Consider the following 55,851-nt stretch of genomic DNA (forward strand, 5'->3'; position numbering starts at 1 on the left):
GGGCCCGACTGTGTGGCGTTCATGGAGGTCATGACGAGTTTTCTCTCCTCAACCTGCGCATGGGGACCGAGACTTGTCAGGTCTCGAGTGTCTCAAAGCAAGGTAAAGAACGTTATTTTTTTTGTCGAGGGTGCTGTGAGGGGCGTGCGTGACGACAAGAGAGCTGAAGCAGGAGAGGGCCGCACGTACGCGTGCCGCCATCATCAGGGCGGCGTCGGAGGTCTTCGCGGAGCAGGGCTTCGCGGGAGCCAGCGTCGCTCGCATCGCCGAGCGCGCCGGGCTGACCCTGGGGGCGGTGTACTTCCACTTCAAGTCCAAGGAGGAACTGGCGCGTGCGATCGTCACGAGCCAGCCGGAGATGGTGGTCCCGCCGCTGCCCTCGGAGGGACTGCAGCGCGCCATCGACGTGACGCTGACGTGGGCGTACCGGCTCCTCGATGATCCGGTCCTGCAGGCCGGCGCGCGGCTCGTCATGGACCAGGAGGACTTCATCCAGTCGAGTGTGAACTCGCATCAGCAGTGGATGGAGATCATCGCGCAGGACTTCCGGATCGCCCAGATCCGCCGCGAGGTGCGGGCCGGTGTGGACATCGAGGTCTACGCCCGTCTGATCGTGAGCGCCTGCACCGGTGCCCAGATGCACACGCAGCTGGAGAGCGCGCGCCGGGATCTGCCCAAGCGCATCGAGGAGTTCTGGCGGTGTCTGCTGCCTGCGATCGCGGTGCCCAGCGCGGTGAAGAAGATGCAGTTCGGTGAGGAGCGGGGGAGACCGTCATGAAGGCTTCACGTGCGTCTGCTCGTCAAGGGTGACTCGCCCTGGTCTCCTGGCACCATCTGATCACTGACGTGAGAGGGGAACGGCATGGTAGGGCCTGGGGACGGTCTGCTCGAGGGCAAGGTCGTCATGGTGACCGGAGCGTCCAGTGGCATAGGTGAGGCGGCGGCCCGGCTGTTCGCCGCCCATGGCGCGGCGGTGGCGGTCATGGCGCGGCGCGAGGACAGGCTGCACGCGCTGGTGAAGGACATCGAGGCCGCCGGCGGCAGGGCCCTGGTGACGGCGGGGGACGTGACGTCACCAGGGGACGTGGAGCGGGCCGTGACCGCGGCGGTCACGGCGTACGGCCGACTGGACGCGGCCTTCAACAACGCGGGATGGGGGAGTGTCGGCACGCCCCTGCACGAGACGGACGACGCGGTCTTCGAGCAGATCATGGACGTGAACGTGCGCGGCGTGTGGAACTGCCTCAAACACCAAGTCCCGGTCATGATGCGGCAAAAGGCCGGGACGATCGTCAACACGTGCAGTACGGCGGGGTCGTTCGCGACCGGCGCGATCGCCCCCTACGTTGCGGCCAAGCACGCGGTGCTCGGCCTCACCAGGGCCGCGGCCGCCGAGTACGGCGAGCACGGCATCCGGGTCAACGCGCTGATGGTGGGCAGCACCCGCACGGAGCTGATGGAATCGGCGATGGAACGGATTCCCCAGCTGGAGCAGTTCGCGGTCGCCCGGGCCATCCAGCACCGGCTCGCGGATCCGAAGGAAGTGGCTCACGCCGCGCTCTGGCTCTGCAGCGACCACGCTTCGTTCGTCACAGGAGCCGGAGTGCCCGTGGACGGAGGATGCAGCGCCGTGTGAGGGGTCCGGGGCCGAGCCGGCCGTGGTGGGGGAGGGGCGTCTCCCGGAAGAGGCCTCCCGGAGGGGTGCCTCCCGGGGGGCCTCCCCCTTGTCGACCGTAGTCAACTAGCAGTCAAGAAAAAAAGTGACTATGTTATTCTCTGTTAAGTAGGCAACAGTCGAGCCAGAGTTGGCATGCGAGTCTCGTGCCGCGACGTGTGAACGGCGCGGTGGGGCTCGAATGGGGGAGCGATATGGGCCTGAGGGTGCATGGAGGCTCGCGGTACGTGAAGGGGCCGTGTCGGCCCCTTCGTCGGCAAGGAGGCCGGTCCGCGAAGTGATCTACCTCCGTCGCAGGTGAATCAGCTCTCACCGGTACTGCTCAGCGGCGCCGACCTCCGGCGCGACGTGTCCGTTCTCGATGGGGCCACTGCCGGCGCGACCGCTCCGGGTGGGTGGCTGAAGTCCGCGCAGAGCCCATAACCCCTGCCCCTGCCGTCCTGATCCACGACCACCGGCCGCTGCCCATGCGCCCGCTCCGGGCAGCCGGCCAGGGACCTGGCGCGCCTTGGTCCGAGCCACTTCCCCCTTCCAACAGAACATAAACGGGAGTTGCTTGACGCTTCGACTACCTGGTTTGTCACCGCCATCGTGATAGAGAGCCACGCCGAACTGTTCAGGGGGAACAATGAGTCCATCGACGGAGTTGGCGGAGCCCCGCACGTCCGCTCCCCTCAATCCGGTGAGACCACGGCTGGCGAAGCCGATCCACGAGCAACGGGCCGACGAGATGCCTGGCCGGTCCGCGGGCTGGCGGACGCTCGTCGTGGAGGGCAACGCCACGGATGGGGACGCGCTTGCGAGAGAGTTACGAAGGCACGGCCACCATGTGACGGTCACGACGACGGGTACTCAGGCGCTGAGGGCGTACAGCGGCTCGGACCTGATACTGCTCGATCTCCGGCTGCCGGACATCGACGGCCTGGAGGTCTGCCGCAGGATCCGCTCCACCTGTGACACGCCGATCATCGCCTTCTCCCCGCAGCGGACCGAACTGGCCAGAGTGCTCTGCCTTCAGGCGGGATCGGACGACTGCCTGGACAAGCCATACGGATTTCAGGAACTGATCGCCCGGATCGACGCCGTGATGCGGCGCGTGCGCGCCTCCGGCAGGCTCTGCGGACAGATCGTCGAACGGGGACCGCTGCGGATCGACACCGCCAAGCGCGAGGTGTGGCTGGAGGGCCGGCAGGTGGAGACCAGCCGCAAGGAGTTCGATCTGCTGCACTATCTGGCCAGCCATTCCGGTGTCGTCGTCTCCCGCAGGCGGCTGATGGCCGAGATCTGGGGCGACCCGTTGCACCATCACCCCGACGAGGCGCAGGTCAGCCGGACGATCGACACCCATGTGAACACCTTGCGGCGCAAGCTGGGATCCCGTAAGTGGATCCGCACCGTGCGCGGCGTCGGGTTCACCTTCGGGCAGTCGTAGGCCGCCGGAACGGGTCTTCACCACCCGGTCGCGGGTGGTGAAGACCGACGGCGTCCAGCGGGCCGTACCCTCCGCGCGTCACATGGGTCGTGGCTCCCTTCCCTTCAAGCTCTCGTACACGTCGTTTCCGTGGTAGTACATCCGCCCTCCGTCGCTGCGGCGGCGCCAGCCGCCCTCGCTGGCCAGCCGGTAGACACTGCCCTGCGCCAGCTGCCACAGCCGGGAGATGTCCGAGGCCGTCAGCCACGCCACCTTGTCCCGCCCGGCCGCCGTTGAGTCGGTTCTCCGCTCCAGCACCTGCCGGCTGAGTCGCAGCCAGTCCGCTTCCGCCCACCGGTGCTCCGGGTCGGCATCGCACCGGATGTCCGTGGCGTCCGGCGTACCGGGGCGGACGTGGGCCCACATCGAGCCGGCACAGCCCGGTTCGATGCAGGTGCCGATGCTCAGCCGGCGTCGCGGATCGGGGTCGGTCACCCGGGCGGCCCAGCGGACCAGCCGGGCCACTTCCTCGCTCAGCTCGCCGGCCGCCGAGTGCCGGCACAGCCAGTCCTGATGCCGCTCCAGACATGCCGTCATGTCCCGTACGGTCCGCCGCGGACGGGGCAGGCCCCGCTCGTCGGCGACCAGCGCGGACCAGGAGCCGAGCGTGCCGATGATGGCCGAACGCACGTCGGCGGCGGCGCTGTTGAAAGGGATCCCGGTCGCGTTCCCGCGCCCGGCCCGGACGGTGCCCTCCTGGGACCGGCCGCCCCCCAGGATCTGCTCGCAGGTGTCGTACAGAGCGGATAACCGGCGCAGTTCCGCGAGGAGCCTTCGTCGACAGGTCGGACAGAGCTTGTCGCCGCCCGAGGTGACCCGCCTGCCCAGCCCTTCGGTCTGTCTGCGCGCGCACCCGGCCCCCGAGCACAACTCCACCCGTTCCAACGCTTTTCTCCCTTCGCGGGTATTTCCTGCTCGCTACCCGTCAGAAGCTATCCCGCTCATCGGCCGGGTCGTGGAACAGCGCCGAAGACTTAACAATTTCCTGTATTTTCCGGAGGAGTTTAGCCTGACCTCCCACTTTTCATTCCGTTGACCTAGATTTGTCGTTCAGTTTGAAGAGGGAGCTTGACGTTCCGCGCGCCACCGAAGAAGCTGTTGGCTAGCTTCCGCAGGAGTGTGCCCGAGAGGCGATATCTCCTCGACCGGCCCGTCGGTGCGGCGCAACGTCGCAGGCCATGCGGCATCTGACGGCCCTGAGTCATCCACCGCTCGTGCAGGCCCGCCTTTCGCCTGTTGTCCCGGTGTCTCTTCATTCCACTCCTTGAAGGAGAGGTATATGGATGCTCCAGTTATTGTGGCAGGTGCTGGACCTGCCGGCCTTATGCTCGCTGCCGAACTCCGGGTTGCCGGCGTAGGTGTCACTGTTGTGGAAAAGCTTCCGCGGCGCACCGGGGAATCCCGCGGTCTTGGATTCACCGCGCGCACCATGGAAGTGTTCGACCAGCGGGGAATCCTGCCCCGGTTCGGCGAGGTGGAGACCAGTGACCTGGGTCACTTCGGTGGAATTCCGGTAAATTTCGGAGTACTTGAGGGTGCGCATCAGGCGGCCAAGACGGTGCCGCAGTCCGTGACCGAGGCGATTCTGGAGGAATGGGCCCGGGAGCTGGGCGCCGACATCCGCCGCGGACATGAGCTGCTCTCCGTCCGGGACGACGGCGACGGCGTCTCCGTGACCGTCCGCGGTCCGGACGGCGAGCAGGTGCTGCACGGCCAGTGGCTCGTGGGCTGCGACGGCGGCCGCAGCACCGTCCGCAAGATCGCCGGCTTCGACTTCCCGGGCACCGCGGCGACGATGGAGATGTACCTGGCCGACCTGCGCGGCGTCGATCTCGAACCGCGCATGATCGGGCAGCACCTGCCGGGCGGCATGGTCATGGTGGGCCACCTGCCGGGAGGCATCACCCGCATCATCGTCTGCGAGCGCGGCACCCCGCCGCAGCGCCGCACCCAGGCACCGCCCTTCCAGGAGGTCGCCGACGCCTGGAAGCGGCTGACCGGCATCGACATCTCGCACGCCGAGCCTGTGTGGGTCAGCGCCTTCGGAGACGCCACCCGGCAGGTGACCGAGTACCGGCGCGGACGCGTACTGCTGGCCGGCGACGCCGCCCACATCCACCTGCCCGCGGGCGGCCAGGGGATGAACGTCAGCATCCAGGACGCGGTCAACCTCGGCTGGAAGCTGGGCGCCACCGTGCGGGGCACGGCCCCGGCGGGGCTGCTCGACACGTACCACACGGAGCGTCACGCGGTGGGGCGCCGGCTGCTGATGAACACGCAGGCGCAGGGGCTGCTCTTCCTCAGCGGCGACGAGATGCAGCCGCTGCGCGACGTACTGGGCGAGCTGGTGCAGTACCGGGAGGTCAGCCGCCACCTGGCCGCGATGGTCAGCGGTCTGGAGATCACCTACGACATCGGCGGGGGCCGCCACCCCCTGCTCGGCAAGCGGATGCCCGCCCTGCGCCTGCGCAGGGCCGACGGCCGGGTCACCACCAGCAGCACGGCGCTGCACAGCGGGCGCGGCGTCCTGTTCGACCTGGCGGACAACCACCGCCTCCGCGGACGGGCGATGCCCTGGACGGATCGGATCGACGTCGTCACGGCGGCACCCGACCCCGCCGCCGCGCTGCCCGCCGACCTCGCGGACACCGCGGCGGTACTGGTGCGCCCCGACGGCTACATCGCCTGGGCGGCACCCGGCAGCAACGACGACCTTCCGACGGCCCTGGAGCGCTGGTTCGGCCCCGGCCGTGCCTGACACCCCCGGCCCCCGACCCCGACACGGTTCGCGAAGGAGACACACACAGATGCACAGCACGCTGATCGTGGCCCGGATGGCCGCGCACTCGGCCGAGGACGTCGCCGAACTCTTCGCCGCGTTCGACAGGACCGAGATGCCGCACCGCATGGGCACCCGCCGCCGCCAGCTCTTCTCCTACCGGGGGCTCTACTTCCACCTCCAGGACTTCGACACCGAACTCGGCGGCGAGCGGATCGAGGCGGCCAAGACCGACCCCGCCTTCATCCGCATCAGCGAGGACCTCAAGCCGCACATCGAGGCCTACGACCCGGCCACCTGGCGCTCTCCCGCCGATGCCATGGCCCGGCGGTTCTATCACTGGAGCGCCCAGTGACCGGGCGGCGCGTCGTCATCACGGGCATCGGGGTCACCGCGCCCGGCGGCATCGGGCAGAAGGCCTTCTGGAACCTGCTGACCCACGGGCGCACCGCCACCCGGCGGATCAGCTTCTTCGACCCCTCGCCCTTCCGCTCCCAGATCGCCGCGGAGGCCGACTTCGACGCGGAACTGCACGGCCTGACGCCCCAGGAGATACGGCGGATGGACCGGGCCGCGCAGTTCGCCGTGGTCACGGCACGGGAGGCGGTGGCCGACAGCGAGCTGCAGTTCTCCGACTTCCCGCCGCACCGGGTGGGCGTGACCATCGGCAGCGCGGTCGGCGCGACGACCGGCCTCGACCAGGAGTACCGCACGGTCAGCGACGGAGGCCGGCTGGATCTCGTCGATCACACCTACGCGGTGCCGCACCTGTACGACTACTTCGTGCCCAGCTCCTTCGCCGCCGAGACCGCCTGGGCGGTGGGCGCGGAGGGACCGGCCACGGTCGTCTCCACCGGCTGCACCTCCGGCCTTGACGCCGTCGGCCACGGCGCCGAACTCGTCCGCGAGGGCGCCGTGGACATCATGGTGGCCGGGGCGACCGACGCCCCCATCTCCCCCATCACCGTCGCGTGCTTCGACGCGATCAAGGCGACCACACCGCGCAACGACGATCCCGAGCACGCCTCGCGGCCCTTCGACGGCACCCGCAACGGCTTCGTGCTGGGGGAGGGGTGCGCGGTCTTCGTCCTGGAGGAGCTGGAGAGCGCACGCAGGCGCGGCGCCCACATCTACGCCGAGATCGCCGGTTTCGCCTCGCGCTGCAACGCCTACCACATGACCGGACTGCGCCCCGACGGCGTGGAGATGGCCGAGGCCATCCGCGCGGCCCTGGACGAGGCCCGGCTCAACCCGGAGGACATCGACTACATCAACGCGCACGGCTCCGGCACCAAGCAGAACGACCGCCACGAGACGGCTGCGTTCAAGAAGAGCCTGGGCGAGCACGCCTACCGCACCCCGGTGTCCTCCATCAAGTCGATGGTCGGACACTCGCTGGGCGCGATCGGCTCCATCGAGATCGCCGCCTCCGCGCTCGCCATCGAGCACGGCGTCGTACCGCCCACCGCCAACCTGCACACCCCGGACCCCGAGTGCGACCTCGACTATGTGCCGCTCGTCGCCCGGGAGCAGCGGACGGACACCGCCCTGTCCGTCGGCAGCGGCTTCGGCGGATTCCAGAGCGCCATGATCCTCACCCGCCCCGGGAGGAACACCGCATGACCGTCACCAGCGCGCCGCCGGGCACCGTCGTGGTGACCGGACTCGGCATCGCGGCCCCCAACGGCCTGGGTGCGCGGACGTACTGGTCCGCCACGCTCGACGGCCGCCATGGCATCGGCCGCGTCCAGCGCTTCGACCCCGACCGCTACCCGGCCAAACTCGCCGGAGAGATCCGGGACTTCGTCGCGGAGGACCACCTCCCCGGGAGGCTGATCCCGCAGACCGACCGGATGACCCGGATCGCCCTGGTCGGCGCGGACTGGGCGTTCGCGGACGCGGGGGTCCGGCCGGCCGATCTGCCCGCGTACGACATGGGGGTCGTCACCTCCAGCTCCTCGGGTGGCTTCGAGTTCGGCCAGCGCGAGCTGCAGAACCTGTGGAGCAAGGGCGGCCGGTACGTCAGCGCGTACCAGTCGTTCGCCTGGTTCTACGCGGTCAACAGCGGTCAGATCTCGATCCGCAACGGGATGAAGGGCCCGAGCGGCGTGCTCGTCAGCGATCAGGCGGGCGGTCTGGACGCGCTCGCGCAGGCCCGCAGGCAGGTCCGCAAGGGCACCCCGCTCATGCTCTCCGGCGGCATCGACGCCTCGATCTGCCCCTGGGGCTGGGTGGCCCAGCTCGCCGGCGCCCGGATGAGCACCCGTGAGGACCCCGAGCGCGCCTACCTGCCCTTCGACCCGACGGCGTGCGGCCATGTGCCGGGCGAGGGCGGTGCGCTGCTCGTCCTGGAGGACCTCGAGAGCGCCCGCCGACGGGGCGCGCCCCACGTCTACGGCGCGATCGCCGGTTACGGCGCGACCTTCGACCCCCGGCCGGACAGCGGGCGCGAGGCCGGACTGCGGCGGGCGATCGACGTCGCCCTGCAGGACGCCGGTGTCGGGCCGGACGAGATCGACGTCGTGTTCGCCGACGCCGCCGGCATCGGCGACCTCGACAGGATCGAGTCCGACGCCATCAGGCAGGTCTTCGGTGCGCGCGGTGTGCCGGTCACCGCGCCGAAGGTGATGACCGGGCGGCTCAACTCCGGGGCGGCGTCCCTGGACGTCGCCACGGCCCTGCTGGCGATCCGGGACTCGGTCATCCCGCCCACCCCCCATGTGACGCCCGCCGAGGAGCACGAACTCGACCTGGTCACCGAGCCCCGGGAGGCGGCTCTGCGGACCGCGCTGGTGCTCGCCCGCGGCTACGGAGGCTTCAATTCCGCCCTGGTCGTTCGCGCACTCGACGACTGACATCCACGGACCTGACCGGCCCACCGCCACCCGACGCGGCGGCACACACAGCATCGGCACACGGAGCAACGGAGGAGACAACACACCATGCCCGCCACGGAATTCACCGTCGACGACCTCAAGCGGATCCTGCGTGAGGGCGCAGGCGCGGAAGAGGGCGTCGACCTCGACGGAGACATCCTGGACGTCGAGTTCGAGGAGCTCGGCTACGAGTCGCTCGCCCTCCTGGAGACCGGGAGCCGGATCGAGCGGGAGTGGGACATCACGCTCGACGACGACCTGCTGGCCGAGCTGCGCACGCCCCGCGCCCTGATCGACGTCGTCAACAGCCGGCTGTCCGCCACCAGCCGGGCCGTCTAGGCCACTGCCCGCACGCTCGCCGAGTTTCAGGAGAGGGACATGACACAGCAGAATCAGCGCGTCGCCGTGGTCACCGGGGCGACGAGCGGCATCGGACTCGAGGTGGCGAGGCTGCTGGCCGTGCAGGGCCACCGCGTGTACCTCTGCGCCCGCACCGAGGAGAACGTGACGGCCACGGTCAAGTCGCTGCGGGAGGAGGGCCTGGACGTCGCGGGCTCGTCCTGCGACGTGCGGTCGACCGAGGACGTACGCCGCTTCGTCGGCGCGGCCGTGGACACCTTCGGCACGATCGACGTGCTGGTGAACAACGCCGGACGGTCCGGCGGCGGCCCCACCGCGGACATCCCGGACGACCTCTGGCTGGACGTCATCGACACCAACCTCAACAGCGTCTTCCGGGTGACCCGCGAGGTCCTCACCCGTGGCGGCATGCGGGCGAATAACTGGGGCCGCATCGTCAACATCGCCTCCACGGCGGGCAAGCAGGGCGTCGTGCTCGGCGCGCCCTACTCGGCCTCCAAGCACGGTGTCGTCGGCTTCACCAAGGCGCTCGGCAACGAGCTGGCGCCGACCGGCATCACGGTGAACGCGGTCTGCCCGGGCTACGTCGAGACGCCGATGGCCCAGCGCGTACGGCAGGGCTACGCCGAGGCCTACAACGCGACCGAGGAACAGATCCTCGAGAAGTTCCAGGCGAAGATCCCCCTCGGCCGGTACTCCACGCCCGAGGAGGTGGCCGGGCTGGTGGGCTACCTCGTCACCGACACCGCGGCCTCGATCACCTCCCAGGCGCTCAACGTCTGCGGCGGCCTGGGCAACTTCTGAGCCGCCGGCCCCGTCCGGCCCCCTGTCCACGGAGTACCCCGAGAACGAGGAGAGAACATGACCGTGCGTGAGGTCGAGCACGAGATCACGGTGGAGGCACCCGCGGCCGAGGTGTACCGGCTGCTCGCCGAGGTCGAGAACTGGCCGCGGATCTTCCCTCCCTCCGTACTGGTCGACCATGTCGAGCGCGGAGCCGAGGAAGAGCGCATCCGTATCTGGGCCACGGCCAACGGCGACGCCAAGAGCTGGACGTCGCGCCGCCGGCTGGACCCGCGGAACCTGCGGATCACGTTCCGCCAGGAGGTGCCCGCCCACCCGGTGGCCGCGATGGGCGGCACCTGGATCCTCGAGCCGCGCGGGGAGAACGGCTGCCGGGTACGGCTGCTGCACGACTACCGGTCGGTCGGCGACGACCCGGAGAGCCTGGCCTGGATCGACCGGGCGGTCGACCAGAACAGCCGGTCCGAACTGGCCTCCCTGAAGGCCAATGTCGAACTCGCCACGCACGCGGCCGAGTTGACGCTGTCCTTCGAGGACAGTGTGGAGATCCACGGCTCGGCCAAGGACGCGTACGACTTCGTCAACGAGGCCGACCGATGGAAGGAGCGGCTGCCGCACGTGGCCGCGGTGGATCTGCGCGAGCACACCCCCGGCCTGCAGATCCTGCGGATGGACACCCTCACCCGGGACGGCTCGTCCCACACCACCGAGTCGGTTCGGGTGTGCTTCCCGCACCAGCGGATCGTCTACAAGCAGACCACGCTGCCGGCGCTGATGAAGCTGCACACCGGCTACTGGCTGTTCGAGGAACTCGGGGGAGGGATGACGAGGGCGACCTCTCAGCACACCGTCATGGTCAACACGGACACCATCACCTCCGTGCTGGGCGAACAGGCCGGGGTGCCCGAGGCCCGTGAGTTCCTCCGCAACGCGCTCGGCGCCAACAGCCGCGCCACCCTGGCCCATGCCAAGGAGTACGCGGAAGCGCGGAACTGAGCCATGACCGCGCTGGACACCGATGTGATCGTGGTCGGCGCGGGCCCTGTCGGTCTGTTGCTCGCCTGCGAGCTGCGCCGGGGCGGAGCACGCGTGACCGTACTCGAACAGCTCACGCGGCCGACCACCGCGTCACGCGCCTCCACCCTGCACGCCCGGTCGATGGAGCTGTTCCAGGAACGCGGACTGCTGGAGGCGCTCGGCCCGCCGCCCCGGGGAGGCGCCGGTCACTTCGGCGGTATGCCACTGGACCTGACGGAGGGTCAGGAGCACCCCTTCGCGGGGCAGTGGAAGGTCCCGCAGACCCGGATCGAGGCCGTGCTCCAGGACCACGCCCGGTCGCTGGGCGCCGAGGTGCGGCTCGGTGTCCGGGTCACCGGGCTCCGGGAGAGCACGGCGATGGTCGAGGTCGAGGCCGCCGGGCCGCGCGACGCCCCGGTGACCCTCCGGGCCGCGTACGTGGTCGGGTGCGACGGAGAGCGCAGCACCGTACGGGAGCTGGCGGGCTTCGACTTCCCCGGCCACGACGCGACCAGGGAACTGCTGCGGGCGGACGTCGCCGGGATCGACATTCCCGGCCGGCGTTTCGAACGCCTCCCGGCAGGGCTCGCCATCGCCTCCCGCTGGCCGGACGGCTCCACGCGGGTCATGCTGCACGAGTACGGCCGTGCTCCGCGCCCGCGCACCGGCGAGCCGGACTTCGCCGAGGTGGCCGCCGCGTGGCGCCGGGTCACCGGCGAGGACATCAGCGCCGGAACGCCGCTGTGGGTCAACGCGTTCGGCAACGCCCGGCGCCAGGCGGCCCAGTACCGCAGGGGGCGGGTGCTGCTCGCCGGCGACGCGGCGCACCTCCAGATGCCGGTCGGCGGCCAGGCGCTCAACCTCGGGCTGCAGGACGCGGCCGACCTCGGCTGGAAGCTCGCCGCGCAGTGCGGCGGGACCCCGGACGAGGCGCTCCTCGACTCGTACCACGAGGTCCGCCACTCCGTCGGACGGCGGACCCTGGCCAACATCGAGGCCCAGGCGTCGCTGCTGCTCGGCGGGCCCGAGGTGGAGGCGGTGCGCACCGTCGTCGGCGAACTGCTCACGCTGGCCCCGGCGCGTCGTCACCTCGCCGCCATGATCAGCGGACTGGACACCCCCCGCCCGGGGCCGCCGGGCGACGTCCCCGCCGACGCGGCCCCGTCCGTCCCCCCTTCCGCTGCGGCGCCCCCGCAGCCCACCACGCACAGCTCGCACTCGTACAGGAGGACCACCATGGGCACACTCACCGGCAAGACCGCACTGGTGACCGGCTCCAGCCGGGGCATCGGCCGGGCCACCGCGGAGCGGCTGGCACGGGACGGCGCGCTGGTCGCCGTGCACTGCTCCGCCGACCGGGACGCGGCCGACGAGGTCGTCGCGTCCATCGAGAAGGACGGCGGCCGGGCCTTCGCCGTGCAGGCGGACCTGGCCGAGGTCGGGGCCGTGCACGAGCTGTTCGTCCAGCTGGAGCAGGGCCTGAAGGAGCGCACCGGCGGCACGGACCTGCACATCCTGGTGAACAACGCCGGGGTGATGGGCGGGGTGGCGCCCGAGGACGTCACCCTGGAGCACTTCGACCGGCTCTTCGCGGTCAACGCGCGGGCGCCGTTCTTCCTCGTCCAGCGCGCGGTGGGCAACATCCCGGACGGCGGACGCATCGTCAACATCTCCTCCGGGCTCACCCGCTTCGCCAACCCGTCCGAGGTGGCGTACGCGATGACCAAGGGCGCCATCGACCAGCTCACCCTGCACTACGCCAAGCACCTCGCCGCCCGCGGCATCACCGTCAACAGCGTCGGCCCCGGCATCACGAACAACGGCAGCCCGCTGTTCGACATCCCGGAGGCCGTCGAGCAGATGGCGGCCCTCTCGGCCTTCGGGCGCGTCGGCGCGGCGGAGGACATCGCGGACGTCGTGGCGTTCCTCGCGAGCGACGACTCCCGCTGGATCACCGGCTCCTACCTGGACGCCAGCGGCGGCACGCTGCTCGGTGGCTGACCCGGTCCGGATCGCCGGCGCCCGGCCGGGCCGGCCCGGGCGCCGGCGCAGTACTCGACGCTGACAGAACGGTGGATTCCGATGGCTTCTTCCACGCCGTCCACCTCCTCGGTCCCCGGGCCGCGGCCCGCGTCCGCGGCGGACGCGCGCTGGCCCCTCCCGCTGTGGGGGCTGCTGACGGTTCTCGCGGGCAACATGCTGGTCGACGCCCTGGAGACGTCGGTGGTGATCCCGCTGCTGCCCGCGGTGGGCGAGGAGTGGGGACTGTCCGTCACCGGTGCCCAGTGGGTGATGAGCGGCTTCGCGCTCGGCTTCGGGGCCGCGGTGCTGTTCGGTCCCCGCATCGCGGCCCGGCTGGGCAGGCGCAGGGTCTATCTCGCCGGAATGCTGCTCTTCGCCGTCGCGGCGCTGGCGGGCGGCACGACCGACAGCGCCGCGCTGCTCATCGCCTCCCGGGTGGTCAAGGGCGTCTGCGCCGCGGTGACCACTCCGGTCGGGGCGGCCATCATCGCCACGGCGTTCCGGGAAGGGCGCGAGCGGGGACGCGCGATGTCGGTCTACTCCCTGTTCGGAGCCGGTGGCTTCACCATCGGGCTGCTGCTGTCCGGGGCGCTCACGGAAGCGAGCTGGCGCTGGCCGCTGCTGTCGCCCGCGCCCGTGGCACTGCTGCTCTTCCTGCTCGGACTGAAGCTGATCCCGCGGGACGAGGGATCGGCACCCCCCGCGGCGCCGAGGCGTCGCGCCGTACTGCGCAACGCGCCGCTGGTCAGGTCCGCGCTGATCGCCGCCGCACTCAACGGCTCCTACCTGGGGCTGCTCTTCGTCGTCGCCCTCCAGTCGCGGTCGGTCCTGGGGTGGTCGCCGTGGGAGACCGCCGTCGCGCTCCTTCCCGCCTGTCTGCCCCTGGTCGTCGCCGCCCTCTACGCGGGCCGGATGGTCGCCCGCTTCGGAGCCCCCTCGCTCATCGCGCTGGGCACGGTGGCCCCCGCCGCCGGCTGCGCGCTCTACGCCCGCCTGGAGGAACCGGGCGCGTACGCCGCCGACGTCCTGCCGACCATGCTGCTGTTCGGCGTCGGTTTCATGCTGGCCTTCGGGGCGCTGAACATGCAGGCGTCGTCCGGGCTGCGGCCCGCGGACAAGGGGGTCGGCACCGCCGTCTACCAGGCCGCCGTCCAGTTCGGCGCCGTCGTGGTGCTGGTGGTCGTGGCCCTGCTGCTGGACCGGGGCGACGGCGCCGGCCCGGCCACCGGGGACGGCCTCGCGTACCAGGACGCGCTCCTTTTCGTCACCGCCGTCGCCGCCGCCGGAGCCCTCGTCGCGCTCGCCGGCGCCCTGCGCCGCTCCCCCTGAACTCCGCCGAGTCGTCCGTACCACCGGAAGGAAGTGCCCATGTCCGAGGAGAAGTTGCGCCTGGCCGTGCTGGTCGGCACCGTCAGGGACGTCCGGCTGGCGCCGGTGTTCGCCGGATGGTTCCTCCGGGCGGCGCGCGCGTACGGGCGGTTCGAGGTCGACGTGGTCGACGCCAAGGACGTCGCGCTGCCCCTCGCGGTGGACCGGCGCGGCGCGGAGATCAGCGCCGAGCTGCGGAAGGTGACACCCGTGCTGGCGTCCGCGGACGCGTTCGTGGTGGTGACGGGCGAGTACAACCACAGCTTTCCGGCGGCGTTGAAGAACCTCATCGACTGGCATCGCACCGAGTGGCAGGCCAAACCGGTCGGCTTCGTCAGCTACGGCGGGATGGGCGGGGGGCTGCGCGCGGTCGAGCAGCTTCGCCAGGTCTTCGCCGAACTGCACGCCATGACCGTCCGCGACTCGATCAGTTTCCACAAGGCCACCGCACTGCTGGACGCCACGGGCCGCATCAGGGACGAAGAGGCTTACGCGCCGGCGGTGAAAAGCATGCTGGGCCAACTCGAGTGGTGGTCCCTGGCCCTCAGGGAGGCGCGTGACAGACGTCCTTACGAGGCCTGATCGCACGGTATTTCGGATTTCTCGAACAAGGAATTGGGAACTAATCGCGCCACATTTCGAAAGGTGGCGCGAAGACCCTGCTTGACCTCAAGTCCAGTTGAGGTTCTAAGGTGGCGCCATGGAGACAGAAATGACAACATCTCCCCAGGTCAAGGCCGGGAAGCGAGAGTGGTTAGGGCTGGCCGTCCTGGCTCTGCCGACCATCCTGATCGCCCTCGATATGTCCGTTCTGCACTTGGCGGTACCGCATTTGAGTGCAGACCTCGACCCGTCGAGCACGCAATTGCTCTGGATTGTCGACATCTACGGTTTCCTCATCGCCGGTCTGCTCATCACCATGGGCACATTGGGTGACCGTATCGGCCGACGACGGCTGTTGCTCATCGGCGCGGTGGGATTCGGTGCCGCCTCGGTTCTCGCGGCCTATTCCACGAGTCCGGTGATGCTCATCATCGCGCGCGGGCTGCTGGGCGTCGCCGGAGCGACCCTGATGCCGTCCACGATGTCGCTGCTGCGGAACATGTTCCACGACGCGAAGCAGCGCAATGTCGCGATCAGCGTGTGGATGGCGGGCTTCGTGCTGGGCGGTGCCCTGGGACCGGCCGTCGGCGGCGTGATGCTGGAGTACTTCTGGTGGGGATCCGTCTTCCTGCTGGGCGCTCCGGTGATGGCCCTGCTGGTGATCACCGGCCCCCTCCTGCTGCCGGAGTACCGCTCCGACCAGCCGGGCCGGCTGGACTTCCTCAGCGTGCTGATGCTCCTGGTCGGCGTGCTTCCGGTGGTCTACGGCATCAAGGAGTACGCCTCGCACGGCATCGAGGCCGGCTCCTCGCTGATCCTCGCCGTGGGCCTGGCCATCTGCGCGGCCTTCGTGCTGCGCCAGCGCAACCTCGAGTCGCCGCTCCTGGACCTGCGTCTGTTCGGCAGCCGTACGTTCGCCGCCGCCCTCGCGGTGCTGTCCCTGTCGATGTTCGTCATGGCCGGCGCCCAGTTCTTCCTGGCCCAGTTCCTGCAGATGGTGTCCGGGTACACGCCGATGGAGGCCGGACTGCTGATGCTGCCGATCTCCGTGATGATGGTCATCGGCATCATGGCGTCCCCCGGGCTCGCCCAGAAGATCCGGCCCGCCTACCTGATGGCCGGCGGGCTGGCGATCGCCGCCGTGGGCATGTTCATCCTCAGCCGGCTGACCGAGGACTCCGGCATCGGCATGGTCATCGCCGGCGGCGCCATCATGAGCCTGGGCCTGGGCCCGACTCCGGCGCTGGGCACGGGCATGGTGCTCGCCACCGCTCCCGCGGAGAAGGCCGGCGAGGCCTCGGCCATCCAGGAGACCGCCGCCGAGCTGGGCACCGCCCTGGGCATCGCCCTGCTGGGCGCGGCCGGCACCGCGGTCTACCGCGCCCAGGTGCAGGACAGCATCCCGGAAGGCACCCCCGAAACGGCCACGGCCGCGGCCGAGGACAGCATCGGCTCCGCCGTCGCGGCGGCGGAGGACCTCAGCGGGGACACCAAGGAGTCCCTTCTGGACGCCGCGCGCACCGCGTTCACCGACGGCATCCAGATCTCCTACACCGCCAGCGTGGTCATCGCCCTCGCCATCGCCCTGCTGGTGGCCGTCCTGCTCCGCCGGGTCACGCCCACCCTCGAGGAGGAGGGCGAGGCCCCGCAGCCGGAGCAGAAGGTCACCGTGGCGGGTGATCAGGCCAGGTAGCCGACAACCGCAGAAAGGCAGCGGGCCCTCCGCGTGACTCGAGGCCCCGGGGCAGGTCGTTCCTCGCCCCGGGGCCCGTCATGTGGGGGGCCCGCCGACGCAGGAAGGTGGCCCCGGCCATGGGCGTACAGCAACGACGGGCCGACCGTCCTGGACCACCCCGGCCCGGCGGCCCCGGACAGCCGGGCAGGCCACGGCCGCACAGGCCGCGGCACACACCGGCCGGAGCCGACGGCGGGGACCACCTCGGCCCCATCCTCGAGGAGGGCGCGCTGCACGTGTGGCTGCTGCGCGCGGCCCACGGCGCCGGGCCGCTGCCCCGCGGCGCGACCGACGAACTCAGCGCACGGGAGACCCGTCGGGCCGCCGCGACGGCACGCCCCCGGCACCGACTGCTGTATCTGTCGGCGCACATCGCCCTCAGACGGCTGCTGGCCGCGTACACCGGAGTCCCCCCGGCCCGGCTCCGCCTCGGCCGCGCACGCTGCCCCCGCTGCGGCGGCCCGCACGGCCGCCCCGTACTGCTCGGCTCCCCCCTGCACTTCTCCCTCTCCCACAGCCACGGGCTGATCCTGGCCGGGGTCGCGTCGGCTCCCGTGGGCGTCGACGTCCAGCGCGTGCCGGGGCCCGAGACCGTCGCGGTGTGCGCCCCCGCGCTCCATCCGGCGGAACAGGCGGAGATCACGGGCGCCCCGGAGGGCCTGCGCCCGGTCGCCTTCGCCCGGCTGTGGGCCCGCAAGGAGGCGTATCTCAAGGGACTCGGCACCGGCATCGGGCATGGGGTGGGCGGCGGTTATCTCGGTGAGCGCAGCGGGGACGGCGCACCCGCCCGGCCGGCCGGCTGGGACATCCGCAGTCTGCCCGTCCAGCGGGGCTACGCCGCCGCCTGTGCCCTGAGGACAGCCGGGCGGGCCCGGATGACGGTGCGCTGGCTGCCCACGGACTGTCTGTACACCGACGATGCCACCGAGCTGATCACCGCCGCGCTGCACCGGCGGCTCCAGGACTGCGGCGACCACAGGCACATCGACTTCCGACACCGCTGACATCGCTGACATCGCGAAGAGGAACGGGGGATGGACATGGTGAGCGCGCACACCCTGGGACAGGTTCCCGAGGCGCTGGCGGGGCTGAGCGCCCGCAAGGCCGAAGCCGTCGCGGGACCCGATCCACGGGCCACCGAGCGGCAGCACGCCAAGGGCAAGCTGACCGCCCGGGAACGGCTGGAACTCCTGCTGGACAAGGGCAGCTTCACCGAGGTGGAACCGCTGCGCAGGCATCGCGCCAGCGGCTTCGGCCTGGAGCGCACCAGGCCGTACACCGACGGTGTGGTCACCGGCTGGGGCACGGTCGAGGGCCGGACCGTCTTCGTCTACGCCCATGACTTCCGGATCTTCGGCGGCGCGCTGGGCGAAGCGCACGCGCAGAAGATCCACAAACTGATGGACATGGCCGTCGCCGCCGGTGCCCCGCTGGTCTCGCTCAACGACGGTGCCGGAGCGCGCATCCAGGAGGGTGTCTCCGCGCTGGCCGGCTACGGCGGCATCTTCCAGCGCAACACCCGGGCCTCCGGTGTGATCCCGCAGATCAGCGTCATGCTGGGGCCGTGTGCGGGCGGCGCGGCCTACTCGCCGGCCCTCACGGACTTCGTCTTCGCCGTCCGGGGCATCTCCCAGATGTTCATCACCGGCCCCGACGTGGTCAAGGCCGTGACCGGCGAGGAGGTCTCCCACGAGGGCCTCGGGGGCGCCGATGTGCACACCGGCGTCTCGGGCGTGGCGCACTTCGCCTACGACGACGAGGAGACCTGCCTGGCGGAGGTGCGCTACCTGCTCTCCCTGCTGCCCTCCAACAACCGTGAACTGCCGCCCCGCGTCGCCTGCGACGATCCGGTGGACCGGCCGAACGACGCGCTCCTCGACCTCGTGCCCGCCGAGGGCAACCGCTCCTACGACATCGGCACGCTGATCGGGGAAGTGGTCGACGACGGGGAGTACCTCGAAGTGCAGCCGAACTGGGCGCCCAACCTCGTCTGCGCCCTGGCCCGCATCGACGGACAGACGGTGGGGATCGTCGCCAACCAGCCCTCCGCCATGGCGGGGGTGCTCGACATCAAGGGGAGCGAGAAGGGGGCGCGGTTCGTCCAGTTCTGCGACGCCTTCAACATCCCGCTGGTCACGCTGGTCGACGTACCCGGCTTCCTGCCCGGCGTCGATCAGGAGCACGAGGGCATCATCCGACGTGGCGCGAAACTGCTGTACGCCTACTGCAACGCCACCGTGCCCCGGGTCTCGGTGGTGGTGCGCAAGGCGTACGGCGGCGCGTACATCGTCATGGACTCCCAGGCCATCGGCGCCGACCTGACCTACGCCTGGCCCGGCAACGAGATCGCGGTGATGGGCGCGGAGAGCGCCGCCAACGTCATCTTCCGCAGGGAGATCGCCGAGGCGGACGATCCGGAAGCGGTCCGGCAGTCCCGGGTCAAGGAGTACCAGGCCGAGCTGATGCACCCGTACTACGCGGCCGAGCGCGGTCTCGTCGACGACGTGATCGACCCGCGCGAGACCCGCGCGGTGCTGGTCCGGGCGCTCGCCATGCTCCAGTCCAAACACGCCGACCTGCCGCGCCGCAAGCACGGCAATCCGCCGCAGTGACGGCGCCGCAGCGGGGGCCGGGCACCGATGGCCCGGCTTCGCCGCTTCTGCGGGTCGTCCGCGGCGACCCCGACGCCGTCGAAGTCGCCGCCCTCACCGCCGTGCTCCTGGCCCGCGCCCATCCGCCGGGGACGGGCCCGGACGTCACCTCGCATCCGCCGCGGGCCGTGGCCGGCTGGTGGCGCCCCGAACGCACGTCCGGCTTCGCCTGTGCGCGCAGCTGGCAGGACACCACCCACTGACTCACGCCCCTGGAGCTGGATGTGAAGATCGGCCTGCTGTTCGACCTGCGGAACCCGGCCAGATGGCACCGGCCGTGGGCGGACCACTACGCCCGCACCCTGGAGTACTGCGAGGAAGCCGACCGGCAAGGCGTCGGCGGCCTGTGGTTCACCGAGCACCACCAGTTCGAGGACGGCTATCTGTCCCAGCCGCTGACCTTCGCCGCGGCCGCGGCGGCCCGCACCCGACACGCCCGGATCGGCACGGCCGTGGCCCTCCCGTCGCTCCGCAAACCCGCCCAGCTCGCGGAGGAGGCGGCCATCGTGGACCTCATCAGCGGCGGCCGTCTGGAGCTGGGCCTCGGAGCCGGCTACCGCGTACCGGAATACCGGCTCTTCGACGTTCCGTACAGCCGTCTGGTCACCCGCTCCGGAGAGGCCATCAGCGCGGTGCGCCGCCTGTGGGAGGAACGGGCCGTCACCCCCGGACCGATCCAGGACCCGATCCCGGTGTGGGGCGGCTACAACGGGCCGGTCGGGGCCCGCATGGCCGGCCGGCTGGGACTGAACTATCTGCACATCTCGCACGAGATGTTCGCCCACTACCAGGCGGGACTGGCCGAGGGCGGCCACGATCCGGAGCGCGCGAAGGTGGCGGACCTGATGCACATCATGCTGGCCGACGATCCCGAGGCGGCCTGGCAGCGGATCGCGCCGCACGCGGCACACCAGCTGAACAGCTACCGGCGAGGCTATGCCCAGGACAACCCCGGCGTCGCGGCGCCGCCCCTGATACCCGACGATCCCGACTCCTCCGAGCTGCGCGGCTTCGTCAGCGTCCTCACCCCGGAGCAGGCCGCCAAGAAGATCACGGAAGAGACCGCCGGTCTGCCGGTGGAGCACCTCATCATCTGGGCGAGCATCGCCGCCTGCCCCGAGGACCTGGAACTCCGGAACATCGAACTCGCGGGCGAGCTGGCGCGGTTGCTCGCCTGAGCCCCGGACGAGGGCCGCGGGCCGCGCGAACCCATCGGTACATCACTGAGCCAGAGGCGGAAACCAGCATGCGATTCCTTTTCCTGACCGGCGGGAGCCCCGCGACGGTGTTCGGGATCACGCCGCTCGCGACGGCCGTGCGCAACGCCGGTCACGACGTCATCGTCGGCACGACCGAGCAGATGCTGCCCCATGTCATGGGAGTGGGGCTGCCGGCGGCCTGTGTCACCACCATGACGCGGGAGGAGCTGATGACCGGGCCGTCCGGCCTGCCCGAGCGCATGCCGGACGCCCCCGAGGAGCAGATGCGCCTGGTGGGGAGCTGGTACGGACGGCTGTCCGCCGCCTCCCTCCCCGGCCTGGAGGAACTCGCCGCCGCGTGGCGCCCGGACGTGGTGGTCGGGGGCTCCCTGACCTACGCCGGCTATCTGCTCGCCGAGCGCGTGGGCGTCCCGTACGTGCGACAGCTGTGGGACACGCTGCCGGTGAGCGGCTACGACGCCGGCGCGGCCGAGGAGCTGGAACCGCTGCTCAAGGACCTGGGGCACGAGGGCCTGCCCGAGCCGGCCCTGTGGATCGATCCCTGCCCGCCGTCCCTGCGGCTCAACGACGCGGCGAACGTCCAGCAGATGCGGTGGGTGCCGGCCAACGCCCAGCGTCCGCTGGAGCCGTGGATGTACACCCGGGGCGGGACCGCTCGGATCTGCGTCACCAGCGGAAGCCGGGTCACCAACGACCAGACACTGGAGTTCCTCGGCCTCACGGGGGAGCGGCTGCGCGCGCTCGTGGACGGAGTCGCCGAACTCGGTCTGGAGATCGTCGTCGCCGCCCCGGAGGACGTGGCCGCCGGACTCCGAGCCGAACTCGGCGTTCTCGCGGGCTGGATACCGCTCGAGATCATCGCTCCCACCTGTGACGTCCTGGTCCACCACAACGGCGGCCTCACCAGCATGACCGCGATCCACGCGGCCGTACCGCAGCTGTCCGTGCCCAAGCTGGGCAGCGCCATCGAGCCCGCCCGGCGGCTCGCGGAGTACGGCGCCGGGATCACCCTCCTGGACGGGGAGGACACGGCGGAGAACATCCTGGCGGCCTGTGAGGCGCTGGTGTCCGAGCCGTCCTACCGGGAGCGGTCCCGCGCCCTGGCCGAGGAGATGGCCGCCCTGCCGACCGCCCATGAGGTCGTGGGAGTGCTCGAGGAGCTCGCCTCCCGCTGAGCGCCGCGCTCACCCATCCGTCAGGGCAACAGGCATCCGTCAGCACAACAGGAGGAGACATGACGCACACAGGTCATCCGGAGCCGTCCCGCCCGCGCGGCGCCCGCGCCGTACCCCGGCTGGTGGCCGGGGCCGCGGCCCTGACCCTGGGGGCCGGCGCGCTGCTGGCCGGTCCGGGCGCCGCCCACGCCGAGCCGACGGACGGCCCGGTCGCCCCCGTGGCCGCCGAGGCACCGCGCCAGGCGTGGGACATCGTGTCCACGGCGGACGGACGGCTGCTGACGCCGGCCGAGGTACCGGCCGGCCGGACCACCTTCCGGATCAGCACACAGGACCCGGAGGCGGGTTGGATCGGGCTGGCCCGGCCCCGCCCGGGAACGACCTGGGAGCAGTTCCGCACGGCGCTGAGCAAGGCGATCGGTTCCGACCCGGCCCAGATCGTCGAGGGCAGCGCCGAACTGGACGGGATCGCCGACCTGCTCGGTGGCACGACGATCCATCCGGACCTGCCCGCGACCCTGGCCACCGACCTGGCGCCGGGCACCTACTGGATCTTCGACTATCTGCACCTGGCCGGCGCCGAACCGCGCCACCGGACCCTCACGGTCACCTCGGCCGGCCGGAGTACGGCGGGGGAGGAGGCGCCGGCGGCGACGGTGACGGCACGCATCGCGGACGGCGCACCGGTGTTCACGGTGAGCGGCGACGTCACGGCGGGCAGGGCCATCCGCTTCGTGAACGCCCTGCCGGGCATCCAGACCATGGAGGCCATCCTGTTCCCGCTCGCCGACGGCGTGACCGAGGACGACCTGCGGACCTACTTCGAGTCCTTCGGCGACGGCGGGACCCCCGGCGGCGAGGCACCGTTCGACTTCGGCCAGGGGACCGGCATGCTGCCCCTCTCGCCCGGTGAGGCGGCGGACATGACGCCGACGCTCAAGCCGGGCCGCTATGTGGTCGTGAACTGGCTGAAGTGGGCGGACACCGGCGCCCCGATGGTCGCGGACGGCCACTGGGCCCAGGTCACCGTCCGGTGAGACGACCGCTCCGGCCGGCCGGCGCGGTGCGCCATCCCCCGAGCACCCGAGCCGGGTCCGGCCGGAGCGGTTCCCCCGCCGGGGCGGCTGCCGAAAGCCACGCGCGAACTGCTCACAAAGAATTGACACAGATTCCGTTGCATTGACGCCGCGCACTGAAGAGACTCCTTGTTGGCTTCGCAAGCCCTCTGCCGGGCAGCGGTTCTCTTTCTCTGCGGTCCTGCCGCCGTCTTCCGCGATCGCGGACAACTCCCGAAACTGATCCGGGGATTCGCGCGGGCTGCTCACATTCAGGTATCGGAGGTAGACAGGTGACGACGCGGGTGTGGGACTATCTGCCGGAATACGAAAAAGAGCGGGCAGAGATCCTGGACGCGGTGGAGAAGGTGTTCGGCTCCGGGCAGCTCATTCTCGGGGAGAGCGTCCGGGAATTCGAGCGCGAGTTCGCCGCCTACCACGGTGTGCGGCACTGCACCGGGGTCGACAACGGCACCAACGCGGTCAAGCTGGGTCTCGAGGCCCTCGGGGTGGGACCCGGGGACGAGGTGATCACCGTCTCCAACACCGCGGCCCCGACCGTCCTCGCCATCCACGGAACGGGCGCCACACCGGTCTTCGTCGACGTCCGCGAGGAGGACTTCCTCATGGACACCGGCCAGGTCGCGGCGGCCATCACCCCGCGCACCAAGGCGCTGGTGCCCGTCCACCTGTACGGCCAGTGCGTCGACATGGCCCCGCTCCGGTGGCTCGCGCAGGAACACGGACTGAAGATCCTGGAGGACTGCGCCCAGGCCCACGGCGCCCGGCACCACGGCGAGCTGGCGGGAACCATGGGCGACGCGGCGGCCTTCTCCTTCTACCCGACGAAGGTGCTGGGGGCCTACGGCGACGGCGGAGCCGTCGTCACCTCCGACGACGAGGTGGACGCGGCGCTGCGCCGGCTGCGCTACTACGGCATGGAGAAGGTCTACTACGTCGTCCAGACCCCGGGGCACAACAGCCGCCTCGACGAGGTGCAGGCGGAGATCCTCCGCCGCAAGCTCCGGCGGCTGGACACCTATGTCGCGGGACGTGCCGCGGTGGCCCGGCGCTACGAGGCGGCGCTCGGCGACCTGACCGGTCCCGGCGGGCTCGTCCTGCCCTCGACCAACGAGGGCAACACCCACGTCTACTACGTCTACGTGGTCCGCCACCCCCGCCGGGACGAGATCATCGAGGCGCTGAAGAAGTACGACATCGCGCTGAACATCAGCTATCCCTGGCCGGTGCACACCATGACGGGCTTCCAGCACCTCGGATACCGCCGGGGCTCGCTGCCCGTCACGGAGAAACTGGCCGACGAGATTTTCTCGCTCCCCATGTACCCGGCCCTCCCGGAAAGCCGACAGGAACAGGTCATCGACGCGCTGCGCAGTGTCATCGGCAGCCTGTGAGACGTGTGCGTTCCGGCCCGCGAAGGTTTCTGGACAAGACTGCGAAAAGGAGTAGGTGAATGACGGAGCAGCGGGATTCACAGGTGCACGACGCCGTCTGCCAGGTGTGCGGCGGAAACCTGACGGAGTTTCTCGACCTCGGCCGGCAGCCGCTGTCGGACGCGTTTCTCACACCGGAGGAGATCGAGGGGGAGTTCTTCTACCGGCTCGCCGTCGGCCTCTGCACCTCCTGCGCCATGGTCCAGCTCGTCGAGGAGGTCCCCAGGGACCGGATGTTCCACGAGGCGTACCCGTACTACTCCTCCGGATCGGCGGTGATGCGGGAGCACTTCGCGCGCACCGCGCAGCACTTCCTGGAAACCGAACTCACCGGCACCGACCCCTTCATCGTCGAACTCGGCTGCAACGACGGCATCATGCTCCGGACCATCAAGGAAGCCGGCGTCCGTCACCTGGGCTTCGAGCCGTCCGGCAGCGTGGCCAAGGTGGCCCGGAGCCAGGGCATCCGGCTGCGCGTGGACTTCTTCGAAGCCGCCACGGCGAAGGAGGTGCGCGAGGCCGAGGGTCCGGCCGACGTCGTCTACGCCGCCAACACCTTCTGCCACATCCCGTACATGACCTCCATCTTCGAGGGACTGGACGCGCTGCTCGGCCCGGACGGGGTCCTGGTCTTCGAGGACCCCTACCTGGGCGACATCGTGGCGAAGACCTCCTTCGACCAGATCTACGACGAGCACTTCTACTTCTTCACCGCGCACTCCGTCCGGACGATGGCCGCCCGCTTCGGGTTCGAACTGGTCGACGTCGAGCGACTGCCGGTGCACGGCGGCGAGGTCCGCTACACCGTGGCGCGCGCCGGCCGCCGCAAGCCCACCGAGGCCGTCGCCCGGCTGCTGCGGGAGGAGGAGCGGCGCGGACTGCACGAGCCGGCCACCCTGCGCGACTTCGCGGCCCGCGTCCACCGTATCCGCGACGACCTGGTCACCCTGCTGCGCGACCTGCGCGACCAGGGACGCACCGTGGTCGCCTACGGTGCGACCGCCAAGAGCGCCACGGTGGCGAACTTCTGCGGCATTGGCCCCGACCTCGTCTCGTACGTGTGCGACACGACACCGGCCAAGCAGGGGCGGCTGACGCCCGGGTCGCACATCCCGGTGAAGCCCGCGGAGACGTTCGCCGAAAGCTACCCCGACTACGCGCTGCTCTTCGCCTGGAACCACGCGGAGGAGATCATGGCGAAGGAGCAGGGCTTCCGGGAGGCCGGCGGCAAGTGGATCCTCTATGTCCCCGACGTGCAGACCGCCTGAACCTCCAGCACCGGACAGGGTGAGTGCAGACGATGTATGAGGCCGATTACGTGGAAATCTACGATCTCGTGATGCGTAGCCGTGGCCGGGACTACGCGGGCGAGGCGGCGGAGCTGGTCAGGCTGATCCGCCGGCGGAACCCGGGCGCCTCGTCGCTGCTCGACGTGGCCTGCGGCACGGGGCTGCACCTGGAGCACCTGGCGGCGGGCTTCGACGTGGTCGAGGGGCTGGACCGCTCCGAGGACATGCTGGCCCTGGCGAAGAGCCGGGTCCCCGGGCTGAGGGCCCGCCAGGGCGACATGAGGGACGTCGGCTGCGTCGCCGCGTACGACGCGATCACCTGCATGTTCGCGATACCGCACCTGGCCTCCGAGGAGGAACTCGCCGGGATGATCGCCGGCTGCGTACGGGCACTGGCTCCGGGCGGCGTGCTGGTGATCGAACCGTGGTTCACGCCCGAGGAGTTCCTCCCCGGCTACATCTCCCGCGACCTCATCGAGGAGGAGCACCGCACGATCATGCGGGTGTCGCACTCCACCCGCCTGGACGGACGCCGGGACCGGATGCGGATGGTGCTGCACAGCGTGCTGGCGGACGCCGAGACGGGGATACGGCACTCCACGGAGACCATCGACATGTCGCTGTTCACCAAGGAGCAGTTCACGCGGGCCTTCGACGCCGCGGGCTGCCGGGCCGAGTTCGTACCCGCCGAGGGTTTCGCCTGGGGACTGTGGGTGGCCCAGCGCGGGCGGGGGGACGGCGAGGCCCCGTGACCGCCCCGGCCGGCGCGGGAACGGTGGTCGTGCTGGGCGGGACCGGCTTCGTCGGCCGTCATGTCTGCACCGCCTTCGGTGCCGCGGGCCGGCGGGTCGTCGCGGTGGCCCGGCGGCGAAGGAGCCTCCCGCCCTCCGTCCGGTTCCAGGCCCTGGACATCGCGGAGGTCTCCGCGGAGGGTCTCGCCGAGCTGCTGGACGGCCTGGGCGCCGACGTCGTCGTCGACGCCACGGGCAGCAGCTGGGGCCTCACCGAGGAACAGATGGACTCCCGCTGCGTCGCCCTGACCCTGCGGCTCCTCGAAGCGCTGCGGCTGCTGCCGCGGCGGCTCCGGCTGGTCCATCTGGGCTCCGTGCTGGAGTACGGCCCCATCGCCTGGGGGAAGTCGGCGGACCCCACGGGCCCCCTGCGCCCGCAGACCGCCTACGGCCGGGCGAAACTCGCCGCGGCGCGCAGCGTCCTCGCCGCGACCGCCGCGGGCGAGGTGGACGGAGTGGTGCTGCGACTGGCCAACGCCATCGGGCCCGGCATGCACGAGACCAGCCTGCCCGGCAAGGTGGCCGAGACCCTCGCGGCCGCCGGAACCGAGGAGCCCGCGCGCCTGGAACTCGCCGCGCTGACCGCCCACCGGGACTACGTGGACGTCCGCGACGTCGCCGGCGCCGTGGTCCTCGCGGCCCGGGCCGACGTGGCGGGGCGGGCGCTGGACATCGGATCCGGCACCGCGGTTCCCGTGCGTACCCTCGTCGACCTGCTGGTCGCCGCGAGCGGACGCCATCCCCAGGTGATCGAGCGGCGCACCGGCGACCTCGGCTGGCGCGCCGCCATGGACTGGTCGCGGGTGGACGCCGCACCCGCTCGGGAGGCGCTCGGCTGGCAGGCCGTCACACTCCTCGCGGAATCGGTGCGCGACCTGTGGCAGGAGACCCTGCGCCGGCACCGCGTCCCCGTGCCGGACGGCGCGGGCGCGGCGCACGGACGTACCGGCCGCTGACCGCGTTCGCAGGCCGGGCGACACCCGCCCCCGACTCCGTCCGAGGACCACGTTCGCCGCCCACCCGTGCCGCGGCACCGCCCGGGACCAGGACGCGCGCCCTTCCCGCCGAGCCTCTCGCGGCCGGGGAGGGCGGTACGCCGGCACGGGCCCGGCGCGGCCCCCTTCGCAGCCCATGAGGAGAGAACGCGATGAAAGCTCTGGTGCTCTCCGGCGGGTCCGGAACCCGTCTGCGCCCCTTCAGCTACTCCATGCCCAAACAACTCATCCCCATCGCCAACAAACCCGTGCTGGAGCACGTGCTGGAGAACATCCGCGACCTCGGCGTCACCGACGTCGGCGTCATCGTCGGCGAGCGCGGGGACCAGATCGCGGAGGCGGTCGGGAACGGCGAGCGGCTCGGGCTGAACCTCGCCTACATCACCCAGGAGAAGCCGCTCGGCCTGGCCCACTGCGTCGCGCTGGCCCGGTCCTTCCTGGGCGACGACGACTTCGTCATGTACCTCGGCGACAACATGCTGCCGCAGGGGGTCACCGACATCGCCGAGGACTTCGCCGCGCACCGTCCGGACGCCCATGTCGTCGTGTGCAAGGTCGCCGACCCCCGGTCGTTCGGCGTCGCCGAGCTGGACGCCGAGGGATGGGTGGAGCGCCTCGTGGAGAAGCCGCGGGCGCCGCGCAGCGACCTCGCGCTGATCGGCGTGTACTTCTTCACGCCCGCCATTCACGAGGCGGTGGCCGCCATCGAGCCCAGCGACCGCGGCGAGCTGGAGATCACCGACGCGATCCAGTGGCTGGTGACCCGGGGCAAGCGGGTCAAGGCCACCCCGTACGAGGGCTACTGGAAGGACACGGGCCGGGCCGAGGACGTGCTGGAGTGCAACCGGCACCTGCTGGAGACCCTGCGCCCGGCCGTCGTCGGCGAGGTCGACGCGCACAGCCGGCTGGAGGGCACCGTCCTGATCGAGGCCGGGGCACGGATCACCCGCTCGACGATCGAGGGGCCGGCCGTCGTGGGCGCCGGCTCGGTCGTCGAGGACAGCCACGTGGGTCCCGGCACCTCCGTGGGGCGGGACTGCGTCCTGCGCAACTCACGGCTGGCCGCGTCCATCGTGATGGAGGGCGCCGAGATCCGCGACGTACCCGGGCTCCACGGATCCCTCATCGGCCGCGGCTCCCGCATCGGGGCGTCGCTCCACCGTCCCGCCCAGCACCGGCTCGTCGTCGGTGACGACACGACCGTCGAGGTGGCGGCATGAGGTTCCTGGTCACGGGCGCCGCCGGATTCATCGGCTCGCACTATGTCCGCTCCCTGCTGGCCGGCGAGTTCCCGGGCTTCGAGGAGACCCGGGTCACGGCGCTGGACGTACTGAGCTACGCCGGGAACAGGAACAATCTCCCGGCCGGCCATCCCCGCCTGGAGTTCGTCCACGGCGACATCTGCGACCTGTCGCTGCTGCGGGAGGTGCTGCCCGGCCACGACGCCGTGCTGCACTTCGCCGCCGAGTCGCATGTCGACCGGTCGCTGGAGGCCGCCGCCGAGTTCGTCCGCACGAACGTCGTCGGCACCCAGACGCTGTTCGACGCCTGCCTGGAGACCGGCATCGAGCGCGTCGTGCACATCTCCACCGACGAGGTCTACGGCTCCATCCCCGAGGGCTCCTGGACCGAGGAGTGGCCGCTGGCGCCGAACTCTCCCTACGCCGCCTCCAAGGCGGCCTCCGACCTGCTGGCCCGCGCCTACTGGCACACGTACGGGCTGGATGTGTCGGTGACCCGCTGCACCAACAACTACGGCCCCCACCAGCACCCGGAGAAGCTGATCCCGCGGTTCGTCACGAACCTGCTGGAGGGCGAACCGGTGCCGCTGTACGGAGACGGCACCAACGTGCGGGAGTGGCTGCACGTACACGACCACTGCCGGGCGATCCAGCTGGTCCTCACCAAGGGGCAGACCGGCGAGGTCTACAACATCGGCGGGGGGAACGAGCGCACCAACCTGGAGATCACCGAACGCCTGCTGGAGCTGTGCGGGGCGGACTGGTCCATGGTGCGCCACGTGGCCGACCGCAAGGGCCACGACGAGCGGTACTCCCTGGACGACACCAAGCTCCGCTCCGAGCTGGGGTACGAGCCCGTCGTCGCCTTCGACCAGGGGCTGGCCGACACCGTCGCCTGGTACCGCGACAACCCCGACTGGTGGAAGCCGCTCAGGGCCGGGCAGCGATGAGCACGCGCACGGTGAGCACCGCGACGCTCCTGCGGCCCCGCGACGAGCTCCGGCTGACCCGCCCCCTGGCCCGCTCGGCCGGCTCACGGTCCGGTGGGGTCCAGCTCGGAACCGAACGGTTCGCCGACTGGCTGGCCGAGCGGGGGCGCCGCCACCGCTTCTCGGTGGAACGCGTCCCCTTCGCCGCGCTGGACGGCTGGTCGTTCGCCCCGGACAGCGGCAACCTGGTCCACCGCAGCGGCCGGTTCTTCTCGGTGGAGGGGCTGCACGTCCGTACCGACACGGGGCCGGTGCGCGAATGGCGCCAGCCCATCATCAACCAGCCCGAGATCGGCATCCTCGGGATCCTGGCCAAGGAGTTCGACGGGGTGCCGCACTTCCTGATGCAGGCCAAGATGGAGCCGGGAAACCCCAACCTGCTCCAGCTGTCCCCGACCGTGCAGGCCACGCGCAGCAACTACACGAAGGTGCACGGCGGCTCGGCCGTCCGGTACCTGGAGTACTTCACCGAGCCCGGGCGTGGCCTGGCCCTCGCGGACGTCCTGCAGTCCGAACACGGCTCCTGGTTCCACGGCAAACGCAACCGGAACATGGTCGTGCTCACCGAGGAGGACGTACCGCTCCACGACGACTTCTGCTGGCTGACGCTCGGCCAGCTCGGCGAGCTGCTGCGCCGCGACAATGTCGTCAACATGGACTCGCGCACCGTGCTGGCCTGCCTGCCCGGGATGTTCACCCAGCGTCAGGCGCTGCACTCCGACGCGGAGCTGCTCTCCTGGTTCACCCACGAACGCTCCCGGCACGAGCTGAGGGCGACCCTCACCCCGTTGCGCGACGTCACCGGCTGGCAGCGGGACGACTGGTCCATCAGTCACGAGGCGGGCCGGTACTTCCGGGTCGTCGCCGTCACCGTGCAGGCCGGCAACCGCGAGGTCACCGGCTGGTCGCAGCCGTTGTTCGAACCGGTCGGCCAGGGCGTGGCGGCCTTCCTCACCCGCCGCGTCGACGGCGTGCCGCATGTGCTGGCGCACGCCCGGGTCGAGGGTGGTTTCAAGGACACCGTCGAGCTGGGACCCACGGTCCAGTGCGCGCCGGACAACTTCGCCCACGTGGCCGAGGCGGACCGTCCGGCGTTCCTGGACGACGTGCTCTCGGCCGCCCCCTCCCGTATCCGGTACGAGGCCGTGCACTCCGAGGAGGGCGGTCGCTTTCTGAACGCGGAGAGCCGGTACCTGATCGTCGAGGCGGACGGCGCCGGCGCGTCGCTGCCGGCGCCGTCCGGCTACCGCTGGGTGACCCCGGCCCAGCTGACCGCCCTCACCCGCCACAGCCACTACGTCAACGTCCAGGCGCGCACCCTCCTGGCCTGCATGAACACCGGAGCGGTGGAGCTCTGAGCAGCCTGGTCCCCCCAACCCACCGGCTTGTGAAACCAGCCGATCCCGACTGTGAACAGGGAGCGTTGTGTCCCGTCGTCTCTTCACCTCGGAATCCGTGACCGAAGGTCACCCCGACAAGATCGCCGACCAGATCAGCGACACGATCCTCGACGCGCTGCTGCGCGCGGACCCCTCCTCCCGCGTCGCCGTGGAGACCCTCGTCACCACGGGACAGGTGCACCTGGCCGGCGAGGTCACCACCAAGGCCTACGCGCCGATACCGGAACTGGTCCGCCAGAAGATCCTGGAGATCGGCTACGACTCCTCCGCCAAGGGCTTCGACGGCGCCTCCTGCGGCGTGTCGGTGTCGATCGGCGCCCAGTCCCCGGACATCGCGCAGGGCGTGGACACCGGCGGCGCGGGCGACCAGGGCCTGATGTTCGGCTACGCGACGGACGAGACACCGTCGCTGATGCCGCTGCCCGTCTTCCTGGCCCACCGCCTGTCGAAGCGCCTGTCGGACGTGCGCAAGAACGGCACGATCCCCTATCTGCGCCCGGACGGAAAGACCCAGGTCACCATCGAGTACGACGGCGACCGAGCCGTCCGCCTGGACACGGTCGTCGTGTCGTCCCAGCACGCCGCGGACATCGACCTGGACGCCCTGATGACACCCGACATCCGGGAGTCGGTCGTGGCACCGGAGCTGAAGCGGCTGTCGGAGGACGGCATCAAGCTGGACACCGACGGCTACCGCCTGCTGGTCAACCCCACCGGCCGCTTCGAGATCGGCGGCCCGATGGGCGACGCCGGCCTGACCGGCCGCAAGATCATCATCGACACCTACGGCGGCATGGCCCGCCACGGCGGCGGTGCCTTCTCCGGCAAGGACCCGTCCAAGGTCGACCGCTCGGCGGCGTACGCGATGCGCTGGGTCGCGAAGAACGTGGTCGCCGCGGGCCTGGCCGCCCGCTGCGAGATCCAGGTCGCCTACGCCATCGGCAAGGCCGAGCCGGTCGGCCTCTTCGTCGAGACCTTCGGCACCCACAAGGTCGAGCCCGAGAAGATCGAGAAGGCCATCGACGAGGTCTTCGACCTCCGTCCGGCCGCCATCATCCGCGACCTCGACCTGCTCCGCCCGATCTACGCCCAGACCGCGGCCTACGGCCACTTCGGCCGCGAGCTCCCCGACTTCACCTGGGAGCGCACCGACCGTGTCGACGCCCTGCGCACCGCGGTGGAGCGCTGACATGCGGATCGCGGTGACCGGCTCGATCGCCGTCGACCACCTGATGGTCTACCCCGGACGCTTCGCCGACCAGCTGCTCAAGGAGGAACTCCACCACGTCTCGCTGTCCTTCCTCGCCGACCACCTGGAGATCCGGCACGGTGGCGTCGGACCGAACATCGCCCTCGGTCTGGCACGGCTCGGCCTGCGTCCGGTGCTGGTGGGTGCCGCCGGAGCCGATTTCGCCGACTACGGCAGCCGGCTGCGGGCGGCGGGCGTGGACACCAGAGCGGTACGGATCAGCGAGAAGCTGCACACGGCGCGCTTCGTGTGCACCACCGACCTCGACCAGAACCAGATCGCCACCTTCTACGGCGGTGCCATGGCCGAAGCCGGCGAGATCGGTCTCGGCGAGGTGTGGCGCCAGGTCGGCTCCCTGGACCTGGTGCTGGTCGGCGCCGACGACCCGCGGGCCATGCTCCGGCACACCGAGGAGGCGCACGCCCTCGGCATCGACGTGGCGGCCGACCCCTCCCAGCAGCTGGCCCGGCTGGACGCCGACCAGATCGAACGCCTGGTGGACGGGGCACGCTGGCTCTTCACCAACGAGTACGAGGCGGCCCTGCTCATGGAGCGGACCGGCTGGAGCAGACGGGACGTGCTGAAGCGGGCCGACGTCTGGATCGTCACCCGCGGTGCCGACGGTGTCTCGATCCTCTCCGACGCCGGCGCCCCGCTGGACATCCCCGCGGTGCCCGCCGGTACGATCGCCGACCCCACCGGGGTGGGCGACGCCTTCCGCGCCGGCTTCCTCGCGGGCATCGCGCGGGGACTGCCCCGCGAGCACGCGGCCCGACTGGGCTGCGCACTGGCCACGGCGGCCCTGGAATCCGTGGGCAGCCAGGAGTACGAGCTGCGCCCCGCCGAGCTGCTCTCCCGCGTCGGCCGGACCTACGGCCCCGCCGCGGCGGCGGCGATCGAGCCGCTGCTCGCGGGCGTCGCGGAACCTGCCGTCACCGCCGGAGACCGGCGATGACGACCCTGCGCGACATCCTCGCCGACGGCACGCCCTCCTTCTCCTTCGAGTTCTTCCCGCCGAAGAGCGAGAAGGGCGCCGCCGACCTGTGGGCCGCGCTCCGACGCGTGGAGGCCTTCGCGCCGGCCTTCGTCTCCGTCACCTACGGCGCCGGCGGCTCCTCACGGGACCGCACCATCGAGGTGACCCGGCGTGTCGCGGCCGAGTCGACGCTACGGCCCGTGGCCCATCTGACGGCCGTCGGCCACTCGGTCGCCGAGCTGCGGCACATCATCCGCCAGTACGTCGACGCGGGCGTCCGCGACGTCCTGGTCCTGCGCGGCGATCCGCCGGGTGATCCGAACGGCCCCTGGGTGCCCCACCCGCAGGGGTTCACCCACGCCGTCGAGCTCGTCGAACTCGTCCGCTCCATGGGCGACTTCACGATCGGCGTGGCGGCCTTCCCGGAGCGGCATCCGCGCTCGCCCGACTGGGACAGCGAGGTCCGGCACTTCGTCGCCAAGTGCCGGGCGGGCGCGGACTACGCCATCACCCAGATGTTCTTTCACGTCGAGGACTATCTGCGGCTGCGCGACCGGATGGCGTCCGCCGGCTGCGACGTCCCCATCATTCCCGCGATCATGCCCGCCACCGACGTACGCCAGATCCGCCGGTTCGCCGAGCTGTCCCACGCCGCCTTCCCCGAAGACCTGGCGCATCGGCTGGAGGCCGCACGCGACGATCCCGCCGAGGGCCGGCGCATCGGCGTGGAACACGCCACGGCCATGGCCGAGACACTCCTTCGCGAAGGCGCCCCCGGGCTGCACTACATCACCCTCAACCGGTCCACGGCGGCGCTCGCGATCCACCGGAACGTTCTGGGCTCGGCCGCCCTGCGACCGGCCGCCCACCACTGACACGGGCGCGCGATCGGAGTACCGACACCCCTGACCCCGCGATCACCGCTGGTCCTCGTAGAGGATCCAGCGGTGATCGCGGGGTCTTTTTTGCGTTGGGCCGCCGCGAGCAGCGGGGCGGGGCGACGGGGGAACGACCGGTCCTGCCCGCCGACACGGCGAACCCGGCGGGTTAAGCGGGTGAACACTGAGGCGTCCCACGCCTCGCCGGGCATGCATGGAGGTCCCGGCCGTATCCGGCCACATCCTCGGACCCGACGCGCCTGGAGGCGAGTGATGAACCAAACAGCCGATCAAGCCGACCCCACGATCCATCAGGTACCGGTCCTCATCGTCGGCGGCTCCCTGGTCGGTTTGTCGACCTCGCTGTTCCTGGGGCGGCTGGGGGTGCGGCACACGCTGGTGGAGCGCCATGCGAGCACCTCCATCCATCCCCGGGGCCGCGGCAACAACGTCCGCACGATGGAGCTGTTCCGGGTGGCCGGCGCCGAGCCGGGGATCCGGGAGGCCGCCGCCACGCTGGCCGAGAACCACGGCATCCTGCAGACCCCCACCCTGGTCGGCGACGCGGGGGAGTGGCTGTTCCGGGAGATCGACCCGGGCGGCGGCCTGGCCCGCTTCAGCCCCGCCTCATGGTGCCTGTGCAGCCAGAACGACCTGGAGCCGGTTCTGCTCGACTGCGCCGTACGACTCGGCGGCGACCTGCGCTACGGCACAGAGATGATGTCGTTCGACACCGACGCCACCGGCGTCACCGCGGTGGTCAAGAGCCGCGAGACGGGCGAGCACACCACCATCCGCGCGGACTACCTCGTCGCCGCCGACGGTCCCCGCAGCCCCGTCCGTGAGCAGCTCGGCATCGGGCAGAGCGGCCCCGGCGACCTGTTCCACAACATCAGCATCACCTTCCGCTCCCGTGGCCTCGCCGACGTCGTGGGCGACCGCCGCTTCATCGTCTGCTACCTGACCAACCCGGAGGCCGACGGGGCGCTGCTGCCCGTGGACAACCGGGAGAACTGGGTCTTCCACGCCCCCTGGCACCCCGAACGCGGCGAGACGCTCGAGGAGTTCACCGAGGAGCGGTGCGTCGAGCACATCCGCCGTGCGGTCGGGGTCCCGGACCTGGACGTCCGGCTCACCGGCAAGGCGCCCTGGCACGCCGCCCAGCGGGTTGCCCGCAGCTACCAGGCGGGACGTGTGTTCCTGGCCGGCGACTCGGCCCACGAGATGTCCCCCACCGGGGCCTTCGGCTCCAACACCGGTATCCAGGACGCCCACAACCTCGCGTGGAAGCTGGCCGCGGTGCTCGGCGGCTGGGCGGGTGAGGGGCTGCTGGACACATACGACGCCGAGCGCCGCCCGGTGGCGGAGGCGACCAGCTCCCGGGCCGCCGCGCGGTCGGTCGAGCACAGCCACCCCGGCTACGCCCCGTCGCCCGGGGCCGGCGGCGGCCCCCAGCGCGGCATCCTCGACGTGGCCCTGGGCTACCGCTACCCGCGGGGCGCCGTGGTCGGCACCGACCCGTCGGGCCCCGTAGTCCCGGAGCGGCTCGCCCTGACCGGTGAACCCGGCAGCAGGGCGCCCCACTTGTGGCTGCGCCGCCAGGGGGAACGGATCTCCTCCCTCGACCTCTACGAAAAGTCGCCGGTCCTGCTCAGCGACGCCGGTGCCGCGAGCGGCTGGCACGAGGCCGCCGTGCGCGTCGCGGAAGAGATGTCCGTGCCGCTGGTCTCCTACCGGGTGGGCACCGGACCCGACGCCGAGCTGGCGCCCGAGGACGGTGCGGACTGGGCCGCCTGCCACGGCACGACACCCGGAGGCGCGGTCCTCGTCCGGCCCGACGGGTTCGTCGCCTGGCGGGCGTCCGGTCCGGTCCCGGACGCCGCCTCGGAACTGCGTCAGGTCCTGACCGAGGTGCTGGCACTCGCCTGACCTCGGACTTCTGGCCAATGAGCCGACCCGCGCCGAGCGGGTCGGCTCCTTTCGCCGTTCCGACACTCCCTCAGCCGCGCCACACCGAGGGAAGTTGACGAGCCGACGCATGCGACGGCACCACGTGACCCCGTGGGCGGACGGGTTCACCCGACTGATCGCCCGGAGTAGCGGCGCGGAGCCGTCTGGCTGACGGTTGAGCATGTCGCGGTCGAGTAAGGCCAGCTGACCAAGTGACAGCTGCTCGACCGTCGGCGGAAGGAATGTCAGATGCGCTCTGCTCGCATGCTCATGGCCGCCACGGCGGCCTCGGCCGCCCTCGCTCTCGGTGCGCCCGGCGCCTACGCGGCCGTCGGCTCGGACCACGAGGACTCCTCCTACAGCAAGGAAGAGAGCAAGGAGCACGACAAGGACTACTCCAAGGACCACGACAAGGACGACTACTCCAAGGACGACTACTCCAAGGACGACTACTCCAAGGACGACTACTCCAAGGACGACTACGACAAGGACTACGACAAGGACAGCTCGTACGACTCCCCGCGCGGCGGCATGCGCACCGGTGGCGGCGCGCTGACCGCGCTGAACAGCGACGACGAGTGGGGTAGCAAGTCCTACAAGGACAGCGACAGCTCCTCGGGTTACAAGGACAGCGGCTCGGGCTACAAGGACAGCGGCGGCTCGGGTTACAAGGACAGCGAGCACAACGGCAAGGACTCGTGGGGCAGCGACCACGACAAGCCCCGCGGCGGGGTGCACACGGGTGGCGGCGGCCTCTCCGCACCGTCGGTGACCGCGGGCGGGCTGGCGGCCCTGGCCGTCGCCGGCGCCGGCCTGTACGTGGTGCGTCGCAGGAAGACCGCCGGAAGCGTGGCCTGACCCATGCCGGCCGCGATAGCCGCGGTGGCCGCCACGCGCGCGTGCCGCGTGGCGGCCCCCGGCCGGATCTCCCGGTACTCCGTTCGCTCAGCTGCCGTGCCCTAGTGAGGTGGTTCTCCGATGGCAGCCGGTCCGTCCTCCCCCGTCGACCAGGAGCCGGCCCCGAACCCGCAGTCGTCCCGCACCGGCGTACTGGTGATGGCCACCCTGGCCGTCCTGGTGCTCGTCATGAGTGCGGTCGGCCGCACCGACACCTCGTCCGACGCCCTCCGTCCGCCGCAGGCCGCACCGGTCGGCACGTCGGCCCCGGCCGTCCCGGAGCCGTACCAGCCGGAAGGGCGGACGCGGAAGCCTCTGCCGCGATCGAAGCCCGTGCGCCTGCTCATCCCGAAGATCTCGGTCGACGCCCCCTTCACGGAGCTGGCCATCGGCCCCTCGGGACAGCTCCAGGCTCCGCCCGCCGACGACACCAACCTCGTCGGCTGGCACGCCAGGGGACCCGCGCCGGGCGAGACCGGCACGGCGATCATCGCCGGGCACGTCGACACGAAGACGTCTGCCGCCGTCTTCGTGAGCCTCGGCGAACTCGAGGCAGGCGACATGTTCCACGTGGAGCGAGCGGACGGCCGCATGGCGACCTTCGTGGTCGACAGCGTGGAGACATTCGACAAGAAGAACTTCCCCGACGAGCGGGTGTACGGCGACGCCGACCGGCCCGAGGCCCGGCTCATCACCTGTGCGGGTGACTACGACCGCACGGTGAAGGACTACACCGACAACCTCGTGGTCTTCGCCCACCTCGTCTGAGCCCGACCCGCTTTCCCCCTCCCGTGTCCGCGGCCAGTCACCCTCGTAGTGCACACAAGTCGCGCTCCTCAGGGGACGGCCACAGGATCGAGGAACGCCGACGTCGCTCACCGTGACCGACGTTCACCCCGGCCCGCCGAAGGAGATGTGCGCAGGATGACCACCACGTCCGAACGTGTTTCCGGACCGCTGACGCACCAGATGTCGCAGCGTGTCTCCCAGTCCGTGTTCGACGGCTCCAGGCTCCGTGTCGTCCTGCTGGTGGACGTCCACGACGGTGCTCAGCAGCAGTTCCTGGAGGCCTACGAACAGCTTTGCAGTGAGGTCGCGTCCGTCCCCGGACACGTCAGCGACCAGCTGTGCCAGTCCATCGAGAACCCCTCCCAATGGCTCATCACCAGTGAGTGGGAGAGCGCCCCGCCGTTCCTGACCTGGGTGAACAGCGAGGAGCACGTGCGGATGGTGGCACCGCTGCACAGCTGCGTCCGGGACACCAGGTCGCTCCGCTTCCACATCGTCCGCGAGACCGACGGCCCGGCGACGGACGCCGATCGCGGACAGCGCCGGCTCCAGTCGGCCCCGAGGATCGGTGACGGCCTCATCCGCCACGCCCTCACCTTCACCGTCAAGCCGGGCAGTGAGGAGACCGTCGCGAAGATCCTCGCCGGCTACGCCTCACCCGAATCCCGGGTCGACGACACCACCCGGCTGTGCCGCACCTCCCTGTTCATGCACGGCAACCGGGTCGTGCGCGCCATCGAGGTACGGGGCGATCTGCTCGCGGCGCTGCGCCACGTCGCCCGGCAGCCCGAGGTACGGGCGGTCGAGGAGGCCATCAACCCCCATCTGGAGCAGCAGCGGGACCTCGACGACCCCGAGTCCGCCCGCGCCTTCTTCACCCGGGCGGCGCTCCCCGCCGTCCACCATGTGACCGCCGGCCGGGAGACCGCCGACGCCGTGCGGCACGCGCTGTACTACCCGGCCCGGGAGGGCTGCGGGATGCGTCTGGCCGAGCTGCTCGCCCAACAGGACGAGGCGACGGACGCTCCGCAGGGCCCGGTGCTGCGCAGCACCATCTTCCAGCGCGACGACGTCGTGATGCGGCTCATCGACGTACAGGACGGGGACGACGCCGACCCCGGCGCCGTGCTCGGCCTCGGCGACCGCCGGCAGGCGGACGAACTGCTGGCACTCCTCGACGCCGAGGCTCTCGGCGCGGACGCGTCCGCGCTGCTCGGCGGAGGCGCCGCCCGCCTGCTCACCCTCGCCCGAATGAACCTCGTCACCGACCGCCGCGCTCCCGAAGCCTGATGCCTCGGCGCCCGCGCCGCCCCAGCCACGCCGCAGTGTCGAAGCGGTACCCGATCGGAGGAAAGCCGTGATCAAAGCCAATCCCAGAATCGTGCATCTCAGCGAGGTCGAGCCCAACACCCGGCGCGGTGGCGATCTGCGGGCCATGCTCACCCCGGCCACCGTCGGGTCCACCAGCGGCTTCATGGGCGTGGCCATCGTGCAGCCCGGAGACCGCATCGGTGAGCACTACCACCCGTACTCCGAGGAGTTCGTCTACGTCGTGTGCGGGCAGCTCGAGGTGGACCTGGACGGCGAACCCCACCCGCTCCAGCCCGAGCAGGGGCTGATGATCCCCGCCTACATGCGGCACCGCTTCCGCAACGTCGGCAACGTCGAGGCCCGGATCGTCTTCCACCTCGGCCCGCTGGCCCCGAGCCCGCCGCTCGGCCACGTCGACACCGAGGAGAGCGACGCCGTCCCGGTCGCCGCCGAGGCAGCCCTCGACGGCGACGGCCGGGAAGCCGAACGACGGCAGGTCCGATCATGACCAGGCGCGTAGCGGTCACCGGCATAGGCGTCGTGGCACCTGGCGGCATCGGCGTCCCGGCCTTCTGGGACCTGCTGTCCCACGGACGCACCGCGACCCGGGGCATCACCTTCTTCGACCCGTCCGGCCTGCGGTCGCAGATCGCCGCCGAGTGCGACTTCGACCCGGTGGCCCACGGGCTGGAGCCCGACGAGATCGCACGCTGCGACCGGTACATCCAGTTCGCGCTCGTGGCCGCGGACGAAGCGGTACGGGACTCCGGCCTCGACCTCGCCCGGGAGAACCCCTGGCGGGTCGGGGTCTCCCTGGGCACCGCGGTCGGCGGCACCACCCGGCTGGAGCACGACTACGTCCTGGTCAGCCACCGCGGGCAGCGCTGGGACGTGGACCACCGGGAGGCGGAACCGCATCTGCAGCGCGCGTTCTCGCCGAGCACGCTCGCCTCGACGGTGGCCGAGCGGTTCGGGGCGTGCGGACCGGTGCAGACCGTCTCCACGGGCTGCACCTCCGGGCTCGACTCGATCGGGTACGCCTTCCACACGATCGAGGAGGGCCGGGCCGAGGTGTGCATCGTCGGCGCCTCGGACTCACCGATCTCGCCGATCACGATGGCGTGCTTCGACGCGATCAAGGCCACGTCCCCCAACAACGACGACCCCGCCCACGCCTCGCGTCCCTTCGACGCGGACCGCGACGGGTTCGTGATGGGGGAGGGCGGTGCCGTCCTCGTCCTGGAGGAGCTGGAACACGCGCGGGCCCGCGGTGCGCGCGTGTACTGCGAGCTCGGCGGCTACGCCACCTTCGGCAACGCCTACCACATGACCGGCCTGACCCGAGAGGGCCTGGAGATGGCCCGGGCCATCGAACTCGCTCTCGACCACGCCCGGCTCGACGGCACGGCGATCGACTACGTCAACGCGCACGGGTCGGGCACCCAGCAGAACGACCGTCACGAGACGGCCGCGGTCAAACGGGCCCTGGGGCAGCACGCCTACGACACGCCCATGAGCTCCATCAAGTCCATGGTGGGCCATTCCCTCGGCGCGATCGGATCGATCGAGGTCGTCGCCTGTGTGCTGGCCCTCGCCCACCAGGTCGTGCCGCCCACCGCGAACTACGAGACCCCGGACCCGGAGTGCGACCTGGACTACGTCCCGCGTGTCGCCCGCGAACGGAGACTGAACAGCGTGCTCTCCGTGGGCAGCGGGTTCGGCGGCTTCCAGTCCGCGGTGGTCCTGACCCGGCCGAGGGAGAAAACACCATGAGCGGACCCTATCCACGGCGCGCGGCCGTCACCGGAATCGGCGTGGTCGCTCCCAACGGAACCACCACCGAGACCTTCTGGAAGTCCACCAAGGAGGGCATAAGCGCCCTGGACCGGGTCACCCGCGAGGGATGCGAGGACCTGCCGCTGCGGGTCGCCGGTGAGATCCGGGAGTTCGAGCCGTCGGCGGCGATCGAGGAGCGCTACCTGGTCCAGACCGACCGGTTCACGCACTTCGCGATGACCGCCGCCGACCTCGCACTCGACGACGCCCGCCTCGCCCGCGCCGACACCGACGGCTCGCCGTTCTCGGTCGGCGTGGTCACCGCTGCCGGCTCCGGCGGCGGCGAGTTCGGCCAGCGGGAGCTGCAACAGCTCTGGGGCAAAGGCAGCCGCTTCGTCGGGCCGTACCAGTCCATCGCCTGGTTCTACGCCGCCAGCACCGGCCAGATCTCCATCCGCCGCGGCTTCAAGGGCCCCTGCGGTGTGGTCGCCGCCGACGAGGCCGGCGGACTGGACGCCCTCGCCCACGCGGCGCGGGCCGTCCGGCGCGGCACCGATGTGATCGTGGCCGGATCGACCGAGGCCCCGCTGGCCCCCTACTCGGTGGTCTGCCAGCTCGGTTACCCGGAGCTGAGCACCGTCGACGACCCGGCGCGCGCCTACCGCCCGTTCACCGCCGCGGCCTGCGGATTCGTACCCGCGGAGGGCGGCGCCATGCTCGTCGTGGAGGACGAGATCGCGGCGCTGGAACGAGGCGCGCCGGTGCGGGCCTTCGTGGCGGGACACGCGTCGACCTTCACCGGCGCCTCCCGCTGGGAGCGCTCCAGGGACGGGCTGGCCCAGGCCGCCCGGGGCGCCCTGGAGGAGGCCGGCTGTGCCCCCGAGGAGATCGACGTCGTCTTCGCCGACGCCCTCGGCGTGCCCGAGGCGGACCGCGCGGAGGCGCTGGCCATCGTCGACGCCCTCGGCGCGCACGGCCGACGCGTGCCGGTCACCGCCCCCAAGACCGGTATCGGTCGCGGCTACTGCGCCGCGCCGGTGCTGGACGTCGCGGCGGCGGTGCTCGCGATGGAGCAGGGCGTCGTCCCGCCCACCCCGAATGTGTTCGACATCTGCCACGACCTCGACCTGGTGACCGGCCGGGCGCGCGCCTCCGGGCCGCGCACGGCGCTGGTCCTCAGCCGGGGGCTGATGGGGTCGAACTCGGCCCTGGTGCTGCGACGCGGCACCGCCGACGCCGTGCAGTGAGGCGTCACAGAGCAAAGGAGAAACCATATGAGTGACCGCATTACCGTGGAAGAACTCGCCGAACTGATGAAGAAGGCCGCCGGAGTCACCGTTCCCCCGCAGGAACTCGAGCTGCAGCAGGACACCGGGTTCGACTCCTTCGGCATCGACTCGCTCGGTCTGCTCGGCATCGTGGGCGAGCTGGAGAACCGGTACGGCGCGCCCATGCCGCCGGACGCGGAGCGCTCCAAGACCCCGCGGCAGTTCCTGGACCTCGTCAACGGCGCGCTGCCGGCGGGAGCCTGAGATGGCCGGGCACACGGAGAACGAGATCGTCATCGCCGCGCCGGTCGACCTCGTCTGGGACATGACCAACGACGTGGCGAGCTGGCCGGACCTGTTCAGCGAGTACGCGTCGGTGGAGATCCTGTCCCGGGAGGGGAACAAGACCACCTTCCGGCTCACCATGCACCCCGACAAGGACGGCAAGGTGTGGAGCTGGGTATCCGAACGCGAAACGGACCGTGACACGCTCTCCGTCACGGCTCGCCGCGTCGAGACCGGCCCCTTCGCGTACATGAACATCCGGTGGCAGTACGAGAAGGTGCCGGAGGGAACCCGGATGGTGTGGACCCAGGACTTCGCGATGAAGCCCGACGCACCGGTCGACGACGTCTGGATGACCGACAACATCAACCGGAACTCCAAGGTCCAGATGGCCCTGATCCGGGACCGCATCGAGCAGGCCGCCGGGGAGCGCGAGCCCGTGCCGACCCTGACCGACTGAACGGGACGGAGCACAGGACCATGCACCAGACCCTGATCGTCGCCCGGATGGCCCCCGGGTCGGCCCCGGACATCGCCAAGGTGTTCGCGGAGTCGGACCGTGGTGAACTCCCTCATCTCATCGGGGTGTCCGGGCGCAGTCTGTTCCAGTTCGGTGATGTGTACCTGCACCTCATCGAGGCGGAACGGGACCCCGGACCCGCCATCGCCAAGATGGCCGGGCACCCCGAGTTCCAGGACATCAGCGAGCGCCTGTCGGCGTACGTCACCGCGTACGACCCGGCGACCTGGCGCTCCCCGAAGGACGCCATGGCGAACTGCTTCTATCGCTGGGACCGGGACGCCACCGCCTGAGCCGTCCATTCCCCTCGCCGGTCGCCGGACACGCGCAGGATGCGTGGCCGGCGACCGGCGTCCGGTAGCTCCCCTCACGGCCGGGATCCCCTCAACGGGCGTGGTGATCCGGGACCGTGCAGTCGAACGCGTGCAGGTACGGATTGACCGGCCGGACGTCGTCGATGACCAGTCCCGCGCCGGTGAGCCGGCCCACCATGCTCTCGGTGGTGTGCTTGGCCCCGCCGACGTTGAGGAGCAGCAGCAGATCCATGGCCGTGCTGAACTTCATCGACGGGGTGTCGTCGACGAGGTTCTCGATGACCACGACCCGCGCTCCGGGGCCGCCCGCCGCGATGACGTTGCGCAGCGTCCGGGCGGTGCTGTCGTCGTCCCACTCCAGGATGTTCTTGATGATGTACACATCGGCCCGGACCGGGATCTCCATCCGGCAGTCGCCGGGCACGATGCGCACCCGGTCCGCGAGCGCGCCTCCCGGCCGCAGCCGTGGATCGGCGTTCTCCACCACGCGCGGCAGGTCGAGCAGGGTCCCGTGGAGCGACGGGTACTTCTCCAGCAGGCTGGCCACCACGTGTCCCTGGCCGCCCCCGATGTCGGCGACCGACGAGCTCCCCGACAGATCGAGGAACTGCGCGACGTCCCGCGCCGACTGCATGCTGGACGTCGTCATGGCCCGGTTGAAGACGTCGGCCGACTCCGGGGCGTCCTCGTTGAGGTAGGTGAAGAACTCCTTGCCGTACAGGTCCTCCACGACGTTGTGACCGGTGCGCACCGCCTCGTCCAGCATCGGCCACGCGTCCCAGGTCCACGGTTCGGTGCACCACAGGGTGATGGCCCGCAGGCTGTGCGGGTCGTCCTCGCGCAGCAGCCGGGACATGTCGGTGTGTGCGAACGTACCGTCCGGCCGCTCGGCGAAGACGCCGTAGCAGGACAGGGCGCGCAGCAGCCGTCGCAGCGGCTGCGGTTCGGTCTTCACCGCCGCCGCCAGGTCCTCCACGGCCTGCGGGGAGTCGCCGAGTGCGTCGGCGACGCCCAGCCGGGCCGCCGCGCGGAGGGCGGCGGCACACGCCGCCCCGAACACGAGCTCCCTCAGCCGCATGGACGGCGGTGGGGCGGTCTGTGCGGTCGTCATGTGCCGCCTTCCTTCCAGTGGTTCCGCGGACGGCTTCGGCCGGCCGGTCAGCACAGGCCCGCGGGCCTGGAGGCCCCGCAGGAGTTGCCTTCGAAGGTGTTGTTCTTGCCGGTGTCCGTGTTCACGAGGTCGGCCGGGGAGTTGTTCGCCAGCGTGTTGTCCGTGATCCGGTTCCGCTCGCTGGTGGTGCCCACCATGCTCTTGAACAGGACGATGCCGCCCGACAGCGGGGAGTCGCCGGCGTTGTCCCTGATCACGTTCCGCGTCACCAGGGTGTCCTCGGCGCCGGTCAGGACGATGCCGGACCCCTGCAGGGCGGCCAGGCGGGCGGTCTTCGGGCAGGACTTGTTGTTCCGCACGATGTGGTTGTCGCGCACGGTCAGGGCGCCGGCCCGCGGCTTGTTCTCGTCGCCGACGACGAAGATGCCCGCGCAGTTGCCGGTCACGTGGTTGGCCGCGACGGTGAGGTTGCGCAGCCGCCGGACGGTGAGCCCGATCCGGTTGCCCTCCAGCCGGTTGTGCTCGACCACCGCGCCCCGGGAGTCCACGGCGCCTTCCTCGGCGTCGACCGTGTTGGCGAGGAACAGGCCCGCGTCGCCGTTCTCCCGCGCCGTGTTCTTGCGGAACACGCCGCGGACCGAGCGCTCCTGGGCGATGCCCCACACCCCGTTCTTCACGCTCGTCACGTTCCGCACGGTGAGCCGGTCGGTCGCGAAGGCGAAGACCCCGTTCTTGGCGAAGCCGGTCACCGTCAGGGAGGCGATGGTGACGTCCTTGACGCGGCGGTCCTTCTTACCCACCACACAGATCCCGTTGCCGCCCTTGGCACAGGAGTTGGCGGCCTTGTCCGTGCCCGGTTGGATCACGGTGCCGCGCCCCATGCCCCGCAGGGTCAGCCCGGGGGTGCTCACCTTGACGCTCTCCCGGTAGGTGCCGGGGGTCACGAGGACGGTGTCCCCGGGCTTGGCCGCGTCGACGGCCTGCTGAATCGATTCCCCCGGGAAGACCATGTCGGTCCGGTGGTGGTCGGCGACGGGCGGAGCCGCGCCGAGGCCCACACCGATCAGCGCGGCGGTGCACGCCAGATACGTGATATGGCATTTCTTCATATTCCGAACGGTAAGAGCGAGACATCAGGAACCTCCCGGTTGATCCATCCGATGGCGTGTCGTGCCCGGGGTGCCGCCCTCCGCGGGCTCTTGCGGGAGACACAGGTCACATTCGTTCCTGTCACATCCCTGCCGGGTCGCTCCGTCATACGGGTGCAGCCAACCGAAACGGCAGAGGAGAACACCATGAGTGCTCGTCTGAACATCTTCACCAGCCCCGTCGCCGGCGCGGTCCTGAAGCACTTCGTCGCGGCCGGCCAGGCGATCGCGAAGACGTCGCTGCCCGCGGCGACGCAGGAGCTGGTGAAGATCCGCGCGAGCCAGATCAACGGGTGCGGCTTCTGCACCGACATGCACACCAAGGAGGCCACCGCCGCCGGTGAGTCGGCGGTGCGGCTCAACCTGATCGCGGCCTGGCGGGAGGCCACGGTCTTCACCGAGGCCGAGCGCGCCGCGCTGGAGCTGACGGAGGAGGGCACCCGGATCGCGGACGCGGCCGGCGGGGTCTCGGACGAGGTGTGGGCCAGTGCCGCCAAGCACTACGACGAGGAGCAGCTCGCCGCGCTCATGTCCCTGATCGCGCTCATCAACGCGTTCAACCGGGCGAACGTCATCGTCCAGCAGCCCGCCGGGGACTACCAGGTCGGCCAGTTCGCCTGACCGCCCGCGGCACCTGCCGGAGCAGTGCCTCCGGATGGCGCAGGGCGTGCCACAGCCCCAGGGCCAGGGATACGGCGGCCACCGAGAAGCACACCCAGAACAGCAGCTCGGGGCCGGTGGCCAGGTCGTAGGTGGTGCCGTCCTCCCACCGGCAGTACGCGCTCGGGGGAAACGCCGTGGAGACGCCCCGGACGGCACCGTCTCCGATGACGCCCTTCCGTAGGGGCTCGGCGGGGCACGGAGCGGTCTCCGGGAACAGGAAGGCGTCGTCCGCCGTCATGACGGCCAGCCAGGCGAGGGCGGCGACCGGCGCCGAGCACAGAGCGCCGGTCTTCGCCCACCGCGGCAGGCGGGGATACGTCAGGAAGCCGCGCAGCGCGACCTGCCCGACCACGAGCGCCACGAAGACCGGGAGGAGCGTCACGCCGCCACCTCACCAGGACACGCGGGGACTGAGCTGTGGTGGACGCCACTCGTTCGGTCACAGCAGTGTCACAAGACCGGCCGCGCCGGCGAACGCGGCCGCCGTCAGCCCTTGGCCAGCAGACCGCGGCCGCGCAGCACCCGCCGCTCGAGCGGGCTGAAGACCAGCAGGTCGATCGCGATGCCGACCAGCAGGATCAGGAAGATCGCCAGGAACACCTGCGACATGCTGGCGTTGTTCCGCCCGTTCTCCAGCAACTGGCCGAGGCCGACGCCGAGATCGGGCGAGGAGGCGATGATCTCGGCGGCCATCAGCGACCGCCAGGAGAACGCCCACCCCTGCTTCAGGCCCGCCAGATAACCGGGCAGCGCCCCCGGCAGCACGATGTGCCAGGCCCCGCGCAGCCCCGTCGCGCCCAGCGTCCGCCCGGCGCGCAGGAACAGCGGCGGGATCTGGTCGATGCCCGCGACGAGACCGTTGGCGATGGACGGGACCGCGCCGAGCAGGATGACGGCGTACATCATCGAGTCGTTGAGCCCGAGCCAGATCACGGCGGGCGGCACCCACGCCACCGACGGCAGCGACTGGAGCCCGGACAGGATCGGCCCGATCGCCGCCCGGACGAACTTCACCTGGGCCACCAGCAGGCCAAGCGGGGTGCCGATGGCGAGCGCGAGCAGGAAGCCGAGGAGGCCGCGCGAGACGGACGTCCAGATGTAGTCGAGCAGGGTGCCCTGGAGCCAGGCCGTCTCGACCTCGCCCCACACGGCCCCCGGCGACGGCAGCTTGTAGTCGGGTGCGACCTTCGCCCACACCAGCAGCTGCCAGACCACCAGCACCAACGTGACGGCGAGGACGGGCGGCAGCACCTTGCGCACCAGGGTCTCGCGCAGCGGCGTACGGCTGACCTGGACGGAGTCGAGGGCGTCGAGCCCGGCCTCCAGGCCGGCCAGGTCGTTGCCGCCCTTGACGGGTGCGTCGGCGGACGTGTCAGTGCTGGCCATGACGGCGGATCTCCCCACGCAGTTCTTCGGTGATCTCGACGGACAGCTCGGCGACCGCGGTGTCCTCGATGCGGCGCGGCTGCGGAAGCCCGATCGTCCACTGGCGGGCGATACGGCCCGGGCGGGACGACAGCAGGACCACGCGCTGCGCCAGCCGGACCGCTTCACGCACGTTGTGTGTGACGAAGAGGACGGACAGGCCGGTCTCCGCCCAGATCCGGGTCAGTTCGTCGTGCAGCACGTCCCGGGTGATGGCGTCCAGCGCCGCGAACGGCTCGTCCATCAGCAGCAGCCTGCTGTCCTGGGCGAGCGCACGTGCCATCGCCACGCGCTGGCGCATTCCGCCGGACAGCTCGTGCACCCTCTTGCGGTGCGCGTCCTTCAACCGGACGAGTTCCAGCAGCCGTTCCGCCTCGGGTCGGCGCTCGGCCTTGGCGACCCCGCGCAGCTTCAGCGCCAGCTCGATGTTCTGACCGGCCGTCAGCCAGGGGAAGAGGGCGTGCTCCTGGAACATCAGGGCGGGGCGGCCGTCCCTGGCGATCGACCCCGCGGACGGCCGGTCCAGGCCGGCCACCAGGTTGAGCAGGGTGGACTTGCCGCAGCCCGAGGCGCCCAGGAGGGTGACGAACTCGCCCGGCGCGACATCGAGGCTGATGTCGTCCAGCACGAGCTGTTGCCCGCCGGGGCCCGGGAACGACTTCGAGACGTGTTCGATCCGGGCGGCGTGCCGCCCGGCTGTGGTGTGTTCCTTGGCCGGGGCTGACGCGGTGGCCATGGTCGTCACCTCCTGGGAAGTCATCGGGTCCGGTGGTCGTTACTGGGCGCCGAGACCGGCGTCGTCGACCGCTGCCTTGCCCTCGGCCTCGAGGATCTTGTTGAGCAGGGTGAGGTCGTAGATGCCCGTCAGATCGGGCTTCTCCAGCAGGCCGGCCTGTACGGCGTGCTCGGCCTCGGTGTCGAGGGTGGCGGCCAGCGGGTCGTCGAGGAACGTGATGGACTTCCAGGCCGGGTCGATGACCTCGGCGGGCAGCGCCTTGCCGGAGTCCCGCCTCAGCGCCTCGTTGGCGGCGGCCTTCGCGTCATCCGGGTTGGCGTTGATCCACTCGTTGCTCTTCACAGCGCCGCGCAGTACGGCCTCGACGACGTCCGGGTGCTTCTTCAGGAAGTCCTGGGACACGATGATGTTCGTGATCACGAACTTCTTGTCGGGCCACAGATCGGACTCGTCGAGCAGCACCTTCGCGCCCTCGGCGACCAGCTTCGACGCGGTCGGCTCCGGCACCCACGCGCCGTCGATGGAACCGGACTTGTAGGCATCAGGGGTGACCTTGTTGTCGGTGCGGACGACGGAGACGTCGCCCTTGCCGCTCTGCGCGTCGACCTTCCAGCCCTGCTCGGCGATCCAGTTGAGGAAGGCCACGTCCTGGGTGTTGCCGAGCTGCGGGGTGGCGATCTTCTTGCCCTTGACGTCCTTCAGGGACTTGATCTTGTCCGGGTTGACGACCAGCTTCACTCCGCCGGACGCCGAACCGCCGATGATGCGGAGGTTCTTGCCGCCCGACTTGACGTAGCCGTTGATCGCCGGGGACGGGCCGATCCAGCCGATGTCGATCGACCCCGAGTTCAGCGCCTCGATCTCCGACGGGCCCGCGTTGAACGTCGCGTACTTCGCCTCCGTGCCGCCCAACTCCTTCTGGAAGAAGCCCTGTTCGCGGCCGACCAGGGCGGTGGCGTGCGTGAGGTTGGGGAAGTAGCCGATCCGCACCTCGTCGGCGGAGAGCTTCTCGGCGTCTGCCGCGACCTCGGCCTGCCGGTTGTCGTCCTGGGACTGGGACTCGGAGCCGTACCCGCAGGCGGTCAGCAGAAGGGGGAGCGCCGCTATGGCGGCGAGGGTGCGCAGCGTGGAGAGCGGTCGTGCGGCAGACACAGAGGTGTCCTCTCAGGATGGGGTGGTGATCGGGGGGCCGCTGTCGGCGGAGGGGCGTGGGTGTGCCGACCCGGCCACCAGCGGATAGGGGGCGGGGCGGGGCAGCGGGGCGCAGCGGTGCTGGGTGTGGGACCGGTGGTGCTGCGGAGGTCTCAGGCGAAGCGACAGATGGCGCTGGAGATGCGGCCGAGGTCGATGTGGCGACGCGAGGTCAGCAGAGGCAGGAGCAGGACGGTGTGGCTGAGCGTTCGCATGGCCACCCCCCACGGATTCCTAGTTTTCCTACCTGGTTGCTAGGGATCGTGGCAGAAGGACGCCCCTGCCCCAAGGGGGAGTTCATATGGTGGACGTTGCTATCCCATACTTCGGGATCAGGGGTTCACCCAGGCGTCCGGGGCATGGGTCAGGGCGGACACATCCGCAGGCAGCTGGGCCGATGCCACGTCGGCCAGCGATACGCCCTCCAGGATTTCCCGCACATTGGACCGCAGCGCGATCCACAGGGGCAGCAGGGACTCGGCGGGGCCGGTGTAGGACAGCTCCGGGGGGCGCACCCCGCGGACCGAGACCAGCGGCCCGTCCACGATGCGGATGACGTCGGCGATGCTGATGGACTCGGCGGGCTTGGCCAGCCGGTAGCCGCCGTTGCCGCCGCGCTGGCTGAGCACCAGGCCGCCGCGGCGCATGTCGTTCAGGATGCTTTCGAGGAACTTGTGCGGAATGTCCTGAGCGGCCGCGATCGCCTCGGCCTTGAGTGGCCCGTCGTCCCGTGACGCGGCGAGCTGTAGCGCGGCACGTACCGCGTAGTCCGCCCTGGCTGAGATCCGCATACGGCCATTATCCCGCAGGTCTCGGCCGCCCTCCGCCGCGGCCGCCCCCTGCCGCGGCCCTCCGCTGCGGCAGTCCTCCGCCGCGGCCGGCGTCAGAGAGGCAGGGCGAAGGGCGGGTGTGTCCCGTTCAGGAAGTAGTCCCCGACATCGCGCAGGCGATGGGCGACGGGCTCGTACAGGGTGTGGGTGCGCGCGTTGCGCCAGAAGCGGTCGAGGCCCAGCCGCGCGGAGGTCGAGCGGGCGCCGACGATGTCGAGGGCGCGGGTGGTGCACTCCTGCGCCGCCCGGGCGGCGGCGGCTTCGGCCATGGCCACCAGCACGGCGATGTCCGCGTGCTCGTCGAAGGTGAGATCGTCGCCGCGGGCCAGCCCCGCGCACACGGCGGCCAGCGCCTGGTCCGCGAGCGCGGACGCGGCGCGGACCAGGACGGTGAGTTCGCCGAAGACGGTCAGCACATGCGGGTCGTGCGGAGAGCCGACCGGCCAGGCCGGGTGCCACGGCGCGTGGCCCGCTCTGCTGTAGTCACGGGCTTCGGCGAGCACCCCGTCGGCCATGCCCAGCTGGAGCTGGACGGAGAGCAGCCGCCCGGCCGGCGATACCAGGGCGGCCCGGGGCGACAGGACGTCCTCGTCCGCGGACAGGGAGCCGAGGACGGCGTCGGCGGCCACCGGCACGGCGTCGAACTCCACGCTGGCGCCGGCCGCGAGCCGCTGGCCGAAGGTTTCGGCATCGTTGTCGAGGCGTACGCCGGGGGAGGCGGGGTCGACCAGGACGGCGACGGGTTCCCCGGTGTCGGCGCGCACGGCCCGTACGGCGATCCGGTCGGCCACCAGCACTCCGGTGACATAGCTCTGCCGGCCGTCCAGGACCTGGCCGTCGGCGGTGGGGGTCAGTGCCGGCGCGGGTTCCTGGCGGGCGAGACCGCCGCCCCAGCACCACTGCCGCGCGGCGGACCGCCGGTCGATCCGGGCGGCGAGCGCGGGCTCGTTGAGGAACCGGGCGCTCCACGACAGGAACGTGTGACAGGCGAGCAGTTGGGCGATCGCGCCGTCGGCTGCCGCGATCTCCCGGACGACCGCACAGGCCGTGGACCAGTCCGCGCCGCCGCCGCCGAGTCCGGCCGGTATCAGCAGGGTCAGCAGCCCCGCCTCCCGCAGCCGGGACACCTCGTCGAAGGGTGCCTTGCCGGCCTGCTCCCGGGCCACCGCGTCGGTGGCCAGGTCGTCCGCCGTCTCGCGGGCCACGCGCAGCCAGTGCGCACGGCCGGGCCCGGTTCGCTCGGGCTCCGTGGCAGGTCGGTGCGGCGCGGAGGCAGTGGGCATGTGCCTCATCCTGCGCGGCTTCCTGAGACACCGTCAATACTTTCCTAGTAAATCGATAGGAAAACTCGGGAAGTTGGATCGGCGGCTGTGTCCCGGCATGCGGGCCGCAGTTGACGAGACGTGCGATGTACTGCTCAAGTAATCGCATGAACGCCGAGCAGCGCCTGGTCACCCGTGACCACATCGACTTCGGTCGAGTGTGGTCCGCCGCGTGTTGCGCCTGATCCGGCAGCGGGCCGTCTGACCGGCCCTCCTTCTTTCTCTCAGCTTTCTCTCCGCTTTCTCTTAGCCTTCCCGGCACTCGCGCTGCTGCCGCCCCGCTTCCTGCCACGCCCGAGGCCCGCGCCCAGGCGTCGTCATACCCGTTCACCACCCGGTTCCGCACTGAGGCCCGCTCCGCCGTGCCCGCAGCCCGCAACGGCACGGCCCTCAGCGAACCCGAGGAAAGGCCATCTCCCATGCCCGTGGAGTTCCTTGGCATCGCCGCCACCAACGACGGCTCCGAGACCACCCCGCGCTCCGGCGCCGCCTTCGACAAGGAGTACACACTCCGCCTCGCCCGCGCACACGAGGACCACGGCTGGGACCGGGTGCTGTTCGCCTACGGCTCCGGATCCCCCGACCCGGCGCCGGCCGCCGCCTATGTCGCGAGCAGGCTGGAGCGGCTGGAGATCCTGCTCGCCCACCGCCCGAACGTCTCGTACCCCACGTTCGCCGCGAAGACCTTCGCCACCCTCGACCAGATCAGCGAGGGCAGGCTGACCGTGCACTTCATCACCGGCGGCAACGACCACGAGCAGGCCCGCGAGGGCGACACCCTCACCAAGGACGAGCGCTACGAGCGCACCCGGGAGTACATCCGGATCGTCAAGAAGATCTGGACCACCCGCGAGCCCTTCGACCACGAGGGCGACCACTACCGCTTCCACGACTTCGTCAGCGACGTCTTCCCCGTCCAGCAGCCCCGCCCGAACGTCTCGTTCGGCGGCTCCTCGCCCGCCGCGTACGCCGCCGGCGGCGCGGAGGCCGACATCTACTGCCTGTGGGGCGAGCCGCTGGAGCGGACGGCCGAGCAGATCGAGGCCGTGAAGGCCGCGGCGCGGGCCGCGGGCCGCACCGATGTGCCCCGCATCCAGGTGGCGTTCCGGCCGATCATCGCCCCCACCGAGGAACTGGCCTGGGAGAAGGCCCACCGCACGGTCGGCGCCATCCGCGGGCGCCGCGAGGCGGGAGTCGTCCGCCACCACCGCGGCACCGCCCCCGAGAACACCGGCTCGCAGCGGCTCGTCGCCATCGCCGAGGCGGGGGAGCGGTACGACCGCGCCCTGTGGACCCCGACGGCCGCCGCCACCGGCGGCGCGGGCAACTCCAACGCCCTCGTCGGCACCCCCGAGACGGTCGCCCAGGCGCTGCTCGACTACTACGACCTCGGCGTCGACATCCTCTCCGCGCGCGGCTACGACCTGCTGGGCGACGCCATCGACTTCGGCCGGTACGTGATCCCGCTGGTCCGCGAGGCGGTCGCCAAGCGCGACGCCGAACGCGCGGCGCGCGGCACCCGGACCCTGGCGGCGGTGCGGGCATGACGTCCGCTCCCGACCTGACGGTCATTCAAGTCCCGGTCTCCGACCCCAGAGTGCGGCCCCTGCTGCGCGAACTCGGCGACGAGTACTCCCGGCGCTACGGCAAGGACGCCCACGCGGAGCTGGCCCGTTACCCCGACGAGGAGTTCACCGCACCGTACGGCGGCGTCCTCCTGCTCCTCCTCGAAGGCGGCGAACCGGTCGCGGGCGGCGCCTTCCGCCGCTACGACACCGGCACCGCCGAGCTGAAGCGGATCTGGACGCACTCCGCCCACCGGCGCCGCGGCCTCGCCCGGCGGGTCGTCGCCGAACTGGAACGCGAGGCGAGCCGGCGCGGCTACCGCCGGATCTTCCTGACCACCGGGCCACGCCAGCCGGAGGCCCGCGCCCTGTACCTGGCCACCGGCTACACCCCGCTGTTCGACACGGCCGCCGATCCGGAGACCATCGGCCCGCTGCCGTTCGAGAAGCACCTGCCACGGGCCACCCGAACCACCGGAAAGGCAGCCACTCTGTGAACCTCCCCACCACCGTGACCAGACTGGGCCTGGCCCTGCTGCCCGTCCTCGCGCTGACCGCCTGCGGCTCCGGCGGCACACCCGGCACCTCCGCGGTGGGTGCCCAGGCGTCCCCCGCGCCGACCGACGACCCCGTGGCCGCCGTGCGCAAGGTGGACTCCATCGCCGCCCTGCTGCCCGCCGACGTCCGCACGTCGGGCACCCTGCGCGTCGGCAGCTCGATCGGCCTCCCGCCCGGCGCCTACTATCCGAACGGCTCCGACAAGGCGCCCGCCGGCCAGGACATCGACATCGCCGACGCGGTCGCCAAGGTGCTCGGCGTGAAGCTGGAGCGCCAGGAGGCGTCGTTCGAGTCGATCCTGCCCGCCCTCGGCAGCGGCAAGTTCGACGTCGGCACCGGCAACTTCGGCGTCACCACCGAACGCCTGAAGCAGGTCGACTTCGTCACCTACATCAACGACGGCCAGGGTTTCGCCGTGAAGAAGGGCGGCACCGCGCTCAAGGGCAGGGTCACCGACCTCACCCAGCTGTGCGGGCTGACCGTCGGCACCGGCGCCGGCACCACCTTCGAGGCAACCCTCGAAGCGGAGAAGGGCGTGTGCGCCAAGGCGGGCAAGAAGCCGTACGACGTGAAGGTGTACGCGGAGAACGCGGCGACCCTCACCGCGCTCCAGCAGGGCCGGATCGACGTGATCATGTCGACCATCAACGGACTGCGCCACCAGGCCGCCCAGCCCGCGTCCCAGACCACCTTCCTCGGCGAGTACCACCGGCTCGACGTCGGCTTCGCCTTCAAGAAGGGCTCCCCGCTCACCAGGGCCTTCCGGGCCGCGGTCGACGAGCTGATCGAGAACGGCACCTACGCCCGGATCCTCGACAAGTGGGGCACCACCGCCTCTGCGATCGACGCGTCGCGGATCAATCCACCCGAGCACAGGTGACCCATGAGCAGCGACACCCTGACCCAACCGACGGGGCGAGTAACCGACACATCCCCTGAGTCGAAGGTCGTTCCCGTCCGCCATCACGCCCGCTGGGCCGCCGCCGTGGCCGTGCTCGTGCTGGTCGCCCAGTTCGCGCACGGCCTGGCCACGAACCCCGTCTGGGAGTGGCACGTCTTCGCCGACTACGTCTTCTCCGAGACGATCGTCCAGGCCGTGTGGGTCACCCTCCAGCTCACCGCCTACGCCACCGTCCTCGGCTTTCTCCTCGGCACCGTCATCGCCTTCATGCGGCTCTCGCGCAGCCCGGTGCTCCGGACCGTCGCCTGGACGTACATCTGGATCTTCCGGTCCATCCCGATGATCGTCCAGCTGGTGTTCTGGTTCAATCTCAGCGCCCTGTACGAGCGGCTGGGCGTCGGCATCCCCTTCGGGCCGGTGTTCTGGTCCGTGGACAGCAACAGCCTCATCGGCACCATCGGCGCGGCCGTCATCGGACTGACCCTCCATCAGGCCGCCTACGCCGCCGAGATCGTCCGCGGCGGAGTCATCGCCGTCGACCACGGCCAGCTCGAGGCCGCCGCCGCGCTCGGCATCCCCCGGCTGCGCCAGATCCGCCGGATCGTGCTGCCGCAGGCCATGCGGGCCATCCTGCCCACGGCCGGCAACGAGATCATCGGCCTGCTCAAGGGCACCTCGGTGGTCTACGTCATGTCGATCGGCGAGCTGTTCTACCAGGTGCAGGTGATCTACGGCCGCACCGGCCGGGTGATCCCCCTGCTGCTCGTCGCCACCGCCTGGTACGTGGTGCTGACCTCCCTGCTCTCGGTCGCCCAGTACTACGTCGAACGGCACTTCGCCCGTGGCGCGAACCGCACCCCGCCGCCCACCCCGCTCCAGCGCGCCCGGCGCTTTGTGAAAACCCTGGGAGACAGCCGATGAGTCAGGTGATGGTGGACGTCCACGGCGTCCACAAGAGCTTCGGCCCGCTGGAGGTGCTGCGCGGCGTCGACCTCCAGGTCCGCACCGGCGAGGTCACCGTGATCCTCGGCCCGTCCGGCTCCGGGAAGTCCACCCTGCTGCGCACCATCAACCATCTGGAGAAGGTCAACCGCGGCTGGATCAGCATCGACGGCGAACTCATCGGCTACCGCCGCTCCGGGGACAAGCTGCACGAGCTGAAGGAGAAGGACGTACTGAAGCAGCGGACGAACATCGGGTTCGTCTTCCAGAACTTCA

Annotated in this window: 57 protein-coding genes (2 of these 57 running past the window's edge); 46 read left to right on the forward strand and 11 right to left on the reverse strand. The window is 70.9% G+C overall.

Annotation, left to right across the window (positions count from 1 at the left end; all coding sequences use genetic code 11):
• Window positions 1-32, reverse strand: partial view of a ScbA/BarX family gamma-butyrolactone biosynthesis protein gene (locus ACZ42A_RS18345; protein ID WP_468528229.1) — the 5' portion only. It extends 901 nt beyond the left edge of the window; 32 of the gene's 933 nt are visible here — the first part of the coding sequence; the start codon lies at window positions 30-32; its stop codon lies off the left edge, out of view.
• A gap of 116 nt (window positions 33-148) precedes the next feature.
• On the opposite strand from ACZ42A_RS18345, the gene ACZ42A_RS18350 reads away from it, so the two are divergent.
• The 3 genes from ACZ42A_RS18350 to ACZ42A_RS18360 all read left to right on the forward strand — a co-directional run bounded on the left by ACZ42A_RS18350 (window position 149) and on the right by ACZ42A_RS18360 (window position 3,107).
• Entirely contained in the window at window positions 149-778 is a 630-nt protein-coding gene (locus ACZ42A_RS18350) for a ScbR family autoregulator-binding transcription factor (protein ID WP_468528230.1), read from the forward strand.
• An 84-nt stretch (window positions 779-862) separates the two neighbouring features.
• On the forward strand, window positions 863-1,636 hold the full coding sequence (locus ACZ42A_RS18355; RefSeq protein WP_468528231.1) for an SDR family NAD(P)-dependent oxidoreductase: 774 nt from the start codon (window positions 863-865) through the stop codon (window positions 1,634-1,636).
• Window positions 1,637-2,405: 769 nt separating this feature from the next.
• A complete protein-coding gene (locus tag ACZ42A_RS18360; RefSeq protein ID WP_468528454.1) occupies window positions 2,406-3,107 on the forward strand; it encodes a response regulator transcription factor in 702 nt (233 codons plus the stop codon).
• A 78-nt stretch (window positions 3,108-3,185) separates the two neighbouring features.
• On the opposite strand, the gene ACZ42A_RS18365 is transcribed toward ACZ42A_RS18360, so the two are convergent.
• Window positions 3,186-3,776 (reverse strand): hypothetical protein, encoded by a 591-nt coding sequence (locus tag ACZ42A_RS18365; RefSeq protein ID WP_468528232.1) that lies wholly within the window; start codon window positions 3,774-3,776, stop codon window positions 3,186-3,188.
• Between the two features lie 649 nt (window positions 3,777-4,425).
• On the opposite strand from ACZ42A_RS18365, the gene ACZ42A_RS18370 reads away from it, so the two are divergent.
• From ACZ42A_RS18370 to ACZ42A_RS18550, 37 genes are all read left to right on the forward strand, one after another.
• Complete coding sequence (locus ACZ42A_RS18370; protein ID WP_468528233.1) at window positions 4,426-5,904, forward strand: FAD-dependent monooxygenase; 1,479 nt, start codon at window positions 4,426-4,428, stop codon at window positions 5,902-5,904.
• Between the two features lie 49 nt (window positions 5,905-5,953).
• Complete coding sequence (locus ACZ42A_RS18375; RefSeq protein ID WP_468528234.1) at window positions 5,954-6,280, forward strand: TcmI family type II polyketide cyclase; 327 nt, start codon at window positions 5,954-5,956, stop codon at window positions 6,278-6,280.
• A complete protein-coding gene (locus tag ACZ42A_RS18380; protein WP_468528235.1) occupies window positions 6,277-7,548 on the forward strand; it encodes a beta-ketoacyl-[acyl-carrier-protein] synthase family protein in 1,272 nt (423 codons plus the stop codon). Before ACZ42A_RS18375 ends, ACZ42A_RS18380 begins: the two co-directional genes overlap by 4 nt.
• Window positions 7,545-8,780: a ketosynthase chain-length factor gene (locus tag ACZ42A_RS18385; protein WP_468528236.1), complete on the forward strand. Its 1,236-nt coding sequence runs from the start codon at window positions 7,545-7,547 to the stop codon at window positions 8,778-8,780. The genes ACZ42A_RS18380 and ACZ42A_RS18385 overlap by 4 nt, the downstream gene beginning before the upstream one ends.
• An 87-nt stretch (window positions 8,781-8,867) precedes the next feature.
• Window positions 8,868-9,140, forward strand: coding sequence for an acyl carrier protein (locus tag ACZ42A_RS18390; protein ID WP_468528237.1), 273 nt, complete (start codon window positions 8,868-8,870; stop codon window positions 9,138-9,140).
• A gap of 39 nt (window positions 9,141-9,179) precedes the next feature.
• Window positions 9,180-9,965 carry a 3-oxoacyl-ACP reductase FabG gene (gene fabG, locus ACZ42A_RS18395; protein ID WP_468528238.1) on the forward strand — a complete coding sequence of 262 codons (786 nt, stop codon included), beginning with the start codon at window positions 9,180-9,182 and terminating at the stop codon, window positions 9,963-9,965.
• A gap of 57 nt (window positions 9,966-10,022) precedes the next feature.
• Window positions 10,023-10,961, forward strand: a complete 939-nt coding sequence (locus ACZ42A_RS18400) for an aromatase/cyclase (protein ID WP_468528239.1) — start codon at window positions 10,023-10,025, stop codon at window positions 10,959-10,961.
• A gap of 3 nt (window positions 10,962-10,964) precedes the next feature.
• A complete protein-coding gene (locus tag ACZ42A_RS18405; RefSeq protein WP_468528240.1) occupies window positions 10,965-12,983 on the forward strand; it encodes an SDR family oxidoreductase in 2,019 nt (672 codons plus the stop codon).
• An 81-nt stretch (window positions 12,984-13,064) separates the two neighbouring features.
• Window positions 13,065-14,333, forward strand: a complete 1,269-nt coding sequence (locus tag ACZ42A_RS18410; protein ID WP_468528241.1) for an MFS transporter — start codon at window positions 13,065-13,067, stop codon at window positions 14,331-14,333.
• Window positions 14,334-14,372: 39 nt separating this feature from the next.
• Window positions 14,373-14,954 carry an NADPH-dependent FMN reductase gene (locus ACZ42A_RS18415; RefSeq protein ID WP_468528242.1) on the forward strand — a complete coding sequence of 194 codons (582 nt, stop codon included), beginning with the start codon at window positions 14,373-14,375 and terminating at the stop codon, window positions 14,952-14,954.
• A gap of 118 nt (window positions 14,955-15,072) precedes the next feature.
• A complete protein-coding gene (locus ACZ42A_RS18420) occupies window positions 15,073-16,668 on the forward strand; it encodes an MFS transporter (protein WP_468528243.1) in 1,596 nt (531 codons plus the stop codon).
• A 119-nt stretch (window positions 16,669-16,787) separates the two neighbouring features.
• The gene (locus ACZ42A_RS18425; protein WP_468528244.1) at window positions 16,788-17,714 is read left to right on the forward strand and encodes a 4'-phosphopantetheinyl transferase family protein; all 927 of its coding nucleotides are present in this window, start codon (window positions 16,788-16,790) and stop codon (window positions 17,712-17,714) included.
• Between the two features lie 36 nt (window positions 17,715-17,750).
• Window positions 17,751-19,322, forward strand: coding sequence for an acyl-CoA carboxylase subunit beta (locus tag ACZ42A_RS18430; RefSeq protein ID WP_468528455.1), 1,572 nt, complete (start codon window positions 17,751-17,753; stop codon window positions 19,320-19,322).
• The gene (locus tag ACZ42A_RS18435; RefSeq protein WP_468528245.1) at window positions 19,319-19,564 is read left to right on the forward strand and encodes an acyl-CoA carboxylase subunit epsilon; all 246 of its coding nucleotides are present in this window, start codon (window positions 19,319-19,321) and stop codon (window positions 19,562-19,564) included. The genes ACZ42A_RS18430 and ACZ42A_RS18435 overlap by 4 nt, the downstream gene beginning before the upstream one ends.
• A 21-nt stretch (window positions 19,565-19,585) precedes the next feature.
• On the forward strand, window positions 19,586-20,539 hold the full coding sequence (locus ACZ42A_RS18440) for an LLM class flavin-dependent oxidoreductase (protein WP_468528246.1): 954 nt from the start codon (window positions 19,586-19,588) through the stop codon (window positions 20,537-20,539).
• A 68-nt stretch (window positions 20,540-20,607) separates the two neighbouring features.
• A complete protein-coding gene (locus ACZ42A_RS18445; protein ID WP_468528247.1) occupies window positions 20,608-21,756 on the forward strand; it encodes a nucleotide disphospho-sugar-binding domain-containing protein in 1,149 nt (382 codons plus the stop codon).
• Window positions 21,757-21,815: 59 nt separating this feature from the next.
• Window positions 21,816-22,793: a hypothetical protein gene (locus tag ACZ42A_RS18450; protein ID WP_468528248.1), complete on the forward strand. Its 978-nt coding sequence runs from the start codon at window positions 21,816-21,818 to the stop codon at window positions 22,791-22,793.
• A 311-nt stretch (window positions 22,794-23,104) separates the two neighbouring features.
• Window positions 23,105-24,226, forward strand: a complete 1,122-nt coding sequence (locus ACZ42A_RS18455; protein WP_468528249.1) for a DegT/DnrJ/EryC1/StrS family aminotransferase — start codon at window positions 23,105-23,107, stop codon at window positions 24,224-24,226.
• 59 nt (window positions 24,227-24,285) lie between these two features.
• On the forward strand, window positions 24,286-25,533 hold the full coding sequence (locus ACZ42A_RS18460) for a methyltransferase domain-containing protein (protein ID WP_468528250.1): 1,248 nt from the start codon (window positions 24,286-24,288) through the stop codon (window positions 25,531-25,533).
• A gap of 71 nt (window positions 25,534-25,604) precedes the next feature.
• A complete protein-coding gene (locus ACZ42A_RS18465) occupies window positions 25,605-26,306 on the forward strand; it encodes a class I SAM-dependent methyltransferase (RefSeq protein ID WP_468528251.1) in 702 nt (233 codons plus the stop codon).
• On the forward strand, window positions 26,303-27,301 hold the full coding sequence (locus ACZ42A_RS18470) for an NAD-dependent epimerase/dehydratase family protein (RefSeq protein WP_468528252.1): 999 nt from the start codon (window positions 26,303-26,305) through the stop codon (window positions 27,299-27,301). The genes ACZ42A_RS18465 and ACZ42A_RS18470 overlap by 4 nt, the downstream gene beginning before the upstream one ends.
• A 191-nt stretch (window positions 27,302-27,492) precedes the next feature.
• Window positions 27,493-28,560: a glucose-1-phosphate thymidylyltransferase gene (locus tag ACZ42A_RS18475; protein WP_468528253.1), complete on the forward strand. Its 1,068-nt coding sequence runs from the start codon at window positions 27,493-27,495 to the stop codon at window positions 28,558-28,560.
• Window positions 28,557-29,531: a dTDP-glucose 4,6-dehydratase gene (gene rfbB, locus ACZ42A_RS18480; protein ID WP_468528254.1), complete on the forward strand. Its 975-nt coding sequence runs from the start codon at window positions 28,557-28,559 to the stop codon at window positions 29,529-29,531. Before ACZ42A_RS18475 ends, rfbB begins: the two co-directional genes overlap by 4 nt.
• Entirely contained in the window at window positions 29,528-30,928 is a 1,401-nt protein-coding gene (locus ACZ42A_RS18485; protein ID WP_468528255.1) for an NDP-hexose 2,3-dehydratase family protein, read from the forward strand. The genes rfbB and ACZ42A_RS18485 overlap by 4 nt, the downstream gene beginning before the upstream one ends.
• A gap of 67 nt (window positions 30,929-30,995) precedes the next feature.
• On the forward strand, window positions 30,996-32,159 hold the full coding sequence (gene metK / locus ACZ42A_RS18490; RefSeq protein ID WP_468528256.1) for a methionine adenosyltransferase: 1,164 nt from the start codon (window positions 30,996-30,998) through the stop codon (window positions 32,157-32,159).
• Window position 32,160: 1 nt separating this feature from the next.
• Window positions 32,161-33,174: a carbohydrate kinase family protein gene (locus ACZ42A_RS18495; RefSeq protein WP_468528257.1), complete on the forward strand. Its 1,014-nt coding sequence runs from the start codon at window positions 32,161-32,163 to the stop codon at window positions 33,172-33,174.
• Window positions 33,171-34,070 (forward strand): methylenetetrahydrofolate reductase [NAD(P)H], encoded by a 900-nt coding sequence (gene metF / locus ACZ42A_RS18500; RefSeq protein ID WP_468528258.1) that lies wholly within the window; start codon window positions 33,171-33,173, stop codon window positions 34,068-34,070. The genes ACZ42A_RS18495 and metF overlap by 4 nt, the downstream gene beginning before the upstream one ends.
• 276 nt (window positions 34,071-34,346) lie before the next feature.
• Window positions 34,347-36,002, forward strand: coding sequence for an FAD-dependent oxidoreductase (locus ACZ42A_RS18505; RefSeq protein WP_468528259.1), 1,656 nt, complete (start codon window positions 34,347-34,349; stop codon window positions 36,000-36,002).
• A 270-nt stretch (window positions 36,003-36,272) separates the two neighbouring features.
• Window positions 36,273-36,881, forward strand: a complete 609-nt coding sequence (locus tag ACZ42A_RS18510) for a hypothetical protein (protein ID WP_468528260.1) — start codon at window positions 36,273-36,275, stop codon at window positions 36,879-36,881.
• A 120-nt stretch (window positions 36,882-37,001) separates the two neighbouring features.
• Complete coding sequence (locus ACZ42A_RS18515; protein WP_468528261.1) at window positions 37,002-37,688, forward strand: class F sortase; 687 nt, start codon at window positions 37,002-37,004, stop codon at window positions 37,686-37,688.
• A gap of 156 nt (window positions 37,689-37,844) precedes the next feature.
• On the forward strand, window positions 37,845-38,999 hold the full coding sequence (locus ACZ42A_RS18520) for a SchA/CurD-like domain-containing protein (protein ID WP_468528262.1): 1,155 nt from the start codon (window positions 37,845-37,847) through the stop codon (window positions 38,997-38,999).
• Between the two features lie 67 nt (window positions 39,000-39,066).
• The gene (locus tag ACZ42A_RS18525; RefSeq protein WP_468528263.1) at window positions 39,067-39,528 is read left to right on the forward strand and encodes a cupin domain-containing protein; all 462 of its coding nucleotides are present in this window, start codon (window positions 39,067-39,069) and stop codon (window positions 39,526-39,528) included.
• Window positions 39,525-40,793, forward strand: a complete 1,269-nt coding sequence (locus ACZ42A_RS18530) for a beta-ketoacyl-[acyl-carrier-protein] synthase family protein (protein WP_468528264.1) — start codon at window positions 39,525-39,527, stop codon at window positions 40,791-40,793. The genes ACZ42A_RS18525 and ACZ42A_RS18530 overlap by 4 nt, the downstream gene beginning before the upstream one ends.
• Complete coding sequence (locus ACZ42A_RS18535; protein ID WP_468528265.1) at window positions 40,790-42,043, forward strand: ketosynthase chain-length factor; 1,254 nt, start codon at window positions 40,790-40,792, stop codon at window positions 42,041-42,043. The genes ACZ42A_RS18530 and ACZ42A_RS18535 overlap by 4 nt, the downstream gene beginning before the upstream one ends.
• 27 nt (window positions 42,044-42,070) lie before the next feature.
• Window positions 42,071-42,328, forward strand: a complete 258-nt coding sequence (locus tag ACZ42A_RS18540; protein WP_468528266.1) for an acyl carrier protein — start codon at window positions 42,071-42,073, stop codon at window positions 42,326-42,328.
• Window position 42,329: 1 nt separating this feature from the next.
• On the forward strand, window positions 42,330-42,809 hold the full coding sequence (locus ACZ42A_RS18545) for an SRPBCC family protein (RefSeq protein ID WP_468528267.1): 480 nt from the start codon (window positions 42,330-42,332) through the stop codon (window positions 42,807-42,809).
• 20 nt (window positions 42,810-42,829) lie between these two features.
• Entirely contained in the window at window positions 42,830-43,162 is a 333-nt protein-coding gene (locus ACZ42A_RS18550; protein WP_468528268.1) for a TcmI family type II polyketide cyclase, read from the forward strand.
• A 91-nt stretch (window positions 43,163-43,253) separates the two neighbouring features.
• Here the strand turns inward: ACZ42A_RS18550 and ACZ42A_RS18555 are convergent, their stop codons facing one another.
• Entirely contained in the window at window positions 43,254-44,294 is a 1,041-nt protein-coding gene (locus ACZ42A_RS18555; protein ID WP_468528269.1) for a methyltransferase, read from the reverse strand.
• Window positions 44,295-44,341: 47 nt separating this feature from the next.
• The gene (locus tag ACZ42A_RS18560) at window positions 44,342-45,403 is read right to left on the reverse strand and encodes a right-handed parallel beta-helix repeat-containing protein (RefSeq protein ID WP_468528270.1); all 1,062 of its coding nucleotides are present in this window, start codon (window positions 45,401-45,403) and stop codon (window positions 44,342-44,344) included.
• A gap of 186 nt (window positions 45,404-45,589) precedes the next feature.
• Here ACZ42A_RS18560 and ACZ42A_RS18565 point away from each other — a divergent pair, with 186 nt between their 5' ends.
• The gene (locus tag ACZ42A_RS18565) at window positions 45,590-46,063 is read left to right on the forward strand and encodes a carboxymuconolactone decarboxylase family protein (RefSeq protein ID WP_468528271.1); all 474 of its coding nucleotides are present in this window, start codon (window positions 45,590-45,592) and stop codon (window positions 46,061-46,063) included.
• Here ACZ42A_RS18565 and ACZ42A_RS18570 read toward each other — a convergent pair.
• The 7 genes from ACZ42A_RS18570 to ACZ42A_RS18600 form a co-directional block, all read right to left on the reverse strand.
• Entirely contained in the window at window positions 46,014-46,487 is a 474-nt protein-coding gene (locus tag ACZ42A_RS18570; protein WP_468528272.1) for a hypothetical protein, read from the reverse strand. The two genes, ACZ42A_RS18565 and ACZ42A_RS18570, sit on opposite strands and share 50 nt — an antisense overlap.
• Window positions 46,488-46,591: 104 nt before the next feature.
• The gene (locus ACZ42A_RS18575) at window positions 46,592-47,491 is read right to left on the reverse strand and encodes an ABC transporter permease (RefSeq protein WP_468528273.1); all 900 of its coding nucleotides are present in this window, start codon (window positions 47,489-47,491) and stop codon (window positions 46,592-46,594) included.
• Complete coding sequence (locus ACZ42A_RS18580) at window positions 47,478-48,290, reverse strand: ABC transporter ATP-binding protein (protein ID WP_468528274.1); 813 nt, start codon at window positions 48,288-48,290, stop codon at window positions 47,478-47,480. Before ACZ42A_RS18580 ends, ACZ42A_RS18575 begins: the two co-directional genes overlap by 14 nt.
• Before the next feature lie 15 nt (window positions 48,291-48,305).
• Entirely contained in the window at window positions 48,306-49,418 is a 1,113-nt protein-coding gene (locus ACZ42A_RS18585) for an ABC transporter substrate-binding protein (protein ID WP_468528275.1), read from the reverse strand.
• A 152-nt stretch (window positions 49,419-49,570) separates the two neighbouring features.
• Entirely contained in the window at window positions 49,571-49,672 is a 102-nt protein-coding gene (locus ACZ42A_RS18590; protein WP_468528276.1) for a putative leader peptide, read from the reverse strand.
• Between the two features lie 117 nt (window positions 49,673-49,789).
• Window positions 49,790-50,248 carry an RrF2 family transcriptional regulator gene (locus ACZ42A_RS18595; RefSeq protein WP_365767736.1) on the reverse strand — a complete coding sequence of 153 codons (459 nt, stop codon included), beginning with the start codon at window positions 50,246-50,248 and terminating at the stop codon, window positions 49,790-49,792.
• Between the two features lie 92 nt (window positions 50,249-50,340).
• On the reverse strand, window positions 50,341-51,570 hold the full coding sequence (locus ACZ42A_RS18600) for an acyl-CoA dehydrogenase family protein (protein WP_468528277.1): 1,230 nt from the start codon (window positions 51,568-51,570) through the stop codon (window positions 50,341-50,343).
• 458 nt (window positions 51,571-52,028) lie between these two features.
• Between ACZ42A_RS18600 and ACZ42A_RS18605 the strand changes: the two genes are divergently transcribed.
• The 5 genes in view from ACZ42A_RS18605 to ACZ42A_RS18625 are tightly spaced (at most 3 nt apart) and all read left to right on the forward strand, a layout consistent with a single transcriptional unit that may run on beyond the window.
• On the forward strand, window positions 52,029-53,156 hold the full coding sequence (locus tag ACZ42A_RS18605; RefSeq protein ID WP_468528278.1) for an LLM class flavin-dependent oxidoreductase: 1,128 nt from the start codon (window positions 52,029-52,031) through the stop codon (window positions 53,154-53,156).
• Window positions 53,153-53,671, forward strand: coding sequence for a GNAT family N-acetyltransferase (locus ACZ42A_RS18610; RefSeq protein ID WP_468528279.1), 519 nt, complete (start codon window positions 53,153-53,155; stop codon window positions 53,669-53,671). The genes ACZ42A_RS18605 and ACZ42A_RS18610 overlap by 4 nt, the downstream gene beginning before the upstream one ends.
• Window positions 53,668-54,612: an ABC transporter substrate-binding protein gene (locus ACZ42A_RS18615; RefSeq protein WP_468528280.1), complete on the forward strand. Its 945-nt coding sequence runs from the start codon at window positions 53,668-53,670 to the stop codon at window positions 54,610-54,612. Before ACZ42A_RS18610 ends, ACZ42A_RS18615 begins: the two co-directional genes overlap by 4 nt.
• A gap of 3 nt (window positions 54,613-54,615) precedes the next feature.
• Window positions 54,616-55,554: an amino acid ABC transporter permease gene (locus ACZ42A_RS18620; protein ID WP_468528281.1), complete on the forward strand. Its 939-nt coding sequence runs from the start codon at window positions 54,616-54,618 to the stop codon at window positions 55,552-55,554.
• Window positions 55,551-55,851: the beginning of an amino acid ABC transporter ATP-binding protein gene (locus ACZ42A_RS18625; RefSeq protein WP_468528282.1), read on the forward strand. Its footprint extends 464 nt past the window's final position; only the first 301 of its 765 coding nucleotides appear in the window; it begins with the start codon at window positions 55,551-55,553; its stop codon lies off the right edge, out of view. The genes ACZ42A_RS18620 and ACZ42A_RS18625 overlap by 4 nt, the downstream gene beginning before the upstream one ends.

It is taken from the genome of Streptomyces sp. NPDC030838, from assembly GCF_055572035.1.

What these genes read in the sequence shown, in the direction of transcription:
- ACZ42A_RS18355 (WP_468528231.1), top strand. Translation starts at nt 863, where the DNA reads ATGGTAGGGCCTGGGGACGGTCTGCTCGAGGGCAAGGTCGTCATGGTG.
- ACZ42A_RS18360 (WP_468528454.1), top strand. Translation starts at nt 2,406, where the DNA reads ATGCCTGGCCGGTCCGCGGGCTGGCGGACGCTCGTCGTGGAGGGCAAC.
- ACZ42A_RS18370 (WP_468528233.1), top strand. Translation starts at nt 4,426, where the DNA reads ATGGATGCTCCAGTTATTGTGGCAGGTGCTGGACCTGCCGGCCTTATG.
- ACZ42A_RS18375 (WP_468528234.1), top strand. Translation starts at nt 5,954, where the DNA reads ATGCACAGCACGCTGATCGTGGCCCGGATGGCCGCGCACTCGGCCGAG.
- ACZ42A_RS18385 (WP_468528236.1), top strand. Translation starts at nt 7,545, where the DNA reads ATGACCGTCACCAGCGCGCCGCCGGGCACCGTCGTGGTGACCGGACTC.
- ACZ42A_RS18390 (WP_468528237.1), top strand. Translation starts at nt 8,868, where the DNA reads ATGCCCGCCACGGAATTCACCGTCGACGACCTCAAGCGGATCCTGCGT.
- fabG (WP_468528238.1), top strand. Translation starts at nt 9,180, where the DNA reads ATGACACAGCAGAATCAGCGCGTCGCCGTGGTCACCGGGGCGACGAGC.
- ACZ42A_RS18400 (WP_468528239.1), top strand. Translation starts at nt 10,023, where the DNA reads ATGACCGTGCGTGAGGTCGAGCACGAGATCACGGTGGAGGCACCCGCG.
- ACZ42A_RS18405 (WP_468528240.1), top strand. Translation starts at nt 10,965, where the DNA reads ATGACCGCGCTGGACACCGATGTGATCGTGGTCGGCGCGGGCCCTGTC.
- ACZ42A_RS18410 (WP_468528241.1), top strand. Translation starts at nt 13,065, where the DNA reads ATGGCTTCTTCCACGCCGTCCACCTCCTCGGTCCCCGGGCCGCGGCCC.
- ACZ42A_RS18415 (WP_468528242.1), top strand. Translation starts at nt 14,373, where the DNA reads ATGTCCGAGGAGAAGTTGCGCCTGGCCGTGCTGGTCGGCACCGTCAGG.
- ACZ42A_RS18420 (WP_468528243.1), top strand. Translation starts at nt 15,073, where the DNA reads ATGGAGACAGAAATGACAACATCTCCCCAGGTCAAGGCCGGGAAGCGA.
- ACZ42A_RS18425 (WP_468528244.1), top strand. Translation starts at nt 16,788, where the DNA reads ATGGGCGTACAGCAACGACGGGCCGACCGTCCTGGACCACCCCGGCCC.
- ACZ42A_RS18430 (WP_468528455.1), top strand. Translation starts at nt 17,751, where the DNA reads ATGGTGAGCGCGCACACCCTGGGACAGGTTCCCGAGGCGCTGGCGGGG.
- ACZ42A_RS18445 (WP_468528247.1), top strand. Translation starts at nt 20,608, where the DNA reads ATGCGATTCCTTTTCCTGACCGGCGGGAGCCCCGCGACGGTGTTCGGG.
- ACZ42A_RS18450 (WP_468528248.1), top strand. Translation starts at nt 21,816, where the DNA reads ATGACGCACACAGGTCATCCGGAGCCGTCCCGCCCGCGCGGCGCCCGC.
- ACZ42A_RS18460 (WP_468528250.1), top strand. Translation starts at nt 24,286, where the DNA reads ATGACGGAGCAGCGGGATTCACAGGTGCACGACGCCGTCTGCCAGGTG.
- ACZ42A_RS18465 (WP_468528251.1), top strand. Translation starts at nt 25,605, where the DNA reads ATGCGTAGCCGTGGCCGGGACTACGCGGGCGAGGCGGCGGAGCTGGTC.
- ACZ42A_RS18475 (WP_468528253.1), top strand. Translation starts at nt 27,493, where the DNA reads ATGAAAGCTCTGGTGCTCTCCGGCGGGTCCGGAACCCGTCTGCGCCCC.
- rfbB (WP_468528254.1), top strand. Translation starts at nt 28,557, where the DNA reads ATGAGGTTCCTGGTCACGGGCGCCGCCGGATTCATCGGCTCGCACTAT.
- ACZ42A_RS18485 (WP_468528255.1), top strand. Translation starts at nt 29,528, where the DNA reads ATGAGCACGCGCACGGTGAGCACCGCGACGCTCCTGCGGCCCCGCGAC.
- ACZ42A_RS18495 (WP_468528257.1), top strand. Translation starts at nt 32,161, where the DNA reads ATGCGGATCGCGGTGACCGGCTCGATCGCCGTCGACCACCTGATGGTC.
- metF (WP_468528258.1), top strand. Translation starts at nt 33,171, where the DNA reads ATGACGACCCTGCGCGACATCCTCGCCGACGGCACGCCCTCCTTCTCC.
- ACZ42A_RS18505 (WP_468528259.1), top strand. Translation starts at nt 34,347, where the DNA reads ATGAACCAAACAGCCGATCAAGCCGACCCCACGATCCATCAGGTACCG.
- ACZ42A_RS18510 (WP_468528260.1), top strand. Translation starts at nt 36,273, where the DNA reads ATGCGCTCTGCTCGCATGCTCATGGCCGCCACGGCGGCCTCGGCCGCC.
- ACZ42A_RS18515 (WP_468528261.1), top strand. Translation starts at nt 37,002, where the DNA reads ATGGCAGCCGGTCCGTCCTCCCCCGTCGACCAGGAGCCGGCCCCGAAC.
- ACZ42A_RS18520 (WP_468528262.1), top strand. Translation starts at nt 37,845, where the DNA reads ATGACCACCACGTCCGAACGTGTTTCCGGACCGCTGACGCACCAGATG.
- ACZ42A_RS18530 (WP_468528264.1), top strand. Translation starts at nt 39,525, where the DNA reads ATGACCAGGCGCGTAGCGGTCACCGGCATAGGCGTCGTGGCACCTGGC.
- ACZ42A_RS18535 (WP_468528265.1), top strand. Translation starts at nt 40,790, where the DNA reads ATGAGCGGACCCTATCCACGGCGCGCGGCCGTCACCGGAATCGGCGTG.
- ACZ42A_RS18540 (WP_468528266.1), top strand. Translation starts at nt 42,071, where the DNA reads ATGAGTGACCGCATTACCGTGGAAGAACTCGCCGAACTGATGAAGAAG.
- ACZ42A_RS18545 (WP_468528267.1), top strand. Translation starts at nt 42,330, where the DNA reads ATGGCCGGGCACACGGAGAACGAGATCGTCATCGCCGCGCCGGTCGAC.
- ACZ42A_RS18550 (WP_468528268.1), top strand. Translation starts at nt 42,830, where the DNA reads ATGCACCAGACCCTGATCGTCGCCCGGATGGCCCCCGGGTCGGCCCCG.
- ACZ42A_RS18555 (WP_468528269.1), bottom strand. Translation starts at nt 44,294, where the DNA reads ATGACGACCGCACAGACCGCCCCACCGCCGTCCATGCGGCTGAGGGAG.
- ACZ42A_RS18560 (WP_468528270.1), bottom strand. Translation starts at nt 45,403, where the DNA reads ATGAAGAAATGCCATATCACGTATCTGGCGTGCACCGCCGCGCTGATC.
- ACZ42A_RS18565 (WP_468528271.1), top strand. Translation starts at nt 45,590, where the DNA reads ATGAGTGCTCGTCTGAACATCTTCACCAGCCCCGTCGCCGGCGCGGTC.
- ACZ42A_RS18575 (WP_468528273.1), bottom strand. Translation starts at nt 47,491, where the DNA reads ATGGCCAGCACTGACACGTCCGCCGACGCACCCGTCAAGGGCGGCAAC.
- ACZ42A_RS18580 (WP_468528274.1), bottom strand. Translation starts at nt 48,290, where the DNA reads ATGACTTCCCAGGAGGTGACGACCATGGCCACCGCGTCAGCCCCGGCC.
- ACZ42A_RS18590 (WP_468528276.1), bottom strand. Translation starts at nt 49,672, where the DNA reads ATGCGAACGCTCAGCCACACCGTCCTGCTCCTGCCTCTGCTGACCTCG.
- ACZ42A_RS18595 (WP_365767736.1), bottom strand. Translation starts at nt 50,248, where the DNA reads ATGCGGATCTCAGCCAGGGCGGACTACGCGGTACGTGCCGCGCTACAG.
- ACZ42A_RS18600 (WP_468528277.1), bottom strand. Translation starts at nt 51,570, where the DNA reads ATGCCCACTGCCTCCGCGCCGCACCGACCTGCCACGGAGCCCGAGCGA.
- ACZ42A_RS18605 (WP_468528278.1), top strand. Translation starts at nt 52,029, where the DNA reads ATGCCCGTGGAGTTCCTTGGCATCGCCGCCACCAACGACGGCTCCGAG.
- ACZ42A_RS18610 (WP_468528279.1), top strand. Translation starts at nt 53,153, where the DNA reads ATGACGTCCGCTCCCGACCTGACGGTCATTCAAGTCCCGGTCTCCGAC.
- ACZ42A_RS18620 (WP_468528281.1), top strand. Translation starts at nt 54,616, where the DNA reads ATGAGCAGCGACACCCTGACCCAACCGACGGGGCGAGTAACCGACACA.